The sequence below is a fragment of the Methanomassiliicoccales archaeon genome (assembly GCA_014361295.1).
GTDB lineage: Archaea > Thermoplasmatota > Thermoplasmata > Methanomassiliicoccales > JACIVX01 > JACIVX01.
In genome coordinates this window covers 173,014-230,684 of sequence record JACIVX010000001.1, presented here as the reverse complement: position 1 = coordinate 230,684, position 57,671 = coordinate 173,014, and the positions used below count along the sequence as shown (strand labels likewise).

Sequence of the window (57,671 nt, the reverse complement as noted above, 5' to 3'; positions counted from 1 at the left end):
TCTTTCTTCGGTCAACTATGAGGTCAACGATTCTTACTTGACAATCAATCTCCCGTATCACATCTACGCGGCTGATATGCTCGTGGGGAAGCAGATGACGGTCCGATGTGTCATTAGCAACGCGACGGCGGAGATTGGGAGTGCACAGAAAATTATCACGCTGGCGCAACCTTTCAATGACGTACTTGCCCTTACGATCGACGGTAGTGCCGCCAATTGGCTCAGAGATCATTCAGAATCACTGACGATCTTATTCGTTCTCGAATTCAAGGGCGCAAGCGCTGCTGAAACTTACGAATATGTCTGGATGCCACCAGGTTCACAGGGGTGAGGAAATGGGTGATTTCTCGTTCAAGATAGGGAAAACTTGGAAGGGTGCCCTCGCTTCAATTGCAGCAGCGCTGAAATACGTGATCGTCCCGATCATCATCATTACGATTATTGCATCGCTCGCTGGTGAATTAATCGGCGATTATCTTGAGGCGGTAAGAAACGCGATCTTGATTTTTGGCATCCCGCTCATCGTCATCAGCTTTTTCAAGGGCTTTTACCCGAAAGGTTCTCAATCAAGACTGGTATTTGCCCTCATCACGACAGCACTCGTCTGCCTGTGGATCTGGTTCGTCCTGCAGGGAGGAATCTTTGAACTCAATGTGGAACAGGTCACAATGACTGTTGATTACTCGTTGCTTGTCCTGCTATTCATCCTCGTTGCCGAGCTTGGTGGCGTGTATTATGCCGGTGAGTACCTCTCATATCGAAATGAGTATCTATCTGGAGGATTGAAGGAGAAAGAGAAAGGGCAGAACGACAAAAGAAAAGGTGAAGAGAAAAGAACAACGGAGAAATCGCAAGACGAGTCTGAACAGTTGACTTCTGAAGCTAGCCTTGAGAAAAAAGCCGTTGAGGAAACGAAAAAGGAGTGAGATTGCAAGAAAATCATGTACACCGCGCATTCCTGCGACGCATCATTCCAGAATTCTGATACCTTTTTTCCAATTTCAAATGTCACATAATCGATCGGAACAGGTATACGTTTCATTTTGATGATTTCAAGCGCTCTTTCTCTCTGATCTGTATAGGGATTATCTCTACGGAAAAGACGGATCACACCGTCGACAGAATACGATACCACCTCCCTAAACCTCGCCAATGTCGTTTCATCAGAGATGAGAAGGGATATGCAGTGACGTTTATTCAGCGAATAAATAAGGTAACTAATCTGTTGCCTGAACTGAGAGATCCCCCATGTCAAGCGCCAGTATACCGAGGTTATCGATCACGAGATTCTACGTGCCAGGTTCTAAAAGATCGATGAGACCTGCGAAACCACGATCGCTGATATACTCGAATTGATATTTCTCCCCCACCATTCTCTCTTTGAGAATCGCACAGAATTTGAGATAACCACTTGATTCATAAGAAGCGAAATTCCACCCGAACTGCGACGCCTGCTCAAAAAACATCCTCCTTGCATTCATCGATTCCGATGTATGCCGTCTTTTCACCATTGGCGCAGCATCGATTAACGAAATGCAAGACAAGAACTGTTCTTCCATCCCCTCTGCTTTTCCCGTAATGAGAACGCTCCTCCCCTTTGGATATCCGCCAATCAATCTGTCAAGACCTTTGATGCCTGTTGAAACCCGTTTCATATCCATGATTTATCGCAACCTTCAAATTTCATGAACTTGACAAATTCAGATAATCACAAAAAAAGAATCATTCGGTTTTTATAATCTTTTTTCAATAATAGCTCCAAATTGCGGACAACTGCAAAGAGATTTCATTTTTTGGCGGCTCTATAAATGCGTTAATCTATGCACTGCGGTAAGTGGAGAATTGATAAATACGTAAACGGCGCTACGCGCCGAAGAGCGAGGCAATTCGATGAGTATCAGCATTGCGATTTATGAGCTTGATAGCGATGAAGCGCTGTGCAAGAGAGCGAAAAATTCGATTATCAAGGTCTATCTCAATTCGGTCAAGGGCCTGGAGGAATATGCTGAATATGACGATGTGGTAACATTCGAAGACGCGAAGAGGATTTTCGAAAAGGACTGGGAGAATTTTCTTAGGAGAAACAGAATCACTGAGGATGCAAACGAGATCTACATCTCGAAAGTGAAGAATGAAGCGGATGTTAAAAGACTTGTCGCCGCTGCTTTCAAAAAATACACTGGATGGATAAATGTCGGAAGAGTTCCTGAGGATCTCAAGAAGAACATTCTATCCGAAGCGGCCCCTGAAAACAGATTGACTGAGTGGGATATGCTCGGATTTGATGAGCTCAACGAAACATGCGGCCGGTGTCCACTTTCGTGGGACAGCGGACGCGGGTGCATCGGAACCTTTGGACCTGATAATAGCATGCTTCCTGACATCGCCCGTAAGTATGGCTGCCAAATTATTGCAAATATTCCAAAGCTTGTCAAAGAAGGTAAGAAATTAGAAAAAGAGGAGATCGAACAGCTTATCAAAGAAATTTCAGTTTTGAGGGAGAAGCTCCCAAATGAAGGAAAGATAGCTGTCCGCCGATACGGAGGGGTACTCGAAAGACTTGAGGCTGCTTCAAAAACGAGCCTCAAGTACAACACACGCCTCTACTTCGTCTGACGGGAATTCATCTTGAGAAAGTCCACTGATGCGGTCATCACAGATGACTGCAGACGGCGCACGAACTCGCACGGCAGACTTCGATCGTTTCCCAGAATTGATACAATAGATCACCAATCAGGAGTTTTGATTTAAGTGGATTTCCCAATCCCGTTAACATCTTAATCACCTCAGCAGCTTCGAGAATTCCAAACGCCCCTGCGGTCACGCCAATGATCGGAAAGGTCGGTTTCTTAGGCGGTGGCGTCGGAAAGAGGCATCGAAGGCAGGGCGTTTCTCCTGGCACGATCGTCGTCATCTGACCGTGAAATCCCTCAACGGCTGCATGAACAAAAGGAATTCTGTTCTTCACACAGAAATCATTGAGCATGTAGCGCGGCGTGAAGTCGTCAAGACAATCGACGATGATGTCAACTCCCGCGAAGACTTCACCGATATTTTCCTCCGTAACTTTGACCTTTTTCGGGATGATTTCTATATCTGAGTTGATTTTTCTCATTTTCCAAGCTGCAGATTCGACTTTTGAAATCCCTTTTTCCACGTCTTCTTCCCAGTGAAGGATCTGTCGGTTGAGATTTGAAATCTCTGGCGATTGGTAATCAACGATGACGAGCCTGCCAACGCCTGCAACTGCGAGATATATCGAAACGGGAGAGCCAAGACCTCCCTGACCCATGACTCCAACCGTCGCATTCTCGAGTTTTCTCTGGCCACCCTCGCCGAAGCCCTCGATCATCATCTGTCTTGAATACCTCTCAATTTCACGATTCGAAAATTTACCATCTCTCAATCCGATAACCTCCTCTGCGGGTATGCTTTGTAATCAATGAATACAGCGTGACCAATGCTACCAAGGTATTTCATTTGGACACTAATACGAACATACACAATTGTTACCTCTTCAAGAGAGAATACATCCGATCAGAATTAAAGATTTTCAACTCAGGATGATTTTCTTTCTTAATAGACTACAACTCTAAGTCTTATGGCAATACTGCGACAAAATGTGCCTTTGTTTCACTGAGTGTTTCCTTCAGGAAGGAAAAACTAGTGTCGATCGTCAGGAATAATGAAATTATTGCATTCAACCGATTCCAATTGCGAGTTTCTTTGGAATCATCGAGATGGAGTCATATCCTTAAGCTTGCCTACTGAAGTACCAGCGATACAGAAGAGCCATATCTCTTGGGAATATTGCGACGATGTCGCCGTCATTAACGCGTCTTTCTAGCGCCGAGTAATCGTTATTCAAGAACAAATGGCTCGTTTCCTCGGGTTTCAAATCAAGTACCTCTAGAATATCGGCAATACTTTTCACTCTTGAACCGTCTAACTCCGCAATTCCTACCTGTCCCGTCGGATCTGTGGCAGGCGCCTTTGTCTTCAGTCTACCATAGAGCCTTACTTTAATACTCATGTTTCAAACACCCTTTCCAATTATCATCCACCAGCGAGAACGGGGAATACAGCAACTCTGTCCCCATCGACCAGGCGTGTCTCAAATCCCTTGAGATGATCAATATTATAACCGTTGACCATGACTTTAACTCTTGGCCTAACCTTTCTTCTTTCGTAATCTTCGAAAATTTCGTCTTTCAGCTTTCCGAATTTTGAAACGAGTTGTTCAAGCACATCCATGACATCGTCTGCCTCAATATAGATTTCATTGATGCCCGCAATCTCCTGAAGTGTCGCGAAAAGTTTCACCCTGATACTCATTTCAAATAAAGAAAGAGAAGAGAAAAGAGAAAAGGGTTTCGGATTAACTATTGACTCACTCAGGATAGACTCGATCAAGTTCTGCTTCTGGAACATCGTAAACGACGTTTTTCGGCGGCAGCGGTTCGATTCTCATGAATTCCGGCAGTCTGTCGTGCGCTCTCGTCAGACCTGCGGCCTTGTTGAACTTTCTTTCGGTTTCAAGAATCTTCGCACCGAGCTTCACCGCATCGTCGACTGTCCAGTTTGTTCCTAGCACGCCGTTACACGACTCGACCATGCCCTCGAATCCCTCAGGTATGTCCATGATGGCGAACGCAGTAAAGAGACAATAGCCGCTCGAGTCGATGAACGCGGTGCTCTGTTGCAGTGCCCTCGAGAGATCAGCCTTCTTCGTGTCCATCGGATCCGCCTTTCCGCCGACGCCGAGGATCTCTGGCGCGATTGCGTATCCCGCCGTGTGGTCTGCACCCATCGGCGTTGTCGCGTAGGTGACGCCGATTCCTTTAATGGGGCGCGGGTCATATGCCGGTATGCTCTGTCCCTTGACCGTCGGAATCCTCGTAACGCCGAACGCCTTGCCGGTGAACTCTGTTCCGTTCGCGATGATACGGCCCAGCGGCGATTTCTTCCTTACCTCTTCAAGCAGGCACAGAGCGCCCTTGCCGTCGCCGAACTTCACGATACCTCCTTCCATCGCGACTCCGATCGTCCCACCCATTTCAATCGTATCGAGACCGAGATCGTTACACGCGCGGTTCAACTCGCCGACATCGTCGAGATTGTAAATGCCGCAGTTCGGACCGAGTGCCCAAACGGATTCGTATTCGAGAACGCCGACCGGGTCCTTGCCGCCTTCTTTGACCCAGACTTCTGAGCATTGGATAATACAACCGGGGCTGCACACATGCGGTCTCTCACCGCCCCTTTTCTTAATGATTTCAGCTTTCTTTTCTCCCGAAACAAGCGGCGCAAGCTCATCGTAGCCCGCGGAGAAATTCCTGTGCGGGAGAGCACCAGCCTCGTTGATCACATTGATCAATGCATCGGTCCCATAGCTGTTCAGCGTTCCTCCAGGCTTTGTGATGTCGTGCTTCTGGAGCGCAGCAGTCAGCTTCTTTGTTCCTTCCTTAAACAGATCTTTGTTCTTTATTTCGACACCAGGTGCACCCTCATCGTCCACAACGATGAATTTCAGCCCTCGCGTTGCCATTACCGCGCCGAGGCCACCTCGACCTGCATATCTGCTTGGCAATCCATCGATGTCATTAAATGCGACGCCAGCTCCAGCGCCTCCGAGCTCTCCTGCGATCCCAGTCGCGCAAATCGCGACGTCCTTCCCGAAGTTCTCCCTCAATTGCGGATAAACTTCGTAAAGACCCTTGCCAACCCATGGCTTGGCATCGAAGAATTCGACTTTGTCCTTTGTGATCTTCAAGAGATAATACTTGTCTTTACTCTGACCTTGAACGATCAATGCCTTGATTCCAAGTTTTGCCAATTTTTGCGCGAAATTGGTACCTGCGTTTGCTTCTTTGATACCCCCAGTCAGCGGCGATTTACCACCAACGGAAATTCGCCCGGATGTCGGAGCACTCGTGCCTGTCACAATTCCCGGAGCGAAGACCACTTTGTTGTTAGGTCCCAGCGGATGGCAGGTCGGAGGCACCTCTTCAGCCACAATTGTCGAAGTGAGTCCACGGCCGCCAAGGTTCTTCCATTTCTCTGGAACGTCCTCGTATTTGGCCTTCAGTTCGGTCATGTCCACTCTCAATATTTTGGACGTAAATCATCACCCCCTAGAATACAACTAGTCTTTTCGTATTAAAAAAGCTTACGAATGTCATAGTAAATTATTCGACAAGGCGTAATCGTCTGGATATGTTCAATGAAGCATTTCGATCTATCCTCTTTCTTTGTGAAGAGATATATGATCTGCGAAAATCGTAGCGCACCAATAAGTTTCTTATACTGGATATCGTTGCAGTTCTCCAACAGACGGGTGATCGAATAACAGAAATAGTTATCGAGGTCAATGATCTGACAAAGAAATACGGCAACCTGACCGCTGTTGACAATATTTCCTTTTACGTCGAGAAAGGAGAGATTTTTTCTTTACTCGGTCCAAACGGTGCAGGGAAAACAACAATTGTCGAAATACTCGAATGCCTCAGATCAATGACGTCTGGAGAAGCGAGGGTGCTTGGTCTGGATGTCACGAAGAAGGCAAGAGAGATTAAGTACAAGATCGGAGTACTTCCGCAGGATTTCAACGCTTTTGACCTTCTCACGGTTAGGGAGAATATCGAATTTTTCGGAAGCATGTACGAACGCATGCTTGATCCTATGGATTTGATCAAAGCGATGGATCTTGAAGAAAAAGCAAATGAATACTTCAAGAATCTTTCCGGCGGGTTAAAGCAAAGAGTCGGCGTGGCAATTGCCATGGTCAACGATCCGGAGATTATTTTTCTGGATGAGCCGACAACGGGCCTCGATCCGAACGCGAGGAGAGAGGTCTGGAAAGTCATTGAAGGGCTCAAGAAGAAGGGGAAAACGGTGATTCTGACGACACATTACATGGAAGAAGCAGAGATTCTTTCAGATCGCGTCGGAATCATCGATCACGGACGATTTCTTGCGTTGGGTTCTCCACGGGAGATTATTGATAGATATGGATCAGGAAGCCGTTGTATTATTACAAACGCCGATGAAAGATGTCGTAATGTGCTAGAAAAGCAATGGCCAGATCACGAAATCAAGAATGGCAACTGCATTATTCCTCTCAAGGACAAAAGTAGCCTTGTAGAGATCATTTACGCGCTCGACAGAAGCGGCGGTAATTACGAGCAAATACAGCTCACGAGACCGACACTCGAGGATGTCTTTCTCAGATTAACTGGAAGAAAGCTCGCCGAAGGAGGTGACGTAGAGAATGCCAAATAGGATCATATCGACCTTAATCAGTTCGGTGAGAATGTTTTATCGCAGCAAATCATCAGTTTTCTGGACGATCGCATTCCCTGTGATCCTGATACTCATTTTCGGAGCGATTTTTAGCGGCGGCAATGATGGAAAATACAACCTTCATGTCCAAGATCTTTCGAATTCTCAGATGTCACACAACTTTATCGAAGCTCTCAACCGAAGTGGATCGATCAATGTGATCAATGTCGGAAAGAATGTCAACATTTCTGAGTACATCAGAGACAATAGCCCAACTGCGGTGCTTATCATTCCCTCGAACTTCGATTCCGCGTTCATCCCAGGCGCGACAAATAATACAACTCAGCTAAAATTGATGATCGATCCGACGAGCACCTCCGCCAATGTGATCACGACGATCGTCGTTTCTGTGAGCAACCATTTTAACCTCGCGATAGCGCAAGGCGGAGAAATCATCACACTTCAGCGCACAGAGATCGCTTCAGAGCAATTCAACTTTATTGACTTCTTTTTGCCAGGGATCATCGCATTGACAACGATGACAACGACGATTTTCTGGACAGTCGATATTCAATCAAGATACAGGGAGAATGGGATTTTCAAGAAGCTCATGACGACGCCGCTGACACGAATGGAATGGCTCGCTACGCAGATACTTTGGCAGCTGATCGTTGTCTTCATTTCCATTGTCGCGATTCTCGTTGTTGGAATAGCGCTTTACGATGTCAAGCTGACCCTTGATCCTGTCGCCGTCCTCATCATTATCTCTTCGAGTGCTCTGTTTTCATCAATGGGAATGATCCTTGCAAGGTTCATCAAGGAGCCAGAAACAGCCGGCACAGCGGCCAATGCTATCACATTTCCAATGATGTTTCTTTCGGGAACATTCTTCCCCCTCGAAATGATGCCTGGATATCTCAGAGCGGTCGCACAGGTGTTACCGCTGACATATGTCAACAATGGTCTCAGAGATGCAATGGTCTATGACAATGCAGTAGGAGCGACGAATAGTCTGATCGTCGTCGTCATTCTTGCAACGATTTTCTTTGTGATCGGTGTCGCCGTATCGAGATGGAAAGTTGAATAATCGTGAAATAGAAAGCGTTTTTGTCTCCTCTTTCTTTTTTCATGCTTCTTAACCTATTTGGCATCATTCAGGTATACCAGCATCTCATCTTTTCGCTGGCATCCCCATGTTCCATCACGAATTTTCATAGAGTCTTTTCCATCAATAAAATGAACAAATCGAGAGTACGAAAGGCTCGATACATTGAATTATTGGAAAAAGGCGATTCGTATGTGTATTTTAACGCGGCTGGTTGCATCAAAATGAACTGTTCTCGCATCCAAGAATTACAATTCCCAATCGAATTTTTAATCCATTAAATAAATTGAATGATTGAGATTATTCACTTCCATCTGACGAGAATTTCCTCGCGACGGAAGACCTTCAAACTTACATAAAAAACGACGACATCAATAGCCGCCGTTAAGAGTATGAACGCTGTCATCAAAACGAAATCGAGCGTCACGAGGCCTGCTATCGCAATAATGAAAAAGGCAACGACTGGTAAAACGACGAGCCCTCCTATCTGTTGGGAAGCCCTCACATCGCTGACTTTTGACGAAATTAGCATATTGATCAGAATGCTGAGAATGCAGAAAAGTGGCGCGAGGATGAAGACTCCAACGAGCCAAATAAGATTCGGAAGAGGATAGTAGCCGATGACAGGTTGCACGATGACATCGACGAGAATCACGAACGGCACGAGGCTCGCCCAGGTCACGAGCATCGTCGGGAGGAAAATGGAGATCGACTTACCAGCGAGGAGTTCCGTATCGGTTGTAGGGGTCGCAAGTAAAGGTTCAAGACTCTTGTTGATCTTTTCGCCGACAAAGCTGTAGGAGGCGATGACCGTCGGTATCACGGCGGGAATGAGAATGAAAAACATGAGTAATGAGTCAATGAAGACCTTCAGGAACTTCTCCGCCTCATTCACCTCTCCAATCACGACACAACGATCGAGCACAGAGTCGATCCTCGTGGTATTTTCCAGATTGCTATGAACCACGAGAGTGCTATTGATTCTCGATTCGACGATAAAAGAATCAAAGACAACTGATTTTGACACATCGCACCCTTCAATTATGCATCCTGTCGCGACCGAATTTGTCAAATTCACACCAATCAATCTCAAGTCCTTTATCGAGACTTCAGTGATATTCCCACCTACAATAGTCGCGGAGATGTTGATTGTGAGATCGAGTGGTTTTTCGTCCGTGGGCTCTGCAAACATTGTCACCGGAACCAGATAGACGACTGGCATGACGAATGCCATAACGAGGGGCATGGCGATGAGGCTGAAAATGATATACTTATTAGTTTTGAACTCAGCGAGATCCTTTCTCGCAACGATCCAAACCTTATCTAGCCTCAGCGTATCCCCCCCACGAGCCTGAGATAGATCTCTTCGAGACCCCGTCTCAATTCCTCGACAAATTCGACTTCTCCGCCAGCGTTGATCAGCGATCGGATAATCAGAGGATTATCATCCTCAGGATTTTCAACATCGATTGCGATTGTGTTCTCATTTTCATGCACTGATCGTACAAATGGAAGAGCGTTGACTGCAGCGATCATCTCTGGTGTGATTTTCCTCAATTTGACAAGTGTCGTCCTTCCCCAGAATTTGCGGGCGAGATCATCTGCGGATCCAACTGCAAGGATCCGGCGCTGTATGATGCCGACACGATCACAGATTCTCTGCGCATCGTCAAGATTGTGCGTATTGAGGAAAATTGTCCGACCTTCCTTTTTCAAATCGAGGAGGTAATTACGCACGGTGATGGCAGCCTGGGGATCAAGTCCAGAGGTCGGTTCATCAAGGAAAAGGAAATCCGGTTCATGAACGAGTGCTCTCGCAATTGCGATCTTCTGTTTCATTCCTTTTGAAAACTTCGCGACTGGATCATCTCGCCTGTCCCAGACATCAAGCTTCGTCAGAAGATCTTTGATCCTTTGCTCCCGTTCCCCCTTCGGCACGCCATATAATTGCGCAAAAAAATCCAGGTTGCGATACGCACTCAACGATTCGTAGAGTCCTGGGCTCTCAGGCAGAAGGCCGATCATGCCACGTATTTTGATCGCATCATCAGGATTTGTAATATCCAGGCCATTAATATAAGCTGTACCAGCGGTAGGAGCGATCAGGCAGCAGAGCATTCTTACTGTCGTCGTCTTGCCCGCACCATTCGGTCCAATGAACCCAAATACCTCGCCATCTTTGACAACTAAATTGAGATCCTCGACGGCTGTGATATTGCCAAAACTTCTCGTAAGGCCAACTGCTTCAATCAGATACTTCACCGCCACAACGCTGGATATTGTAAGTGCAACGAAAAGTGAATAAGAATAGCAAGATTAAAGCCTTGGCCTGTATTCCGGTGTCTCGGTACCTCGTTTTTCGGTTGATGTCATCCCGGTTTCTGGCGCTTCCTTTGCCGTTGTCTGAGTTTTCTTCACATCAACGCCCTTTTCGTGAGGCTTCTTTTCGAGAAAATCTCTCAGTTCATCAGCGTCGATCTTCAGCATGATCATATCTCCGATGGTCTTGATGTCATCTGTTTGAATCTTGATAAGTGGTGTTGTCAGCAGAGGCTTTTTGACATTGAGCAGATCGATCGCGTCCTTGTCCAATCTGACCTCAATAAATGACGCTTTCCAGTTTTTTTTCCGGCGTAAAAATAATGTTCTCAGCAAAACCAATTTGTCTCGCTTTCCTACAAATGACCCTTTTCCCGACGATGTCTGCCGCGGTCATTAGAACTGCTCCTTCTTCGACCACAACATTCTTCACTTCGGAAAGAGGAATTTTCAGCGTTATAGTATCTGAAACAGAATCAACGCTGTCTGTTTTCACAAGAATCTTTGCCGTCGAGAACAGTGGCTTCTTCACCCCAATCGTTTCCTCAAGTCCTTTTTTCACCCCGATTCGCAACGCCGGTATTACCCAGTTTTCAACATCAAGGGCAACGCCCTCAACCATGCCGACGATCCGCGCATCTGAACTTACAATCTCCAGGCCGATAATATCCTCCATTTTTAACATGATAACCCCGAGAAGATTACACATGTCAACGGTTAAACATTTTTCCCCTTTGGACCTCAGCAATTGTTTGCATGAAGTGAATTTTCCAGCCGAGTCTGGGGTTGCATCGAAAAATGGTTATTGCGGACGAATCTTGAAACCATATATTTCGAAGATGGAATTAGGATAGATATTGCTACCCTCAACTTGATGAAAGATTTGAAAAAGATTCAGGATTTCCTAGAATTGAAAGAAAAGATTAAGGAAATTATGCAGTGGACCTCCGATAGCCACTCTGAGTCGAGTTGATCAGTGTTCACTTCGGTCGTCTCCAGCGCATGACGTAAATGATTAAGGTTGCGCCAGCAACTATCAGTATCATTGGAATAACAACAATCCATAAAGGAAACTCGCCAATCGATTGAACTGTGACGCTAATCGATGCATCATTATTCGTCTCATTGAGCTCATCGATGAGATTCGAAGGATCTACTGTTACTGTGATCGTGTGAGTTCCTTTTGTCGCGATCCATGTTATCGAGGCATTGTCAGTACCGTTGATTGACAGATAGCTAATGAATTTCTGCTGTGTCATTGGAGAACCGTCGATGGCAAAAGTGACAAGAACATTGACCGCATCTTCGGTTCCAGCATTTGTGATCGTTGCAGTTATAATGACCTCGTCCCCATCCTTGATCTCATTTGGTGACAGATTGATACTCCCAGGCACGACAGCAAGATCAGGCATGAAAAAGGATGACGAAGGAACTGAAATTTCGACTGACGCGAAGTTATTCGATTCATTAAGTTCCTTGATTTTATCATCTGGATCGATCAGAATTCTAATTGTATGAATACCTTGAATCGCTTGCCACACAAAGATCACGGTGGACGAACCATTTACGGGTAAAAATTCAATCGTTTTCAGCGATCCGATCTGTGATGTACCGCGGAAAGCCTTCACCTCGACATCAGTCGCGTTGACGTTGCCGATATTTCCCACGTTGACAACGATGTTTACGAAATCTCCAGCTTCAAAAATTTCTGGGGAAAAAGTGATATTCGAAGGGGTAACGATGAGATCCGGAAATAGCTCGACCGGATTTTCGATAGAGATATTGACTGAAGTAAACTCAGAATAAGAATCACCATCGAATGCCCTCGCCTCAATCACATATTCGCCGTTAAAGAAAACCGTAGTATTGAAGTCAAAAGTCCATTCAGTGAGACCACTGGCATTCATCCAGTCTGTTTCCTCATTGAAGTCAATGCTCCTGACACGAACTTGCACACCGACTAGTGTATCATTTCCATCTGGATCAGATGCGTGTCCAGAGATCACAATAAGTCCCTGGACGATTGATCCTGAAACAGGTCGGTCAATCGTGCACATAGGTGGTATGTTGATCATTCTCGTAAACATGACACGCTGCGGCGTCGTTCTTCTATCCTCAAAAACAATGAGCGGCGCTCTTCCCTCACCGATCGCGATATCAGGATTCTGACGCTTACTACTGGTCGTCGCATCATCAACCTTAATACTCGGTGAAAATGTTATTCCACCATTTCTTGATATTACATACCTGATTTCATTCGTAGTTAGCGTCTGAAGTTTGTAAACAACCGATATATTTCCACCGTTGTCAGAGGCGACGCAAGGGTCGACGCTGACGCCGCCATCGCTCGCAACTCTCGAATACGAAAAAGTATTGCCACCGTCAGCGGAACTTGATACGCGAATCACCGAAGTACCCGTTCGATAATCCTCCCACACGACAACAGGATTACCGTCTGGGAGAAAACAGACATCAGGCGATGTTTGCTTGACGTAATTTGGACCATCACTGATTTTTACATTTGCCGAAAATGTGACCCCGCTGTCATTAGAAATGGCGCCATATATGTCATAAAGAGAATCGTTTCTTGCGTCTTGCCAGACGACGATCAATTTACGCTCAAAGGCGTCGATTCTAGGCGCATTCAACAACGATTCGCCAGTCGCAGTATCATCAATTCGCCTTGGCGTTTCAAAAGTCATTCCCCAATCAAGCGACCTCGTCAGAAAAATTTTGGTATAGTCAGCCGAGCCGATAGTCACATTCTGCGACCACACTACGAAGATCGTGTTGTTTGCGATTGCAATATCTGGTTCAGTGGCATAAGTACCAGGAGCACTGATTTGGATATTGGTCGAAAAACTCCTCCCGCCGTCATCGGATTTAGAGAAAAAAATTGACGGGACATCATCATTTCTCGCATCTTCCCACACGACGAAGATCGACCCTGTTTCATTTACGGCGATTGACGGAGAGGAACGATACCCTGAGGATTCCCCTGCGTCATCGACTCTCACTTTGGCTAAGAAATCATATCCTGAATTTTCCGACCTTGCATAGAAGATACGATCAAAATGAGTTGTGCCTTCTGCCCAAACGACCGAAATATTGCCCCCCAAATCCGTTACAATCCTTGGAAATGCCTGGTTGCCATAAGTGGTGCTGTTATCAACAGGAATATTTCTTGAGAAAGCGAGCCCCTCCGCTTGTTGCATGATCGGAACAAAAGGAAAACATGTTAAGATGAGAATGATAGCGATCATGGCCGTGATGGCCTTTCCCCGCATGTGTATCCTCCTACACATCGCAATGGACCAGGCGACTTAAAATGATTTTGAATAATTTTGAGTTCTGAAAATCTGGATCTCTCAAATTGATACGGATGAGAAATATACCACAAGAGTGGCATATCCTGAGAATGATCATTGAGGTTTATAACTCAAAACAAGCACCCATGGATTTCAACAAGATGAGAAAAAGGGGGAAATATAGCATAATAATAGGATGGCGCTAACTGTTTGTCGTTCAATTGAATAAACGAATGGTACCCTTCAGCATCATCGTCTTATAATTAATCATAGAATACGATTACCGAAAGCGTACGATGATGCACGGAAAACCACACAGAATTGATGTTGATTGTAAATCTAAAAGGAGTTGAGATGGTCGTTCAATATGATTGAGGCATTACTTTCGATCTTAATTCCAGAAAGCTGGGTAACCGATATATTGAAAAAATACTCTGCAAAAATCGAGTTCGTCGAGTGCATGCCCTTCGGGAAAAAAGGCGGGAGGGGTCTTGTCGAGATGGGTGGGGATAAGACAACGATGGAATTAATTATTAGAGAGATCAAGACGCACCCCGCCGTATGCAGAGCAGAAATCTCATTTCGCAACGATGGTAAGGCATCAGGATATATCATCACAAACAAATGCGTCGCGTGCGAGGCGTTGTCGCGATCCGAATGCTTCTTACGATCAGCCACAAGCATCGGAAACGGAAAAGTTCTATGGAGAGTTGTCACTGGGAGAAAGAAATCGCTGGCTTCACTCGTACGCGATCTGAGGTCCGTCGGATGCCAGATTGAGATCAAAAGCGTCACGAAAGTTGAGGGCACGAGTATGTTGACGAGACGCCAGGAGGAGGTTCTCAGACTAGCCTTTGAAAGAGGTTACTATGATTGCCCTAAGAAAACGACGATTAGAGATCTTGCAAAAGAACTCAACATCTCCCCTTCGGCACTTGGCGAGATTCTGCAGAGAGGAGAAAGGGCAATACTGGAGGAGTATTTCAGGAAGAGAAGGTGACACCTTTTTTCATTCTAAGGTTTGTAATCTATGACAACAAATGAATCTTCTTGCATCAAAGAACAAGTCCAGGAGATTTTGTGACGGACATATTCGGCAAAACTGTCATCATATCTTTATGGATATTCCGTGTGGAGTGTAACGGCGATGACGATGAGTTCAACAACTCAAGAGATTAAAGTCGAAACAAAGAATTCGAAGCGTAGTGCAGAAGATGTGAAACTAACTGAGAATCTGAAGAAGATTAAACACAAGATCATGGTAATGAGTGGAAAAGGAGGGGTTGGAAAGAGCACGATTGCGGTTAACCTCGCCTTCGGGCTCGCAATGAGAGGAATGGAAGTCGGCATCCTCGACGCAGACATACATGGCCCGAACGTGCCAAAGATGCTTGGGGTCGAGCGCGCACTTCTTACGCATGACGGATCTTATATCCTTCCAGTAATTGTGGCTCCGAACGTGCGAGTCATTTCAATGGCGTTCTTGCTCTCGAAAAGCGACGCTGCTGTTATCTGGAGAGGCCCCATGAAGATGGGAGCGATTCGACAGTTCCTTTCTGAAGTGAACTGGGGATCCCTTGATTATCTCATCATCGATCTGCCACCTGGAACTGGCGATGAACCTCTGAGCATTGCTCAGATGATTCCAGATGCTGACGGCGTCATCATTGTGACAACGCCGCAGGACGTCGCCCTTCTGGATGCTTCCAAATCGATCTCGTTTGCGAAGGCACTCAACCTTCCAGTCATCGGTGTCGTCGAAAATATGAGCGGATTCACCTGCCCTCACTGCGGAAAGGAAATCGCTCTATTTAAGAAGGGAGGCGGGGAACGACTCGCGACGGATATGGCCGTAGCCTTCCTAGGCCGCGTGCCGTTCGAGGTTTCCACGGTTGAATCTGGCGACGGGGGAATACCGATCATCCTCTCGAAGCCTGATTCACAGACGTCAAAAGCGATCAATTCGATCATTGACGAGGTGATCAGGAAGACTCGAGATGAAAAATCATGTTCAAAATCCTAGTAGACGGTAAACCGGTACACCCATTTGTTCATTTTCATCCGTTGATCAGCATGAAAATTATCTGTAAAAGATGAAGGAGGTGAAAGAATGAGGATATGCGTGACAGCAACAGGTAGCAATTTGGAATCCGATGTAGATCCAAGATTCGGCAGGTGTGAATATTTTATTGTAGTTGATCCAGCTACACTTGAATTTAAAGCAGAGCAAAACACTGGCATCTCGGCGAGCGGAGGTGCAGGAGTTCAGGCCGCTCAGAAGGTCTCGCAGCTCGGAGTTGATGCGGTAATCACTGGTAGCGTCGGTCCAAACGCTTTCCAGGTATTGCAAGCAGCCGGGATTAAAGTCTACACAGGCGCAAGCGGCAAGGTCAGGGATGCCGTGAAAAAATTCATTGAAAATAAGCTCCAAACGGCTTCAGGACCAACATCGGCAGCACACGCTGGAATGCGCGCGGGGAGAAGATAGTACAGAATTCATTGAATTTGTTGAGAATCTTTAGAAAAATCTGGGAGGAAGGTGTAATCATGAAGATATGTATTCCCACAATGGGATATAGAGGGATGCGTGAAATGGTCGGAGAGCATTTTGGTAAGGTACCAACCTACACGATCATTGATACAGAAACTAATGAGATCAAGGTCATCGAGAACACAAGCGAACACAGAGGCGGTGTAGGTTTGCCACCGGAGCTGATCAAGAAAGCAGGTGCAGATGCAATCCTTGTGTCAGGTCTGGGTATGAGAGCGCTGGAGATGTTCAAGAAACTTGGAATCAGGGTCTATACAGGTGCTCACGGAACGGTTGAAGAGACTTTGGCAATGTTTAAACAAGGAAAGCTGACGATCGCAAGCGAGGACGACATATGTAGGGAGCACCAACACCATGATGTACATTCCGAATATCATTCATGCTGAGATCAAGTACAAGACCAATAGATGTTGAAAAACATGAACGACAAGCAACAGAGTCTGAGTCCATGGTGCGTTTGAAGGTTCAGTGATATTGTGACACAGAAACCAATTTGGCAAGGAGTGTGGTTCGAAATAAAACGCTATTGTTCATGCAGAACAAATGATCGCATAACAAGAGGGAAGTTTTGAAAAATGAGAGTTGTCGTCGCAAGCGGAAAAGGCGGAACTGGCAAAACCACGGTCGCTGTCAACCTCGCTCTGAGCTTACCAGAATGTACTCTCGTTGACTGCGATGTGGAAGAGCCGAATTGCGCGTTGTTTCTTCCAACAAATTTGGAAAAGATCGAGAATGTCGTCGCAAGAATCCCAAAGTTCGATCTCTCAAAGTGCACTTATTGCGGCCAGTGCGCTGACTTCTGCCAGTTTAATGCAATCGCAGTGATTAAATCGAAAAACCTTCTCTTTTATGAGAACCTTTGCCACGGTTGTGGAGGGTGCGAACTCATTTGCCCAACCGGCGCAATTTCCGAGGGTGTCAGAAAGATTGGCGAGATTCATCATGGTATAACTGATCATATCGATTTATTCGTCGGTAAGATCGATGTTGGAGAGCCGATGGCAACTCCTGTGATTAAGAGAATCAAATCAATCGCTCTAAAAGAATCAAACAAGCCGATGATTTTTGATTCTCCACCAGGTGTTGCCTGTCCAGCTATTGAAACGATGCGAGGCGCGGATTTTTGCATTCTTGTAAGCGAACCAACGCCATTTGGCTTGCACGACCTCAAGCTCGCGGTCGGTGTTACAAGAAGGCTGAGGATTCCATGCGGCGTCGTTGTGAATAGGGAGGGGATCGGCGATGATCGAATCGATAGATACTGCGCAATTGAAAGGATTCCCATTCTTATGAAAATCAAAGAGAGTCGGGAGATCGCAGAATTGTATTCAAATGGCATCCCCTTCACAAATAAATTTCTAGGATATAGACAGATGTTTCTCAACCTATACAAATCAATCGAGAAAATGATTTCAGATTCAAGAAGGGCGGACAGATCGTAGAATATGGAAAAGGATGTGCTATGAAAGAGATTACGATCATCAGCGGAAAAGGGGGGACCGGCAAGACGACGATCACTGCAGCCTTCGCATCGCTCGCGAAAAATACCGTTATGGCTGATTGCGACGTCGATGCTCCAGATCTTCACATTATACTCGATCCAAGAGTCAGGCAACGCTTTCCCTTCTACGGTATGAAGGTTGCGATGAAAGATGAAGCAAAATGCACACAATGCGGTGAGTGTCGGAAACACTGCAGATTCGATGCGATCGATGAACACTTCAATATCATCGACGATGTGTGCGAGGGTTGCGGTGTCTGCCAGCTCGTTTGTCGCGAAAAAGCGATCAGGCTGCTCGACAGAATATCAGGTTCGATCATCGTCTCGGAAACGAGATTCGGACCGTTCGTTCATGGCGAGCTCAGAATCGCAGAGGAAGCTTCCGGCAAACTCGTTACACTCGTTAGAAAGAAGGCTAGGGAAGTGGCGCTAGAAAAAGGAAGAGATTTGATTATCATTGATGGGCCGCCTGGCATTGGCTGTCCTGCAATCGCTGCGATTTCCGGATCGAATCTTGTGCTCGCTGTTACAGAACCTACAGTCTCAGGTGCTCATGACCTCGAGCGCGTCCTTAACCTGACAAATCATTTCGGAGTCGAGACAGTCGTCTGCATTAATAAGTCATCGATCAATCCTGATAATACAAATAAGATTAGAGAATTCTGTGAGAGTAAGGGCCTCGAAGTTGTCGGAGAAATACCCTACGATAATTGTGCAACGAAAGCGATGGTTGCGGGTATGACGTTGATTGAATTCACCGATTGCCCTATAGCAAAGGAAATCAAGAATATGTGGTCAAAGATTCAAAACAGACTTAAAATTGAAGACTGAGAATAGAATTTTGTTTCTGTCTAATGCGCGTTGAAGAACTTCTTTAGCGGAGTTCAAAGACTTAAACGAATAAAAGAGCACAGAAAAATTCTAGTTCCTCGATCACTCAACGATTCAATCTCAATTATATCCTCATGACAAGATTCTATTCGTGAAATCCAAGAAAATCTAAGTAGCGTTTTTTATCAATTTTTTGATCCTTCACAATATGCTGCAGTCGTGGTCAACAGCCCTGATAACGTGATGAAATCACCCAAACGAATTATAAAAAAATAATTTGAAATATCATACAGCATATCCGATTTTCATGGCATTCAAGTGCATCGATCACAGAGGTGTGAAACAAGAGGAGGTAAAGGAAGAGGGCGCGAAGGGTGCGAAGATCCGATGGCTCATCACAAAAGAGGACGGTGCTAAGAAATTTGCGATGAGGCATTTTGAAGTCGCAGTTTCCGGAAATTCGCCCTTACACCAGCATCCGTATGAACATGAAGTTTTTGTGCTCAAAGGAAAGTGTGCGGTTTTTTGCGATGGAAAAACGGAGGTAGTCGGAGAAGGTGGAGTCATATTTATTCCACCGAACGCACTCCACCAATTCAGGAATGCTGGTCAAACCACTCTCGAATTCCTCTGCGTGATTCCCTATTTAGATTGAAAATCATCGGGTGCGTTGAAATCATAGTTGCGTAAATCAAGTTCAAAAGTCAGTAGAAGATGAGCATAAACGAGCCACGAGTTCAATCTTTTTCCCACGAGATTGCGATTTCCTACAGAGCTTTACAAACTCAAAATCATAAAAAAACCGAGACTATTCATAATCAAAAAAGATTGGTATGGGAGTCCCCATCAGATAAAATTTATGAACAATGGTAGTTTGCTGATGCGCTCGTCCAAATTGTTTTTGAGAACTGGATCATTCTCTTCGGCTATTTCTCAAAAGACACTCAGTTATTGCAATAATAAAAAAGAAAAGAAGCGCCGGGAAATGGCGCCTCATAGGCTCGGTTCACCACAACGGTGGGTAATACGGCATCCATCGACATGCCCATCGCCGACCGAATCCACCGCGGAACATGCGTCCGAATCGCCAGTACCCTAGCGGGACTGCCCCGCGGTAGAACCAGGCAGGAGGCACATAGGGATTTGCATACCCGGGTACGGGAAATCCAGCGCAATATCCCGCCCTTCGGCCGGTCATTGGTCCAAGTCCCAGGGGACCTGTTCCATCACCGCCAGGCATCTTTAATCACCTCCTTTCTTTCTCCTTTCAATTTCCTTTTTCAATTCCTCAATCTCCTGTTCGAGATCGTCTTTCTGCGATTCGAGATAGCTGAGTTCCTCTTCCAGCATTCTGAGCTCTTCTTCTGGCGTGAGTCTATAGGGTCCACTGTATGGCCTTGGAGCCCACATCGGTGGCGCGTATGGGTAAAGCACGTCGGCTGCATAGGGAAGGCCATAAGCACCTCTCGCCCAACCAGGTAATCCAGTGAGCCAGTACATCCACCTGTAACCTCTTCCAAATCCTCGTGGCATCCTTATCACCTCCTATTTGTATCATATTCACGAGCGACGACATTCCCGACCATTTGGGGGTTGACTGGGGTTGTCACCGCTCGGAAACGCTTACATTAATGCAATTATGCGCATTATTATTTAAAATTTTCCCGCTATTGCGCAAAATATCCGAAGTAAATGTGCTTCTATCGTACTATCATAAAATCCTCTGGAGGATTCAGTTCGAGCAATCTCAGAAGGAATCCCAGAAAATTATATGAGTTGAAATCCAACAGTACGAGAGAATTGACCGCTATAAATAAATCGCTTCAATCAACACATCCCTCTCTCGATCAAGGCATCTCATCACGAAGCAATCATAATATACATTACTGGACATCATCCCAATTGACTTATGTTCCAGCCACGAAGGGGCAGAAGGCGTGGACCGCGATGGATTTCAGAAATTCCCATCGTCAGGGTGTTCGGACCAATAGATAGACCGCATGTTGGCGTCATCAAAATGAGTTTCGAAGAAGTCGAAGCGGTCAGGCTCGTTGATTATCAAGGCCTCGATCAAGAGACGGCGGCCTCTTTAATGGGAATTTCACGGAAATCGCTGTGGCTCGACCTTCATTCGGCCCGCTTCAAACTTGCTAAAGCACTCATCGAAGGCGCGGTTATTCAACTCGAGGAGGGAAATTTTCTCATCAGACCTGGGCATCCAACAGATCTTAAATCCGAGCCAAAGGAAGATGAGAAGGATGAAAGAGAATTGGACGGTAGTCAGTGATTTTAGCTCTGGTACCTTTTGGCATTGATATTTTCAATGATCTTGCGGCCACTCATTCAAATCTTCAAATTCATTTTTAATTTTTGGCGAAACAATTTCCTTTTCAACGCAACCGATCAACTGACCAGTGAACAATTGCATGAGGAATCATTGAATTTTGAGTAAGTGCGAGGGCATTTCCGGTTTCGGGACAAAAGCGACCTCCTGCTCATTGAAAATTGTGACATGCATCGCTCTCGAAGAATTCTTTACAGAGCTAGTGATAGATTTCTTCAATTCCTCCGGTGTTGAGCAAACTCTGGCATTGATAACAAGCTTCCCTTCGCCGACGAAATATCGCTCGCCCCTCAAATCATCAATTCTCAGTCTGTCCCCGACAAGGCTCAGTTTCATCGTGCTTTTAGTTGATGAAAGAATCGCCTTCACATGCGCAAGCGAGTGACTATCGAAGTGCTCCGCGATTCCTTTCATTATTTCCACGAGAAAAGTGCGCGCGTCTACGCGCTCGTCCGCTATAACCCCAGCGCTGTAGTTACACCAGCCGAGCATGGCTTTTTCCCTCGCAAAAATTTTCTGATCGACTTCGAGCGGTTTCTTCGTGCTCGTTTTCTTCGACATCATCAGTTCCGCAATTTTCTCGACATTCATTTTCGTGATGAAAGAGTAAGGGATAATCATCGCCTCTGAATTGAGTATCTTGATGTGCTCAATAACTGCGTCCAATTGCCTTCCCTCGACGAGGTCGCATTTCGACAGAACAATGATCTCTGCTTCTTTGATCTGCTGTACTGGAATGAGAGTTGCAACGGCGGGGGAATTCTCGTCGTGGCCAAGTGATTCGCAGGCTGTTTGACAGTCAACGACGACAAACAGCGGAGCGATATCGAAATCCTGCGGATAAAGTTCCTTCAACGGCGAGATAACGGCCGCGAGCAGGTTCGTCGCAGTTCCAATTGATTCAGCAATGATGAGATCTGGTCTCTTGGCGAACGCGAGATGGTGTGCATTCCTAACAAATTCCTCAAAATTCACACAAAAGCACCCACCGCGGATTTCCTCCACATCGAATCCGCCGCTACGCATAAATTCTGTGTCGACGAGCACGTTGCCCTGATCGTTTGTGATGATCGCAATCAGAGCGTTTCGATTCTCCTTCAAGTATTTTCCGACGGCCATTGCCATGCTGGACTTACCAGCGCCGAGGAAACCGCCAATGATTGCAATTCGAACTGGATTGCGTGGTTTATCACCTGCCATATTATTACCCACATACACGGCAAATCCTTCAACAACTAAATAAATTGTCGACGAGTCAAATATTCGAGATCACGATTCTTTCAGCAACCAGTCAATCCTTCGATTTTCACGAACCTGTTGATATACGCGCAATTTTCACACGGAATTGTGATCACACATTTTTCCCCCTTTGAAATACCTCGGAGTGCGCAGACGATCGCGTGATCGACAGGTCTGAATGGTTGCTTTCTCTGATTCCTACTCAAGATCTCCTTCTCGATCCTGCTGATCACCGATGCACAAGAACATTTCTTGATATATTCAAGGCACTTTTTTGCCTCTTCCTCCGTGCAGGAGTCGCATCGCGTCCCGACCTTTGCTAGCGATCCGAAAAGTCCCGCCAGCGGATCGACGAGGTAAATGGTATTTTCTTTCCCAAGGGTGATGAAGATCGAATTTCGATGCGAGGGCTCGATCAACTCCATCCTCGTTCCCCTTACCTTTTTCTCTGAGCCGACCGTCCAAAATTCTCTCAGGTGATTGTTCAACTGATATACGAGTTGATGGTAGTTGATGCCGATCAAATCGGCAAGCTCTTGCTTTGAAATAGGAGAATTCAGCGCCCTTCTGTAAAGAGTTTTGAGAATTTGCTTTCTTAAATCATGATTGGCGAGACTGACATATGCTTCCGGATCGATGTATGATATCTCAATGATACAGGCGTTTTTCATCAAGAATGATGATTGATCTTTCAAATATTAAAGATTGAAGTTAAAAATGAAAGGAAAAAGCCAAATTCTATACTCAGGGTGATGATCTCCCGCTGGTTCTCTTTGGTCGGATCTAGTCAAAGAAGACGGATTCTTGTTAAGTATTAATTGAAAAAAAAGATCAAAGAGTTTGTTTGACCATAAGATATCAACACAGTAACTCGGCAATATACATCAGAACAGAGATCATAGAGGTAGATATAATCCTATACAGATCATGGAAAACTGTCAAAAAGTGATTTCTGAGAAAGGATGAGATCTCATGCTTTTCCACAACGTGTCCTGCTTTGCTCCCTCATGAATTGCATGAGATAATAGGGACCACCAGCGCCTTTCCCCGTCGATCCACTCGCCTTCCAGCCGCCAAAAGGTTGGGTGCCAACCATTGCGCCTGTCGACCCGCCTCGCCGTCTGTTTGCATAAACTACGCCCGCTTCAATGTGATCGAAGTAATACTCAATTTCCTTTTCATCAGTTGTAAATATCCCTCCTGTAAGACCATACTCAACCTCATTTGCTCTTTTCACCGCTTCTTCAAGAGTCACGGCGCGCTCCACGCACAGAAACGGGAGGAAGAGTTCATTCCTGATGAGGAAATGATCGCTGGGAAGATCTGCCACAATCGTTGGCTCGACATAGTAGCCTCTGTCAAAAATGCCGCCAATAATTCTCGACCCGCCAGTGAGAATTTTCCCATCGGTTTTCGCAATATTTGCGAATTTGACGAAGTCATTGACCGCTTTCTCGCTAATCACAGGCCCCAGAAAGACATCGCGCTCTCTTGGATCTCCAATCTTGAGCGTTTGTGTCTTCCCAATCAATTTCTTAATGAATACATCGGCAACATCCTCGAACACGATGACACGCGAACAGGCGCTGCACTTTTGTCCGCCGTACCCAAAAGCCGAGGCCACGACACCATCAACAGCGTCATCAAGATTTGCCTTTGAAGAGACGATGATCGCATTTTTACCACCCATCTCAGCAATAACGGGTCTTGGCCAACGATTGATTGAAGACTTGATGATGCTGTATCCGATTTCTTTTGACCCTGTGAAAGCAATTCCGCTTATCTCGGGATGATGAATCAGCGCGTCCCCGATTTCCGCACCTGAACCGGCAACAAAATTGAGGGCACCAGGAGGCAATCCAGCACGTCGCATGATTTCACAGATCATGTAAACTGGGAGTGGCGCAAGTGATGATGGCTTAATGATAACAGTATTACCAGCAATCATCGCGGCTGTTGCCATTCCAGTTGTGATAACCACAGGGAAATTGAAGGGACAGATGATCGCCCATACGCCATACGGACGCATGATGCTCATCGATTTTTCGCCGTGATAGGCCGGTGGCGTCTCAACGGCGAAACCATCATAATAAATCATTTGATCGCAGTAGAATTCAATAAAATCAATCGCTTCGTCAACGTCAGCCATTGCCTCATACCTGTTCTTTCCATTGTCGAGCGTGACCGCGGCGGCAAGCGAGAACTTCTCATTTCTCATCAGATGTGCGATCCTCCTGAAGATCGAAACGCGTTGAGACCAGTCGATTAGTGACCATCCCTCAAACGCCTCTTTTGCAGCGTTGACAGCCTTGTTGACATCATCGACTGTAGAGCGGGGAAAGCGACCGAGAAGGATCGAACGATCGATGGGACTTCTGTCCTCGAACTCTGCTGGCACTTTTTTCTCAACGGCCCCGACGATATTGGGATATGAGGCACCCAGCGTTATCGAGTTAAGTGCACTTTCGTACGCCCAATGGAACTCCTCGATTTTCTTCATCTTGATTGCATTTTCGAATGTCTTCTCATTTGCAAAAACCATATCTAATCAATACTCCATGATCAGACATTAGAGCCATTCAATAATAAGCATGTCGAAGCAGTGGAACCATGAAGAACTGTGGGACAGCGCACAATATAGTCTTTGCAATTTCAAAAACCGATGCCGGCGATAGGAAAGTATCTTCCTAAAGATCTTCATCGTGTATCGATGAACACACCGGCTCCCTACCTAAGATTTCTTTGAGATTTCGGTGAAATATCTGATGACAAAAAATTGCGTGCTCATAGCGTTTCCCATTGACGAAAGGCGAATTATTGACGGAAAATTTCGATAAGTCGATGAGTTCGATGAAAACGATAAAATAAGATTCCTTCGCTACGGGTCTTAACAATTCTCAAACATTCGAAAATTATGATCTCTTCAAGAATCTGGGTGTGTGGCCATGGAGGAGAAAAAGGAGGGTAAAATCGGTGTCTACTTGTGTAGGGAAAAGGGAGAAATCAGCGATCGCATCGACCTCGATGATGTCGCAGACTTCTTGCGGCAATTTGACGATGTTATCGATGTCGATATCTTCGATGAACTCTCTTCGAAGGAAGGGATCGATTTCCTCATTGGCAAGTACATGGACAAAAAATTTGACAGAATTCTCATCGGCGGTGCAATTCCGAATATTCAAGGAGAAATCATCAGAAATGCGCTTGCTTCGGTGGGAATGAACAAATACCTTTTCGAAATGGTCAATCTCAGGGAACAATGCGCGTGGGTTCACCCCGATAAGGCAGAGGCAACGAAAAAGGCGAAGTCTCTGATGCTTGGCGGCCTCGAGCGTGTGAGGCGACTCAAACCATTAGAAGATATCACGATTCCGATTAAAGATTCTGTCCTTGTCATCGGTGGCGGTGTCGCTGGCATGGCCGCGGCACTGGAAATTGCGAAGGCAGGTCACAAAGTCTATCTCATCGAGAGAGAAAAAGAACTTGGCGGAAGGGCTTACAAACTGGCCACGACGTTCCCCACGCATAACTGCGGGATCTGCTGTATGCAGTATTGCAAGGAGTGCGTCTTCACGCCGAAGATCGAGGATGTCGAGAGGAATCCCTTTATCGAGGTCATGCTGAACACCGAGGTGAAAGAGATTACTGGAGGATTCGGAAACAGGCACGTGAAGGTCGTTCAAAATGGCAATGAAAGGGAGTTTGATGTTGGAGCAATCGTCGTCGCAACAGGATCGAAAACCTTCGATCCTCATAAGATACCATCATATTCCTATGGGAAGAGCAAGGACATCATGACCTCGATGGAATTCATTGACATCATGCGACACGCTGACATCACAGGGGTAAGAAGACCTTCCGACGGAAAGATCCCGAAGGTCATCAACTTTGTCTTGTGTGTCGGTTCGAGAGACAAATCGAAAGGCAATCTGCATTGCTCCCTCGTTTGCTGTACATACACAATTGGAATTGCGAAAGAGGTTAAGAAGCTACATCCAGAGACAGAAGTGTACATTCATTATATCGATCTCAGAGGACCCTACAGAGGATTCGAGGAATTCTATACGGACGCGAGGGAAATCGGCATCAAATTCATTCGTGGCAAGGTTGCCGAGATCATTCCTGAAAATGGAAAACTTGTTATTAGAGCGGAGGACACTGATGCCGGCGTCATACTGAACATCGAGAGCGATCTCGTTGTTCTCGCAGTAGGGCAGGAGCCAAGCGAAGGAGCTGACAGAATCGCCAAGATGCTTCACATACAGACGGATATCGACAACTTTATGAAGGATGTCAATCCGATGCTGCCGCCGCAGATACGCCGCGGAGTTTACATCGCTGGCTGTGCACAGGGTCCAAAAGGGATCAGATATTCGATCGATGATGCAAAATCCGTTGCGCAAGAAATTGTCGCATTGCTCGACTCGGGAAAAATCAATATTGAGAGGATCACGGCGAAGGTCAACGAGGACCGGTGCCGCGGATGCGGGCGATGCGCTGAAGCGTGTGTGTTCAAGGCGATTTCTCTTGTTCCCAAGGATGGGAGGCGTGTCGCAGTTGTCGATGAATATCTTTGCGAGGGGTGCGGGGCATGCGCCGCCGCCTGCTGCAATAAAGCGATGACCGTGAGTCATTACGAGCGGGAGCAGATCGAATCGATTATTTGCGCGCTCGTCCAGGAGGTGGGAGAATGAGCGAAAATTTTGAGCCAACAATACTCGTCTTCGCCTGCAGCTGGTGTGGTTATCCTGCCGCAACTCTCACAGGCGTGCATCATCTGAGTTATCCGTCAAGCGTCAAGATCATCAGAGTCATGTGTACTGGACGTGTCGAGCCAGCTTTTATGATGAAAGCTTTCGAGTGCGGTGCTGATGGTGTTGCGGTTGTCGGATGTAGAATCGACGATTGCCACTACACTGATGGAAACAAGCATGCGCAGAAGCGCATTGAGGCCGTGAGAAAGCTCCTCAGGTATACTGGTCTGGGAGAAGAGAGGTTAAGATGCGAATGGCTCTCTGCCTCTGAGAAGTACAAGTTCCTCAATTTGATCAACGGCATGTACAATGACTTGAAAATCATGGGCCCCAACCCGATTCCCAAGGCCAAAAGAAAAGAAGTGATGGAATTCGATAAGAAAGCGATTGATGATTTGATCGCGGATACGGGCGCGCATGACTGTGTCGAATGCGGAAAGTGTACATCAGTATGTCCTGTCGCGCGCTTCGATCCAAATTTCGCTCCCCGCGTTATCGTTCTGAGGGCACTTGAAGGCGTTTCAGACAGCTTGAGCAAGGACAGAGACATCTGGTCATGCATCACGTGTGAAATGTGTAACTCGATGTGTCCCTACAAGGTCGATTATTCCGGTTTCATCCAAGGAATGCGTTCTGAGGCGATCAGGCTTGGCAACGAGCCAGAGTGCTCCCAGGGCGGCTTATTGCAGAGCATGATGCGCGTGATGGCGCACACAGAAAAACAGGACAGGCTGGAATGGATACCCGGCGATGTCAAAATCGCCGAGAAGGGCGACATTCTATATTTCGTCGGGTGCGCACCGCATCTTGATGCCGTGTTCTACGATCGAAATCTCAATTTAACGGGGACGGCGATCTCGGCAATCAAAATTCTCAACTATGCAGGTATCATACCAGTTGTCAGTAACGACGAAGTGTGCTGTGGACACGACCTCAACTGGGCAGGCGATAACGAGAATTTCGAGAAGTTGATGGAGAAAAACATCGAAATGATCAAGAACGCTGGCGCGAAAAAAGTCATTTTCTCATGCCCAGAATGTTATAGGACATTCAATATCGATTACCAGGATATATTAGGAGATCAGGACTTCGAAATGATGCACCTGACGGAGTTTCTCGCAGACCTCATCGACGAAGGAAAGCTTGAACTGAAACCAGCGACTGAGGAAGAAGACTCAGTCACATATCACGACCCCTGTCGCCTTGGTAGACATCTGGGAGTGTACGACGAGCCACGGGACATTCTTAGGGAAGTGGGCGTTGAGGTGAGGGAAATGGCGAATACAAGGGAGAAAGCACAATGCTGCGGTGTTTCCGCCTGGATTACCTGTGGGAGACCAGCAAAGCAAATGCAACTCGACAGGATTGCGGAAGCCAAGAGAACGGGGGCTCATCGCCTTCTCACAATGTGCCCCAAATGCAGGATTCATCTCGATTGCGCCGTTTCGAAGGAAGTCGATGTCGATCGATCCCTTATCGACATCCCAATGGAGGACTACGTGTCGTATTTGGCAAAGCGCCTCGGTCTTTAGAATACGATATATAAAAGGGGCGTCAGACTAGACGATAACTTTCGCCGGGGCGAAGGATGATGCACTTCGTTCGCGTTTTCGATTCGACTTTCTTACGGAATTCTTCAGGGTCGGCTCTGATCGGATCGAAGGTGTTGTAATGCATTGGGATGACGAATTTCGAGTTCAACATCGCCGTTGCCCTGACCGCGTCATCGATGCCCATCGTGTAATGTCCTCCGATCGGCAGCAGCGCCATATCAATTTCAAATTCCTCGCCGATGAGTTTCATATCTCCGAAAAGCGCCGTATCCCCCGCGTGATAGATCGCTTTGCCATCTGTTGAGATGACGAATGAGCAAGCGATTCCAACGGAGCTGATGCCGTCGACCGATGAGCCGTGGAATGCGGGAAAGATCTTCACACTACAGAAAGGCATCACCAGTGTGCCGCCGACGTGGCCGTCGATCGACTTTGCGCCTTTGGAACTCACGTAATTCGCAATCTCGAACGTCGAATGCACTGGCGCTCTTGTCTTCTTCGAAATCTCAATCGCGTCGCCGAGATGATCCCCGTGTGCATGCGTGACGAGAATGAGATCAGGTTTGAGGTCTTTGGGCACGGATACCAGAGGATTGCCTGTGATGAATGGATCGACAAGTATCTTTCCCTTTGAGGATTCAACGAGAAAAGCCGAATGTCCCAAATATACGATATCGACCATGCAAACCCTCCATATTAATCAGCGAAAACCGTCTATTTCAATCCTCCGTACCCTTTTTACTGGCTTGATTGTCTTTGCACCCTTAATTTTTGATAGTCAGAATGAATTGATTGCTTTCCCTAATTCTTAATCCGTTCTGAGACGAAATGAAAAAAGAGATAACGGAGAAGTGTCAGTATCATTACACGGAGGAAAGATCGATGGAACGATTCGACGTCTGCATTGTTGGCGGCGGATTGGCAGGCCTATGCGCCGCTTTCGAGGCTGCGAAGGCTAACGCGAATGTCTGCATGATCACGAAAGGATGCGTCGGAAAGGCATCAGCGACATCAATGTCAGCTGGAATTTTTTCACATCCGACTGACCAAATGAAAGAAGACGATCTTTTCAGGGCGACGATGGAAATCGGACGCTGGATCAACGATGAAAAACTCGTAAGAAGGCTTGTTAGCGGTGGCAAGGAAGTCCCCTGTTTCCTCCAGAGTCTCGGGATGAAATTTGAATCAAAACCATCGGGGATGCACCTGACGCGCGAGAAACTCATTTTCCCGATGATTGAACTTACCACAGTGATGAAGGAGTCACTAAGAGAAATGGGAGTCACGTTCTTCGAGCACTGTGCCGTAGAAAACCTTGTAATGGACGGGAAGAAATGCCTGGGAATTGTGGGTTTGGATCGCAATTATTCATCGTTTTCAATCGCGGCCAATTCAACCGTTCTTGCATCTGGCGGATTCTGCGCGATGTTCGATAACAATGATAATCCCAACACGACAACTGGTGACGGGATGGTCATGGCCCTTGAAGCGGGAGCATCGCTTCGAGATCTTGAATTTATCCAGTTCTTCCCAATCGCGATGATACATAAAGGGTTGCCGCCGTTTATTCTTTTTCCACCATATCCTCCTGGCGCCAGGATCATCAACGACAGAAACGAGGATATTTTGAAAAAGAGAGTGCCAGAGGAAACGGATTTGACAAAAGCGGTGATTGTCTACCGCGATAAAGTCTGCCAGGCAATTGCCTTTGAGGAGGAAAAGGGAAGAAAGTGTTTCCTCGATCTATCATCTGTGAAACGGTGGGAGGACGCAGACATGAAAACCATGAATTCAATGTTTCAGCTGCGCACCTATCAATTCCCATCAACCAAAGAGTGCATGATTAGGATTACCTGCACGGCGCATCATTCAATGGGTGGCGTCATCATCGATGAAAATTGTTTGACAGGTATTCAAGGTCTTTACGCCGCAGGAGAAGTCGTCGGCGGAATCCATGGTGCAAACAGGAAGGGGGGAAATGCGCTCGCAGACGCACTGATTTTCGGTAGAATTGCAGGCGCTAACGCCGCAAAACAAAGAGGTGTGACGATCGAAAAGGATCGATTCGAAACGCTTGTTTCGATAATCGATGAACAGTCCAGACAAACTGAAGAGATCCCTCGTGAGAGATTGATGGAGATGAGAGAGATGATCGCGAGCACCTGCTCGAAATGTCTCGGCATCGTGCGTTCGAGAGATTTGCTGGCCGAGAGTGCTACGATAGCTGAGAAAATGTTCGCCGAGTTGAAGAACGCAAAGACTGACAAAAAATCACGAATTCTCCTGGATGAAATTCGATCGATGGCGCTTTTGGCCGAAATGGCTACTCATACCGCACTCCTTCGCCAGGAGAGTAGAGGATCCCATTTCAGAAAGGACTTTCCCGTCGAGGATGAGCGCTGGCTGGGGTACATCGAGGTCACCATGGTCGACAAGAAGCCGGCCTATTCATTCGTGCCGAAAGGGGGGAAAGCAGCATAGGAACAAGAAATACGATTTTTCTCTTGATGTAAAAGGTTGGTGTCTCGCTTGAGAATTTCGATCGTTGGCGCTGGTTATGTCGGTCTTGTCACGGGGGTTTGCTTCGCAGAATTGGGTCATGAGGTCGTTTGCATCGATGTCGTTGAGGAGAAAATTAAGGCGCTCAAAGAAGGAAAGAGTTTGATTTATGAAAAGGGGCTCGATACGCTTCTGCGGAAACACCTGGAAGATCGTTTGTTCTTCGCCACAACGGATTTCCATTTTATAAAGAATACGGATCTCACTCTTGTTTGCGTCGGAACGCCGCGAATGGAAAACGGGTTTCTTGATACGACTCATCTTGAAAGCGCTACACTGAGCATTGGTCAGATGCTTGCTGAGAAAGATGAATATCATGTAGTCGTTGTGAGAAGCACCGTTTTGCCTACGACGACAGAAAATATTGTTATCCCAGCACTCGAACGATCTTCTGGGAAAAAGGCTGGAAAGGATTTTGGGGTTGCCGTAAACCCTGAATTCCTCAAGGAGGGCAACGCGATTGAAGATTTCATGCATCCAGATAGAATCGTCATCGGTGTGACTGATGATCGTTCTCTCTCTATCTTAAAATCTCTTTACTCGGGATTCAAGTGTCCTATTGTGGAAACATCATTGAGAACAGCGGAGATGATCAAGCTCGCCTCAAACGCGTTCCTGGCGACAAAGATTTCATTCATCAACGAGATCGGCAATATCTGTAAGGCGTTGAAGATTGATGTCAGAGAAGTTGTGAGGGGCATGGGATACGATAGGCGCATAGGATCAGAGTTCCTCAGGGCGGGCTGCGGCTTCGGTGGTTCTTGCTTTCCAAAAGACACCACGGCACTCGCTTCATTTGCAAGGTCTCACCAAATCGAGCCTATCATTCTTGACGCTGTCATCGAGGTCAACGAAAAGCAACCGCTCAAGATGATCGAGTTGCTCGAACACCATATGGACATCAGGGGAAAAACGATAGCGGTTCTCGGACTTGCTTTCAAACCTGGTACCGACGACATCAGGGAAGCGAGTTCGATCAAAATCGTCAAAGCATTGATTGAGAAGGGCGCGAATATCAAGTGCCATGACCCGAAGGCGATCGAGAACTTTCGTAGGGAGTTCCCGTCGCTCATTTATTGTAGGACTATCAAAGAATGCGTTGAGGGGAGTGACGCGGTCCTCATCGTGACTGAGTGGGAGGAGTACGCAGATCCAAATTTATACGGTGACAAACTCGTGATCGATGGCAGAGGGGTTGTGAGGACGGAAAATTATGACGGGATCTGCTGGTGATGAGAGATGAAAGCGGTGATTCCTGCCGCGGGTTTAGGCATCAGATTTTTGCCATTAACGAAAGCGCAGCCAAAGGAAATGCTGCCAGTCGTTGACAAACCGACAATCCAGTATGTTGTCGAGGAGGCGATCGCAGCGGGCATCAGCGATATTATCATCGTGACTGGCGCGGGAAAGAGGGCGATCGAAGATCATTTTGATCGATCGCCAGAACTTGAATCAGTACTCGAGAGAAACGGCAAGGAAGAAGAATTGCAAGAGATCAAAAGAGTATCGAATCTCGCGGAGATTCATTACATTAGACAGAAGGCACCAAAGGGTCTTGGCGACGCCGTTTATTGCGCAAGGAGACATGTTGGCAATGAGCCATTTGCTGTCATGCTCGGCGACACGATTAACATCGCGTCGGTTCCGGTCGTCAAGCAACTGATGGAGATTCACGAATTACTTGGCACGTCCGTTATCGCCGTCGAAAGAGTGCCAAAGGAGAAGATCCAGGATTACGGAATCATTAAAGCGAAAAAGGTGAAAGAAAGACTTCACTTAATAGAAGATTTGGTCGAGAAGCCAAAACCTGATCAAGCGCCATCGGATTATGGCATCACTGGCACATATATCCTGACGCCTGGTATTTTTCGTTGCATTGAACAAACTCCCGCAGGAAGAAACGGCGAGATCCAGCTGACCGATGCCTTGAGACTTCTTCTCAGAGAAGAAAAGATCTACGCATACGAATTTGAGGGTAGGCGATACGACATCGGCGATAAGCTCGGCTGGATGAAGACGAACTTCGAACTTGTTCTTAACCATCCAGAATTCTCCGACGAAACCACAAAATTTCTCCTCGATTTGCTGAGGAGAAAAAGGATAATCAGGGGCACGAAAGAGGGGATTCCGAGGAGGAAAAAGCGATGAGACATCGCCTCTCGCGGATAAGAAGTGAAATATGATGATTATATGTGTGATTTCTTTCCTTTTCACAAAATAGGAAGGATTACAAATTAAGTTGGAAAGTGTACAACAAAAACCGCCAGAGGATTGAACGAGCCTAGATACAACGGGCGTCTTAATCGAGAGTTGTTAAGGAATTCGGGATTTAATCGACTTTCTGAAAAGTTCTTGACTTAAAAAATAGATTTAAAATCATTCAGGCCGTAGGTGAGAACGTCATAGTCTTAGGTTGGTCAAAGGAGGCGAAGACCTCGTTGATCTTGATAAGTGTTGCCGAGGCGATTTTCTTCGTTGCGCAGCTTCCGTATGCGAGCGCCTTGTCCGTGAGTTCGTAATAGTCTCTTTTCCTTTTAATAAGTCCTAACAACTTCATCATCAGAAGATATCTCTTGATCCCTTGATCCTGTTCATTGATCATTTCAATCTCATCGACCGTGATTTTTCCATGATAGAGCTTGCGCGCGAATCGTGCGAGGGGATAATCCCTGACAGCGGAAAATGCGAAAATCGGAAATTTTCCTCCTGCGATCGCGTCTGCGTACGGAAGTACGGAAGGCATATTGAGCGTGAATCTGTTGCCAAGCATTCCCCAAGCCCTCGGACCCATGCCGATAAAGTTGCTGTGTTCATACGGTCCCTCATATTTTTCTGGCGCTTTGGAAAAGCTCCAAATCGTTCTTATTTGATAGCCATGCTGACGAAGGAAACTGAGAATCAGAAGATACTGATCCATTTCCGTGGCAGGATTTTGTGAGAAACCATGAAGGGATGAAATGTGAGCTTTCTGCGCCCGATTCTGATTCAATAATATTTTGGATGCAAGCGGCGTATAAGGCAAGAGCATCAACGGATAGGTTGATATTCCATCGACACCAGTCGATACTGCGATCTCTAAATCATGGAGAAGCGATTCTTTTGTTTGAAAAGGTAAGGAAAACATGAGGTCGATGTTGATGTAATCGAATTTCGATTCCCTTACTCTCTTGAGAGTTTCGATGAGATCCGCCTGGGTCACCTTTCGATTGAGATAGCGAGAGAGGATTTCTTCATTGAAAGTCTGAATGCCAATGCTTAATTGATTAACCCCGCCGCTGCGCAGTCCGTCGAGAACATGATCATCGAGATCGACAGGGGACGCTTCCATTGAAACTGGGCCTTTAAACTCGAAGTGTTTCTTGACTTCGTCCACAATTCCGCCAATTGACTCGTAGAGGAGTGACGGCGTGCCGCCACTGAGATATATTCTTTCGATCTTCGCCCTCTCGTATCTCGCCGCGTAAAGCTCGATTTCTTTGTTTAAGGCAGAGACGAAATGATCCGCGCTCTTTGCGCTGAATCGTTCTCCCGGAAGCGCGCAGTAAGTGCAGCGGAAGGCGCAGAAGGGCACACGGATGTTCAAGCCAGCGTGATCGATGTGATCGGGAAGAACTTCCTCGGGCTGCCCAGGAAATGAAAAAGAAACGCTTGATGCGACCCTTTCGGCCATGCGATCGATCATCCGAAAAGTGAGGTCGACCATTTGCCGTCACCGCATTTCTCAAAGAAATCATCTGAGTGCTATTTTAATATGAGTGTTATAGATGAGTGACAGAAGAGAAGATTTTGAATACGAATAAGAACGATTTTCTACATGAGAATACGAAATCAATTTCTTTGAAAATCAAGCTGGTTCGCGCGCCCTGCCTTGATCAAATCTTGAAAACGGCGATTTACGCTGAATTTTACAAATACAAGACCAGGTATCTTTCAAGACATTCAATGACTTCTAATTTCGTTTCGTGGCGGACTGGTGTCATGAGGGATTACCGATAAAATGGAGAGGGAGCAAGGAATTGTTTATTGATATCAATTGCAGATCCATTTCTTCATTCCTTTTGCTTGGCATTCAGTGAAGGAAAAATGAATTTTGATAGAAAATTGCACCATGATTAGTTATTCTTCCGTAAACAGGAAAATACCCATAAGATCGACTGATAGGATCGACTAAATTGATAATTAAAATGGCATTTACGATTTTGATAATAACATGCGAATTCTTTAATTGCCTGAAAGACTGTACAATTTCGAGAATAAAAAACAAGACCAACTGCGGCTACCGACAATTAAAGCTACCGACAATTAAAAGATGATGATAGTCATTCGTCTTGTTTCATCATCACCAGGATGCTAATGTGAGAGGTGGTTGCTTTGATGACACGGAAAGTCGCGATGAAGGGCAGGGAGCGTGAAAAAATCAGAGTTCTTTGCATCGACGATGAACCAGAACTCTTGGACATCATGAAACTCTATCTCGAAAAAGACGGTGATTTCGCTGTCAATTGCGTCACCTCGCCGATTCAGGCACTTCAGATTATTAACAAAGGGGGGGGGGGGGAGAAGTACGATGCAATTGTTTCAGACTACGAGATGCCAGAGATGAACGGCATCGAGCTTTTGAAGGAAATTCGCTCATCAGGGTTGATGACACCTTTCATCATTTTCACGGGAAAAGGGAGGGAGGAGGTAGTCATTGATGCACTCAATTTCGGTGCAGACGGCTACGTGCGGAAGGGCGGTGATCCACGTGCCCAGTTTGCTGAGCTACTTAATATGATCAAGACGGTTGTAGAAAAACGCAGGGCGCTCGAGATGCTCGAAGTCAGCGAAAGAGCGCTCGCTGAGGCCCAGACGGTCGGAAGGATCGGCAACTTCATTTACGATATCGCTGAGAATGAGCTGAGCGTCTCAGTCGAATTGTTACGCATTCTTGGCCTTGACAAGATGCCATTCACTGGCGAATATGAACATCTCTTTACAGCTGTGCATCCAGATGATCGTGAGCGCGTCAGGCAGACGCTGGTCGAGGCGATAAAGAAGGGTAGCGAGTGCGAAATCGAATACAGGGTTATTCTACCTGACGGGACGGAAAAGATTGTTCGCCATCGAACTTTGACGATTCTCGGCAGAGATGGTTCACCAGCTAAAGTGATCGGCGTCATCAGGGACATGACAGACGAAGCGCATCTGTTCATGCGCCTCGAGAGGCTCAACTCGATGCTCTTTGCGCTCAGGAGGGTCAACCAGCTGATCGCAAGAGAGAAAGATCAGGGGAATCTCCTCAGAAGCCTCTGCAATGACATCCTGAGGACGCGCATGTTCGAGGGAATCGTGATCGCTGCGAAGGGGAGCGATGGTTCGATGGATCTCTATTATGCGGTTAGGAACGAGACACATGAGGAGATCCTCAGAAGGATGTCGTCGGTTGAGAACCTCACATGCATCCGGGAGGCGATGTCGACAAGAAGCGTTATCATCTTCCAACAAGGGGACAACCGGTGCTCGGGCTGTCCCCTTGTGCATCACGATCAATGGATCGATATCGCGAAAAGAATCGAGTGGGGCGGCGAGGTCTACGGCACGGTCCTACTACACCTGCACGCGAATGCGGTCGTCGATGAGGAGGTCGACTTCATCAGTGACCTCACGGAGGACATCGGATACGCGCTCTATAACCTTAAGATGGAGAGGATGAAGAGGAATGCTGAGGAGCTCCTCACGCGGAGCGAACGTCGCTACCGTCACTTTTTCGAAAGGGCGAACGACGGGTTCGCGATCCTGCAGAACGGAATAGTGAGGTATGCAAACAGGCGTCTCATGAAAATGGGGAATTACGAGGAAAACGAGGTCATTGGAAAACACTTTGCAGAGTTTATCGCCGATGAGGATAGGGAGAGGGTTCTTGATTATTATAGAAGGAGGCTCGCTGGTAAAGAGGCCCCAACCATTTATGAGATACGACTCAAGAAGAAGGACGGTAGCATTCTCATCGCCGAGCTCAACGCCACACTAGCGGAAAACGAAGGCGGCCTCGCCACTTACGTGATTGTGAGGGATGTTACAGAGCGGGTGAAGATGCGCGAACTCCTCGAAGAATCAGAGAGAAAATATCGTTCGCTCTTCGAAACGACAGGGACAGCAATGGTCATGATCGAGGAGGACATGACGATCTCGCTCGTCAACGATGAATTTACAAAGCTAACTGGCTACACGCGCGAGGAAATAGAAGGGAAGATGAAGTCGATCGACTTCGTCTCGGAAAAGGAAGTTCAAAGGATCACAGAGTACCATTACGCGAGGAGAAGCGATGCCTCGAAGGCACCGCGAACGTATGAACTCGAATTGAAGTGCAAGGACGGCGGGATCAGATTTGTGAGGATAACAATCGACGTGATCCCAGGAACGAAGCGCAGCGTTGCATCGCTTATAGATATCACTGAGGAGAAGAAACTGAAGGAGGAATTGATCAGACAGAGAGAGGAATTCGAACTTCTGCTCGACAGTATCGATACGATGGTCTGGTACGCGATAGATCCTGAGACTTACGGTAGAGCGAACAAGGCACGCGCTGAGTTCCTTGGCAAGAAAAAAGAGGAAATTGAAGGCAAGAAAATCTGGGAATTTCTCCCGAAGCCCGAGGCTGAGGTCGGCGTGAAGGGAAATAGAATCGTCTTCGAGGAGAAGAAGAAGTACAGGGATTTTGAGTGGGTGACGAACGCGAAGGGTGAAAAGCGATTAATGCTCGTCACCAAGATCCCGAAGTTCGACAAGGATGGGAACGTCGAGTTCGCCGCTTGCACCGCTGAGGATGTCACCGAACTGAGAAAGACACAGGACGCCCTCACGCTTGCGAACAAAAAACTGTATTTGCTCGGGAGCGTGACAAGGCATGACATTATGAACCAGCTGGCGGTCATCTCCGGCAGTCTGCAACTACTCGCTGATCTCGTCAATGACGAGAAGTCAAAACGGTTCGTCTCAATGGCATTAAAGGCGGCGATGAACATCGAGAAGCATCTCGAATTCAGCAAGGACTATGAAAGAATGGGAACATATCCGCCCGAATGGATCAATCTAAAGGAGGCAATCGAGAAAGCGATGGCGACGATCGATCGTACAAAGGCGGACATCGAGGTGCAGATTGACGACGATCTCGAGGTTTACGCGGATCGCCTGCTCGAGAAGGTCTTCAGCAACATATTCGACAACGCGTTGAAGCACGGCGGTGAAAAACTCAGCACCATCAGGATTCATCAGGAAAGAAGGAATGATGACCTCGTCATCATCTGCGAGGATGATGGCAAAGGTCTGGAAGAAAGTCTAAAGAAATCGATCTTCGAAGGTCGCCACGGCAGGGGACTCTACCTCGCAAAGGAGATTTTATCGATGACTGGCATGACAATTGAGGAGAGAGGCGAAGCGGGCAGAGGCGCGAGGTTCGAGATCACCGTGCCGAAGGGCGGATACCGGTTCGGTAAGGAATAATCGAAAATCTTCACGGGCACCGCACGATATCCTGTGCCCAAAGGCAATCAGCGCACGATGGTGAGTTCGCCCAGCGGTCCTCATTATTTTGTCGAAGGTCGCAGTTCGCGCCACAATCAACGCAGGATGGAAATCTAAAATTCTGAACCTTCGATCGAAACAATATGTACTCTTTGCTCGTCCAAATATCTGAAAGAGATTTTTCATTCACGTTTCCGAGAAGATATCGCTTGACTCGTTTTCTTTTTCCGAAAACGAAATACGGATATGAGTGCATCAGCGCATAACACGGGCTGATGCCACCGTCCCATGCGATGACGATGCCTTTATCATTGACAAAGCGGCAGTGTCTATATGCTCCCCACTTGTTCCTAGGAGTCGAAAGTGTTCCCCACATCACATAATCGCCTGCCATGACAGCCCAACCCTCTGGCCTCGGAATTTCAATATTGTCGTCGCCATAGGCGATCTGCCTTGTCGCCTGTTCATTGTGCGGCAGCAGATGTGTGAGGAGAATGATTGATGCGCCGATTTCCCTCGCGAGGGAAGGGAGGTTCCTGATGTCATTGACATTCTTGTCAGTCACAACGAACTCGAGACCGATCGTCGGCATCCTGGAGCCCTTCCTCTCGCGGATGTCCCTGATCCGCTTGACATTTTCGACCACGAGATCAAAATCGGCACCGCCCCTCAGCTCGCTGAACAGCTGAGCCTGCGCGCTATCCATCGAAACGAAGAGTCGGTCAATTTTTGCATCGACAAGCGCTTTCGCTTTCTCCTCAGTGAGGAGTGTTCCGTTCGTGCTCATCGAGACACGAATGCCAAGCGACTTGACTTCCTTCACCATTTCCTCGATCTCAGGGTGCAACAGAGGTTCACCGAAGCCTCCGAAGTAGACCTCACGCAACTCCGGCAGAGCACGGAGACTATCCATCACGCGATTGAAGGTCTGCGCCGACATGTCGGCAAGTTCCTCATCCCAGGTGTTGCGGACGCAGTTTGCGCAGCGGAGGTTGCAGCGCGTCGTGACTTCGAGATAAACCTTTCTTACGTCCTTCGCGATCCGATGAAGGGCGTAGCCGTCGGATGTGTGCTCAACTATCCACTGATCCCATTGACAGACGGGGATTCTATCTGATGAGAGTGATTCTACACAATCATCCTCTATCTTCTTTGTTTCTTCAATCAGGAGCGTTTCCCTTATGTCGGGCGGAGAGCCATATCTTGGAGCAAGTACCATTTTCACAACCTCGTCTGTTTGTCAGGCTTAACTTCGGTATTAATCGATGAAACAGACTATTTAAAAGGATATTCCCTACTGGTCGCGGGAGCATGTTTCACATGAATACCGGGGCATCAGAAGAGCTTATTTAATTTGCGGAAGAGAATTGATTGCTCGGAGAGTATTATTCATCGACGACATCTTTTGCTTTCTGATCCTTTTCTGATTCTTGCTCCACATCCGTCCCCTTACATCAGAATGTCATGTGTTCGAAACGGGAATCATTCAAATATCAAGTTACGGGGAATCAAATAACTTTAGCGTTTCCCACAACTTCTCTGCAAGCTTCTCGATATAGTCTTTCCTCTCGAGTCTATTCTTCCATCGTTCTGGGATTGCTTCCGCGCCATGATATGCGCCGCTGATCGCGCCTGTCATCGCCCCGATCGTGTCAGCATCCCCGCCCAAATTGATCGCATAAAGCACTGCGTCCTGAAAGCTCTGCGAATGACGGAGGAATGAGTATATAGCCGTTGGCACCGAATTAAACGCCTCGATGCCGTGACCGAGTTCCCTGACAACTCTCCTCCTGTCTTCACAGTTCAGCAGTTCTTCAACCTTCCTGAGCTTGAACTGGTAGATCTCATGACGTACGAAGTTTCGGAGGTTTGTCAAAAAGAGGTGAGGGTCGAGATCAAAAGAGCGATCGGCTTGGAGGGCGAGGGCCACGGCGTATGCCTGCAAAGCTGCACCTTCCAAGCCAAGCTCGTGTGCATGCGTAATTTTTCCCTGGGCCTCGGCGACTTCACGCAATTTCTCCATATCATGATAAAAGAGTAAGCCGACTGGCGCGACCCTCATCGCCGCGCCGTTACCGTATGAGCCGGCACCGCTAAACAGCCTCTTCGCAGCCTCGTCCCACGGCACTCCCGACTTGATCATCCTGAATACGCTGGGTGGTCCACTCGCGTAGCCGCGCCAGGGTTCCATTTCGTAATTTCGCATGAAAACGCGAGCCATGTGCTCGCCATTGAACCCCTTCATCTCGATGAGCGATTCCGTGACGCCGATCATCATGTGCGTGTCGTCCGTCCACCTGCCCGTAAATTCCTGATCAAATGTATCAGATAACCAATGACCCTCGAATCCACGCCCTAGCGCGTCACCGATCGCGCTCCCGACAAGGCAACCAATGAACTTTGATTTTAACGACTCCATTCAAGATCTGTTAAAAAAAATGTTGTTATGAGATTTACCTTTTCCTTTTTTCCATATTTCTTACCTTGAACTGTTGCGACGTTGCTCACACCCTTAAAAAGAATTCTCTTTCCGGCATTATCAATTTGCCTGATTTCGAATTCTGAGAATTTGAGAATCAATCTTTTTACACAATGAATATCATATCCCGTCGTAAATCGATTAAAAAGGCCAGAATCATGGATAGCCTGCCGCCCGATCAGGAAATGAATACGAATAACGGTCAATATGCGCCGCGTCCTCCTAAAAAGAGGAGACGGGGGGCCCTTGCAGCCGTCCTCATTGTTATCATCCTATTCCTTGCTGTCATCGCAGTTCCGAAGGGGCTGCCAATTCTTTTCGATTTTCTCGAGAATAAAACGATCAGCCCCATTTACCCCACCGAGTCCTCCGTTATCACGAACTCGACGCCGAGATTCGAGTGGACTGCGCTGAAAAATATTGAATCATACCGGTTCCAGCTGAGCATGAGTTTTGATTTCAAGGCATTGCTTGTAGATGCAGTTGTTAACGATACCTTCTTTGTCGTGACCGAGCCTCTGCCAGAGAACCGCACGTATTTCTGGCGCGTCATGCCAATCAGCAACGGAGAAGGGGAGTGGAGCCAGACCTGGGATTTCTTTCTAGGGCATGATGTGTTCACGAGGACCTTTGAATGGAGGTACAGCGTCAATTCCTACACGATCACCATCAATATTCCTGGCCAGGAATATTATGAATACAGCCTGCGCGACCGGACACCGAATTACGCTTCATATGTTAAATCGGATGATTCTTCGATCAAGGATCTCGCATACAAACTCAATGAAATCGCGGAGAAAAAGAGGTTTACGCAATATGAGAAGGCGGAGTTCGTCCTCTCTTTCGTGCAAAATCTCGAGTATCTTTCAGATCAAGAGACGGAGGGCGTCATCGAGTATCCCAGGTATCCAGTCGAAACGCTCGTTGACGGTGGCGGGGACTGCGAGGACACCGCGATTCTCTTTGTCTCGCTGATCCAGACATCCATTCTCAACTTCGACGGTGTTCTCCTCCTTTTTGAAGGGGATCCGAGCCACATGGCCGCAGGAATCTGGGGCGATCCTTCGCTGCCTGGCACATCGTATCTCTTCAACGGAAAATATTACTACTACTGCGAGACGACGAGTCCTGGCTGGAAAATAGGTGAAGTGCCAGAAGACCTGCAAAATACTGGGCCGAAGATTATCAATTGCTGATTAACGTATCATTATAGATCGACACGAAACAGCAATCGGTGCCACATGGAAGTTATTGTCTTTTCATGAAGTCCCAATTTTATGTCTTTTCGAACTTGAAAAATATCAAAAAGGATTCTTTGTCGAAATTGATTACTCATAAATCAATATGAGACTAGATGACAGAAAGTTGGAAATTTATAGCATACATGATATTTTATCGCCCAATATTGTATGGCCCAATTTTAGGACGATGGTGAAAGTCGTGATGAGTCAATTTCCACCCTTAAAAGGCGAAGACATTAAAAACCAATCTTGAAGGTCTGGGAAACAAGAAAAATTGTTGAGCCAAGAGAAAGTTTTGATGGCTCAAGTTCCATTCTGTATCGACTCTACATTTAAAGTTATTAGTGTGAAATGAATTTTTGAAATCGAATTTAGTATACCTTGATTACTACAGCACCATCAGTTGCTCTTAAAACAAATCCGAGAAAGCGATAATTTTCCAATTCTTTTTTACACAATCTTAATAAATGAAAAACCAGTACGAGGTTAAGAGAATGCGCGTCATGATTTGCCCGGACTCTAAATCGATCTACATCAGATCCCTTGTGCATCACTTAATAAAAAATGGAGCTGAAGTGCGTCTTATACCTTGGTTCGGCAAACAATTTCCTCTCTCGTTTCTGAAACTGATAAAGGCAAAAAGAGACGGATTCGATATCCTCCATCTACATTGGATTCCCTTCAACTGGTATTTTATGATAACCTCCGTAAGAAGGTTATGCGACAATTATGGGATAAAGATGGTCTGGACGATACACAATCTTAAACCTCACAATCCTCAATTCTGCAATAATAGGGATGTCATCGCAATGAGATGTATCGCCGATTGGGCTGACGCTGGGATCGTGCACTGTGAAAGAACGAAGCACGAATTCCAGGAACTCTATGGAGAATCCCTCCCACTTTACGTAATTCCACATGGGAATTTTAACGAATATGTCGAATTACGCGTGAGAAATGTGGCACGTCGTCGACTGGACATTCCGGAAGAGAAAATTGTACTTCTTATGTTTCCTCCTAATCGCTGGAATAAAGGAATAAGAACATTCATCGAGGTTCTCGAGCGGTTGCCTTCAAATTACATCGGAATAATGGCTGGCCAATGCAGGGATCGCGCGATTAGAAAGTACATTCTAGAACAAAAGAAAGTACTAAAGAATAGACTGATTGTCAATTTAAACTATGTGACGGCAGACGAAACGCACGATTACTTTGCCGCCGCTGATATTTTCTTCATGCCCTATGACGATATCACGACATCTGGAAGCGTCATCCACGCGATGAGCTATGCGAAGGCGATAATCTCGACCAACAAAGGAAATCTATATGAGTTGGTCAACAATGGTGTCAACGGATATCTCTGCGAATCGCCTGATGAAATGATTTATGTCATAAAATCAATTGACGTTGAGATGGCGAAAAAGATGGGGGAGATGAGTCGAAAAATCGCGGAGCGCTTCGATTGGGACGATATTGCAGTCAAAACAATACAGATCTACAAATCCCTTAACAGCGATTAGAATCATCTATTGCGCGCTTATTATTGTCTCTTGTTATCTGTCGGGATGATGAATTTTCCCTTTTTCGATGCTTCAACAACCTGCATGATTTTTTCGTGCGGCCATTTTTCCTCCATTTTCTTTGAATCATTAGAATTGTCGAAATCTCTCCTGAACTCCACCGATCTTGCCTTATAGCCAAGATGTATGATCGTTACATGTGGACAGGTCGTTAAGAACCATTTTTCAGATAAGAGAATTCTGAAGCAGAGATCAACATCGGAACACCGCTTGAACGATTCATCTAATCCGCCAATATCTTCCCAACACGACTTGCGAATTGCATAGAAACAAGTCGCTTGTCCGAGCATCCCAGGGACAAATTTATTTGTATTCCACAAATGCCAATAGAAGAGCCCTCTTTTCATCATTTGTTTCAAATAAAAAATCGGTGCCTTTGTTCGCCATGCTTGTCTCACGAGGTCCAACGGATTGTTTGAATAAATCCATCCTAGACTTTCTCCGTATCCGTTTCCGTATCCGACATGTCTGATTCGCACACCGAAATATCCAACATGAGGATAATTTTCAGCAAATTTCAGCAGTTTTTCAATTGCGTCTGGTTCAGGGAAAGCGTCGGAATCCATTCCGATAACAAGATCAGAATCTGCCTGACTAATCCCTCGATTAACCGACTTGCCAAATGAAAATGAAGATCCACGATCTTCAATCAAAATGAGATTGTAGGGGAATTTTTGCGTCCTTTCCAGATGATCAAGACACTTCCTTGTTATTTGATCATTTTTATCAGCTACAGGAATGACTACATCAACTGATTTCATTGAAAACCACCATACCTCTCCACACCATTTTCTATTTTGTAAATATTTTATGATGGTCTATCATAATCATAATAATTTTCCTTCTCATCTGGATTTATTTTCGGAATCTATCATGGTACATCTTGTGCAAATGATGTCCTCTGCGAAAACATCACCAGTGAGTGCATATGCCCTCGCCCTGCATCCACCACAAATCTCACGATCTTCGCATTTTCCGCAAGCACCCTTCAGACGGTGGGGGTCCCGCAGCTTCACAAGAATTCTTGATTCCCTGATTTCTTTCCATATCGTTGTCAGTTTCTTTCTCCTGATGTTTCCGAAGCTCGTCGGCATGTAAACGCAAGACCTCACAGACCCGTCCTCCATTACATGCATCGCATTGCCGAGGCTGCAGAGCCTGGGGAACTCCTCCTTCCTTCTGTCCTTAATGATTCTCGCGTAAATAGGCTCGTAAACCGAAACATTCGTTTCGCCCGCTCGATCGATTGCGTTCATGGGGATCGCAGAATAGCGGTTCAGTATATCCCCGAGCATCTCTTCGTATTCGCTCGCAGGAGGTAAAAGGGAGGATGATGCCCTCCCGACGGGAATTGTTGCCAGGACATCGCAATTGATTCTCTTTTCACGCGAAAAATCGATCACGCGGCCTATTTCCTTCAAATTGAGGTTTGTCACGGCGATGCCGACGCTCGTCGGCACCCTCTCTTCCAAGCAATACATCAATCCCCTCATCCGTGCGTTATGAGAATTGAAAACACCGGTGAAAATTCCGCTGGAACGTTCGTCTAAAGTCGGCAGATTAATCGCGACCGCAACCCCCGATTTCTTAAAGAATTTCGCGATATCCCTGTCGATCAGGGTGCCGTTGGTGGCGATGATCGCGAAAAGATGATGATCTCTTGCAAATTCGACTAGCTCGAAGAGGTCCTTCCTCATTAGAGGTTCTCCTCCCGTGAAGACGATGCTTCTGGCGCTGAGATCCGCCACAGATTCGATGAGCTTCATCGCTTCCTTTGTATCGAATTCGTTCAATGACCGATGACCGGCGCTGGCATAGCAGTGAACGCATTGAAGGTTGCATTCGTTCGTGCATTGCCATCCGACATGGATAGGTGCCTCGAGGGGAATCATTGCAGAAGAATCGTATGATGATAGGTTTTCATCAATCATACGCCTCTATTCCCTTCATATTCAATTTCGAGATCAATTTTTGAAAACTACCTGTGACCTTTTCCTGTAAAATGAAACAGCCAGCACCTTTGGAAAAGAAATAAACATGATAATCACAAAATAAATCAATAGGCAGAATGTGTTGATGTTTGACAATAAGATGAAATTAGAAGACGAGCACAGAAAAATCAAGGAATTCTGGGACAGAAAGATGTCTCAGAGATCGAAATCTCCGCCACAATTCCGCTACCAGGAGTATTTCTATTCGAAATATAAAGATCGGATAAGAGAGCCGATCCTCGACCTGGGATGCGGTGATGGTGAGTTTCTAGATATGGTCTGCAAAGACGGGAGGCTGGATATTTACGGCCTGGATATCTCAGAAGTCGCTGTGCAGCTTGCCCGAAAACGATTGTATCCATATCTCGGCGAAAGTGTTGACGAAAGGATCAAGCTGGGGGACATGATACTCATCTCGAATTTTTTCAGAAAGGAATTTTTCGGCACCGTTGTTTGCGAGGGGACAATCCACCAGTCTACCTGCACTGGTGCGAGAATGACAGCCAAGGAGTTACACAAGGTTCTCGCTCATGGGGGGCTTGCATATATATCAACTCGATCCAGCTCAACGATTCCGGCCTACGCCACTCCGATTGAGGAGGAGCGAGAAACGTACAGAATGGTCGGGGAAGGGGGAGTCGTCAGATGCTATTTCTCGAGAGAAGGCGTTGTTCGCCTAGTGGAAGACTTATTCGAAATTGTTGAACTACAGGAAAAAGAAGTGATTCTCAGAGTCGAGGGCACACCATATAAAATGTGGATACTCGTTTTGAAAAAGCCATAGATCGACTCCATATTCAGGATTCCCATGACAAGAAACTCCCCTTGCGAGAATACGGTTAATACATTGGCAAAAGAATTGAGACCTCGGTAGTAGGAATCTCATCGATTTCAAGACAATCCTCAAGTGTTTTCGCTGTATGATCAGATTTCGCATATGATTCAACTATTAGAAAATTGTTGAAAATCAAAAGCAACAGGACCTCATTGTTTTTCTGACGAGCAGGTAAATAAGCAACGGTCCTCCGACAAGCGCTGTTATCGCCCCGACGGGCAACATGACGGGTGCGGCCGCCCTCCTTGCGATGATGTCGGCGACGAGCAGAAGATTCGCGCCGAAGAGGCCTGAGATCGGGATGAGATATCGTTCATCCCCGCCGACAACAATCCTGCAAATATGGGGGGAAAGGAGGCAAATGAAACCGATCGCTCCGGTGAAACTCACGACCGTCGCGGTTGATAAACACGCGGTCGCGAGTACGATCTTTCTCACTTTCTCTACCTCGACACCTAGACCCTTTGCAGGGTCATCACCCATCTTCATGATGTTGAGATCCCACGCCAGTCGGATGTTGATGATTAAGACGAGAATGAGAACGCCTAACGCATATGGGAGCTGCCACCAGGCCGCTCTAGACAGATCACCGACGAGCCAGAAGACCGTTGTCTTGACCGCCTCCGCCTCGGCGAAAAATTGGAGAAGGGTATTGCACGCGCTGAAAATATAGGTCATCGCCACACCAGACAGTATCATCGTCTCCGGCGTCATTCCTGGTCTTCTCGATAAAATGAGAACAACGAGGGCTGGAATAAGTGAAAAAACGAAGGCGTTGCCGACGATCAAGAAATTTCCAATAAGTAATCCTTTCCCGAGAATGATCGCAATCGCCGCTCCGAAGCCCGCGCCTGCCGAGACTCCCAAAGTGTACGGTGTAGCGAGAGGATTTCTCAAAATCGCCATTGTCGTGCATCCAGCCATAGCGAGTATCGCGCCGGCGAGGGCAGCCATGAGGATTCGCGGCATCCTCAAATGCCACACAACTGTGTCGGCGAGACTGCTCACTTCAAACAATCCTGGAAATAGTTTATTGAAGACCGCCGCGTAGGCCTCAACAAAAGAAATCTGAGCGGAACCGAGGGACAAGGAGACGCCCATCATGATGATTAAGAGAATAATGCAGAAAATTGAGAAGAAAATCCTGCGGATAACGATCTTTTTATATTGCGCCTTCTCGCGATCCACTTTTGTAACAGAAATATCGTGATGATCCTTCACTCAGATTTCCTCCACCGTATCATTGCAACTTTCTTCTTGCGATGGAATAATAGCTTCCCTCCTTCCTCGACGAGCGTCTTTTTTAAATAATCCCTGAGCGCCTCAATTTTCATTTCTGGAACGTTATAAATTTTCGTAAAATCCGAGAGAGCGTCATCGAGTGTTTCGAATTGTCTTCTTGCCATGTGATCCATTATTTCGACGTCGGCTTTAATGCCAAGAGCGCTGAGAAGATTGTAAGCGATGATATGGTCAGTAAGGCCGATCGAGACCTTCTCCCCGTAAATCAATCTCTGTATTTCATCTGGCATCCAGTCGTCTGCTGATACGAAGAGATAAACGGCTCTTATCGCCGCATCGTTCATCTTTACCAGCGCTTCCTGAAGATCGGCCATGAGAAGGGAAAAAGAGGCGAGTACAACATCGTGCTCTTCCACATCCCTTCCTAATTCAATTTCTTTCCATCCCTTATTGATATAATTGATGTTGTTAACACCTTCTTTCTCAGCGTTCTTTTTGAGGAGGAGAAGCATGTTCTTCGACGGCTCCACGACCGTGATTCTTTCGACAATTTTCGCCAGCGGAATCGTCAGCCTTCCACTCCCTGGTCCTATTTCGAGGAGTGTGTCCTCGCGTCTCACCTTGATTCTTTCCAGTTGTCTTTCAGTCAAAGCAGCCATCAGCATCTTGCTTTCATTCTCGCGGCTTGCCCAGTCGTCCCAGAACGCCGTGCTTCCGATCTCGATGCGATGAGAAGTCAACATCGAATATTTCCACAGATCATTCCAGTTCACGATTGTCATCCTATCTAATCCTCCATGGTGTGCTGCCAGAGTTCGCTAAATCCGATTTTTTTAAAGAATAAAAAGAGGTTTACGGCGCCTCATCACTCATTCGTCAGGGGCGCCGATCACCTCGTCATCGATGACGATGGGCGGGTAGAGGAATGTCCCGTATTCATCGAGATTATAGTTAAGCCCCATCCAATTCGTGATGTACTCCTGATGTATCGCTTCGGGGTCGAGGTCCTCAAAGAGCTCAGGGTGCAGGATCTTCGCCAGATAGACGGCACCGAGGACACTTCCCATCGCATTGTTTCTGAAGTCTCCAGCGATGATGTAGACTTTCTCGTTCTGCACAGCACTGAGACCCGAGAGCAGCGGGCGGGACATGATGTCCTGCCATGTCGCATTCAGACTGCTTGTGTCGTTCATATCGTAACCGTAAGCTGGGGTCATAGCTACACCACCATAAGTGTACCTGACTGCGTGGACAAAGATGTACTCCGGGTTCTCCTCCAAAACCCACTCTGGATCGACTGTCGAGTAATAACTTGATCCCAGCCAGTCCGGAAGATCCTCTGCGATCGGTTTACCGCCAGCGAGAATGCACATCTGTGAGAGGGGGTCGATTAGATTGTATGTGCGCATCGTCGTTTGCGATGCATCCCGTATATATCCAACCATGCCCGTCATGAATACACGCGGTTTCTCACTTTCTGAAAGCGTCACAGTCTTGCTTTTGATGGAATCCAGCAGACTGAGGAGCCAGTTAACGTACTCTTGCGCCCTGTCAACCTTCCCGAGGATATACCCGGCTTTCATGACACCCTGGATAAAGCGCGATTCGCTCGGCTTGATGACATCGGGCCAGTAAAGTCCAAGGAAAACGACATCGACGCCCGGCAGTTTCTCCTTCTTCTCAGCGATATCGTAAGAGAACGTGAAAAGCACATCAAGATTCAAACCCAAAATGAACTCGTAATCGGGGGCATTCATATTTCCGAGATTCACGAGTTCATCGGCCTTCTCAGGAAGGTAAAACCACCGCAGTTTGTAAGGGGCTAGGTCAACGGCAACCACCTTGTCTTCGACGCCGAGAATGCGCATGAGTTCGACGTTGCTCAGATATTCAGCGCCAATTCTTTCAATCGGAAGTCTGACCCTGACAGGATCTCCGTTCCCGTCGAGAATCCAGATGTACGTTGCCGTGCCTTCCAAAATCGCATTGATCTGATCGATGTCCTCCTGATTGATCACCCCGTCCCGGTTCGCGTCAGCGAATTGCGTCTCGTTCTCGTTCCCGTTGATGATCTCCGTGACGAATTCTGCGTCCTTTTCATCAATGACCTCATCCATATTCGCATTGCCGTAGATCTCGAGAGCGAATCTCGGCTCCTCTTCCTTTTCTGGGCTCTTGCTTATAAGATAGATGCCATAACCCGCGAGGATACCAGCGATGACGATGCAGACGAGGGCAACGGCGATAATTGTTTTCTTGTTCATAGTAATCACGTATTACTTTTTTTAAAATCGTAATATTTATCAGATAATTAACATTTTCTATAAGGGGAGGGCGCAAGCGTGCAGCTCGTCATCGACGATGTGAGATTCAGCTATCGGAGTTTCGAAGTGCTAAAGGGCATTTCCTTCGATTTGCGGGAATCGGAGATCCTCGGCGTCATCGGTCCTAACGGTTCCGGGAAAACGACGCTACTCAAATGCATCAACAAGATTTTGGAGCCTAAACAGGGGGAGATCCTGCTTGATGGTCGAAAAATCAGAAAGATGAAGAGGATCGAAGTCGCGAGGAATTTGGGTTATGTGCCGCAGAACGCATATGCAGGTTTCGACTCTCCAACCGTTTTCGACGTCGTGCTCATGGGGCGCCGCCCCCACATTGCCTGGCAGTGCTGCGAGAGGGATACCGAGAAGGTGTGGGAGATCCTGACAATGCTCGGTATCGAGCGGCTGGCGATGCGCAAATTCGATGAGTTGAGCGGCGGGCAACAACAGAAGGTGCTCATCGCGAGGGCTTTAGCCCAGGAAGCGAAAGTTCTCCTGCTCGACGAGCCGACGAGCAACCTTGACATCAGGCACCAGCTTGAAGTCATGAACTTGATCGAAAGGCTTGTCACGGACAACGGCCTCGCAGGTATCGCAGCGATCCACGACCTCAACCTCGCTTCGAAGTACTGCGATAAAGTCGTCATGATGAAAGAGGGGAAAATATTCGCCGCCGGCAGCGCCGATCGTGTATTGACGCCGGAAAACATCGAGAAGGTCTACGGCGTCAGGGTTGCGATCGACGGATGTCACGGGAGACCCCACATTGTTGTTTTGGAGATCTCGAGCTGAAGGCTTTTTGATTTAAAAAAGTCGGAAAGGAAGAAGAATCGAATTTGCCAGGCATCAACTGTTAATACACGTTGATTTTGAAAAAGAATCATTACGAGTAAGGACTCAGAGGTATCGGATAAGTAAATGTGTGCTAAAGTGTAATTGAACGCCTCATAACGCGATAGCTTGTGTCGTAAGACAATGCACATGCAACAAACGCGCGATATAGATAAGTCAAAAGATGGTCAGCAGTATAGACTGGAAAAGAATGGGATAAACCAAAAAAAACAAAAGCACAAAAATGAATTAATATTCAAATTCCTTAAGATATCCTGAAACGTGTCCGACTTAGGGTTAGGCTTATTCTCCATGCGTATCGGGATGCACGAGAGAGCACTTTGAAAAGAAAGGCGAATACGAGTATAGATATGCTCTTTTTATCTGATAATTGAGAATAAATTTGCGATTTATGTAGGAGATTGAAGACTATTTGTATTTGCTAAAGCTTGTAACTGAAAGATCAGAAGATGAAAAAGAAGATAGAAAGACCCTAAAAAACGTTGGATAAGCTTCTGGTAAACATAATATGAAGGGCCGACTTGATAATTGAAACGACAGGGTATGCTGAAATACTCATAATTGGAATTTGATAGACCCTGTTGAGACCAGTGTTTATCCCAGCTTATTTCTCTTGGGCCAATCATAACGTGGAAAAGAAATTATCTGGGTTTTCATATGTTTGTAAATATAAAAAATCACCGAGAAGTGATCATTCAATTATGACCGGATTTCGTTGATTTTCCGATACCACTAAAGATCTTGCTCTTACGTAACTTTCGAATATTATAGATAGGTCGCCTTTTAATTCATCCCTCTGAAAGCCGAATGTATTTGCAAAATCTCGCACGTTCTTTTCGAATTCATTCTCATTTCCTAATCCCGTATCTAGCTTGATCACCTTGTTGTACCCAACAGACTGAAAGACTATTCTCGCCCCTTCAATGTCATCAGGGGTGCTCATAATTTGGACCTTATGAAGCATTTCTCTCCAGTTTGACGCCCACATCGGCGTTAGGAAAAAAGACCCTTTATTCTCTCGTAAACATTTCAAATACTCATCTGACCCACCGATAACCGCGCCGATGCAATCATCAACAATTTCACCCTTACCATCACGAATGATCTCAATTTCACATCCAGTTTTCATTTTCAGTTCATCAATTCTTTTTAGCGCGTTTCCGCAGAGACCATAGAAAAGCAACACCACATTACATTTCTTTTTCATCACAGACAATGTTTCTATCACGTCTTCTCTCAATTTTTCTGGTTTATGATGAAGGGCCATAGGTTTTAACCATACAACCGCAGATGAAGGATCCAAATCCAAAGATTCTATATCGGATGTAGAAATGGCTCTCAAATTAACTCTGGAGACCTTCTCCCTCATCTTGTTGAGGAAACCATCGAGTTCCTCATTCTTGATCACATAAATATTTGTCATACTTTTATCGTGGGAAAGAACTTCCACTAGTTCATCCTCAAACATTTTGCACGCTACGATTCCGATGCATTTTACACCGGCATTCACGTGATTCTCTTTTTCACCACTGAAAGCTTGTCGATGTGAAGCAGTCTGTTCTTGCAAGCGCGTTCACACCTCCTGCAGGCGGTCCCCAGACACTTTCCCGTGTCGATCACTATATGCACTTTCCCGTTGACCGTTTTCGATCTTATCGCATCTTCATTGCATGCTTTAACGCATCTCTCACATTCGACGCAATCAGATATTTCCCCTTCTAAAGTTACGCCCACTTCCTCAACAACCGTGAGGCCAAATTTTCCCAATTCATTAATATCTCTTTCCACAATCCTGCGAATATCTGGATTTGTATTAAGTGGCGGTCGAGGTTCGATTCCGAAATGCTTCCTCATCTTATCTTCTTGATCGAACGGCATCCCCTGTGTCCACACGCCCAATTCCACAGCAAAGGCATTCTCAAAAACTTTCGACTCAGCAAACATAACATGATGACTTCTGATCGAATCGGCGATCTCCTGCAGAGAATCGATTAGGTCGGGATTTTTTACAATATCACAAGACATCGCAAGTGAAGTATTCCCGACTTGCCTTACCTTCTCGACAGTCCCAGGAACGAGCCCAAGCTTCATCGATTTCTTCGCGTCGACATATGTGCCAGAGGCACCAGTCATGTACATTGATTTTATGTCTTTTAATGAAATGCCGCATTCCATCGCTAAAGTTATATGTCCAGCTGTAAAGGCCGCTATGGTCTTTCCGACCTCTTTGAGATCATGTTCATCAAAGACAATGCCGTTCTGGAGAAGGATTCTTTTTGCGTCGTTGCTGATTCTACCGGGTTTCATCAGACCCGCATCCAAACCCGTCGATACAAGGGCGACGACACCCGTTCCGGTTATACCTTTGGCCTGCAATTCTCCATCCCTTATTATATTTCCAGACAATGGATCTACGACGGCGCCTCTCCTTTTGAAGAGATTCTTATCAAGAACGAATGTCATGAATCCGTCATTTTCCATGTTCTCTATGTCCGATATTGCACCTGGTGCAGCAAGCATGCCTTTGCTTACATGCTGTCCCTCGATGGCTGGTCCTGCAGCTGCGGATCCTGTGACAATCTCGTCACCTACTTTCAATGCCATCTCAGCGTTGGTCCCGTAATCGGTAACCATCGCAATCTCATTAGTTGTTAGAAAATCAGTTTTGTACATCATTGCCAATGCATCAGCACCGATTTCGTGTTTAACCGCAGGAGGCACGAAAACATCTGCTTCCGCATTTACTTCTAGGCCGAGATCACCGGCCCGCAGAACACATGCATCTCTCTTTATGTTTTCCACACCTAATTTCTTCTTGGCTCTCTCACCAGCAAAAGCTAGATCTCTTATTTCGATGTCCTGGAATAACGATAGTTGTATTGGGTTGCCACAGACGGCGACCGTCGTTACTGCTCTCAAATCGACTTTCAGCTCTCGTAAAATCATATTCAGGGTTTCTAGAATGAGAGATCTTGCAGTATCCTTCCCTACGTTGATGGCGAAATCCAGATGATCCATCACATTTGCGCCTGGGACAGGATGCCTCATTGTTATCGTGGTAGCAATAATCTCTTTTTTCTTGAGATCTATGCTTTGAGCTCGGAGGCCACTTGTGCCGATATCTATGGCTATACCATACTCGTCCTTCATAACAGGCCTCTTATCTATCTTTTGCCATACTTCTTGGTTGCATTTACAAGAGCTCTCATGTTTTCTAGCGGCGTTTCGGGTGCGAACCCACAACCAGGGGCAACAACGTCAGTGCCACCCTCAATACATTTTCTGACCTCGTCCTCAACATCTGCTGGCGACTTTTTCAGCAGTGTTGAAGTGGGACTCACATTGCCGATGGTCGCGCACTTGCCCTTCAGCTGTTCTTTTACCCATGAAATATCCATCTGCTGATCGACACTGATTCCGTTTACACCTGTTTGAGCCATATATTTCAGATTTTTTGTTGTGTTTCCACAAATGTGGAGTATTGAATAAGCACCATTTTTCCTTATTGAATCTGCTACCATCTTTTGATACGGCATCGCGAACTCAGCATATTGAGAAGGCCCGAGAACTGTGCCGCTTGAAGTCGCATCGACCATTGCAATTATGTCAGCTCCGGCTTGAATTGCCGCGGCTGAGTATTCAATCCCCCACCTAGCCGAGATTTCAAGCACGCGTTTCAAAAAATCTGGATTCTTGATAATATCCATTATCGCTTCCTGCTCGCCTCTGAGTTGGCCTGCTAACATGAAAGGCGAGATGATAGCGCAAATCACTGGTGTCTCTTTCATTCTCTCTGACAATTTTCGTACGGCCTCAATCACGATTGGAGCCCTTCCGTTTCGGTATGGATCGGGGATCTCAATTTTATCGATATCCTCAGGAGTCTTGATCGGCCGTTGAATTATAGACGGCTGCCTATCAATAGTCTCCTTTCCTGTGACCGCCCCGAAGGCGGACGCATCAACCGTTACATCAAACGGCACCCTGACACTTTCGATACCTGCGATATCGTGAGCACCAATCGCCAATTTGGTCATAAGATCGGCATCTTTATGTGCATCTGGCCAGTAGGCACCAGTTATTTTCATTAAATCGATTGTTCCAGTTTGCAAGGGGCATGCACAGGGAACTCTGTCGACTCCTTCTAGCCTTAGTGCTGAAATCAATCTTTCTTTTTCGTTCATAATTTCGGGCCTCCGATTCTTTTTTTTAAAAAAAAGGAAAAAAGTTTTCTAATAAGCGCCGTATTTTCTTCCAGCCTTGATTAACGCCAGGATATTTGCTTCTGGCAATGCGTGGTGAACTTCACATCCAGCGCTCAACAGAAATCCACTTCCAGGCTTCCCGATTTCAAGCGTTCTTCTCGTTGCTTCTTCCACCTGTTCTGGTGTTCCAGAGTACATCACCGCATCAGATTCTGACACTCCGACGTTACCAGCCAATGCCACTTTTTTCCCGTACTTCTCTTTTGCCCATTTCAGATCAACTTTTTCATGGAAAGCAACGCAAGCCGTACCAGTCGCAAGAATATCGTCCATAAATGGAGTTGCATCCTGGCATTGATGATATATGTAGGGAACTCCAGTTTTCTTTATAATTTCCGCATGGTATTTTGCAACAAATTCGCGGTATTGATCCGTTCCGACTGTGAGATTGTTAAATCCTCCACTGACAGTTGCAAGTGCATGTGCACCCGAATCGACCATAGCTTTGCCAAATTCTATGAGGTACTTTGTGATCTTTTCAAGTAGCTTGTGTAACGCTTCTTTGTCGGTCGCCATCATTGGAAGTACTGTTGAGTAGTTACCAGCAATTATATCTGTAGCTACATCAGGCGGGCTATTCAGAAAACCTACGATTGGAACCTTATCGCCATACTTACGACTCAGTTTCTCGATTGTTTTAAGTATTACTGGACACCGCCCTGATGTTTTCGGATCTGGAATTTCTAGGTCGTCGATTTCTTCCTTCGAATTTATCGCATATTGAGTGATTACTGGCATTCTATATCCTGCACCACATTTCAGCAGATACTCTGATTTACTTCCGAATGCTTCACCATCGACACGGAAATCCAAGGGTAGGAAGAAATTGTCCGCTCCGTAATATTCGTATTGCATAGAGACATTCCTGAATAGTTTGGTTGGGTTCTCGAGCACTTCCTTCCATGTATAGTCATCTCTTGCCAATTGGTATTGCGCGGCCGACTGGAAATAGAGGCAAATCGGGACACGATCAGGCGTCTCGTGCTTGAGTGCAGCTACAACACGCTCCAGGGGCGTCATTTCTTGCATTTTCATACCTCCTCAACTCACACTCCTCAGCCACTTAACGGCTTCCGTCTCATTCTCTCCGTAGTAATCAGCTCCGATTTCTTTTGCAAATTCTTGATCGACTGGGCCGCCTCCAATCATTATCTTCACGGAATTGCGGACATTTTCTTCGACGAGACCATCGATCACGCGCTTCATGTTCTTCATCGTCGGTGTCATAAGCGTTGACATTGCAACAAAAGATGGTTTTTGATCAGTTACCGCTTCGACGAAGTTCTCAACTGGCACGTCTCTTCCAAGATCGATGCAATGATAACCGTTCGCTTCCATCATCGTTTTCACGAGATTTTTCCCTATATCATGGATGTCTCCTTCGACGACGCCGATAACGATTTTGTGACCAACTCCCTTGGCGCCCTCCAACATCTTGGGTCTTAAGATTTCAAATGCAGCATAAAACGCATTCGCCGACGCTAAGACCTGGGGCAAAAAGATCTGTTCACGCTCGTATAGATCTGCTACCTTTTTCATTCCTTTGACGAGACCCTCGTTTATTGCTTTGAGCACATCTATTTTGGAATCGAGTACACTTTTGGCTGCTTGTGTCGCTAGTTTTTCGTCCATATCGAGGACGGCCTTTTCCAAATCGGATATAGCTTTCTCTGTCACAGCTCCCTCCTCCTGGAAGAAGAGTTCAATCGTTCTCTTCTTCATGTTAAATTTACGTCATGGAAATATTAGAAAGTTTTGGTTGTTGGATGAAATTAAATGAATATTTTCATCCAATATAATACAGACCAGCATAGTGGGATTCCTTTTTTATGGATTATATTTACATATCCAAGTCCAAAAGAATTATTTAATTGATTCTCTTTATCTATAACATCAATGCAAATTATCAGAAGAGGAAGAAGGCCATATTTCGATTCGTACCATGTCTGGAAAACTTATCAAATCCTGCGCAAGGATGGCCCTATCGGAAGAGAAGCTCTCGCAAAAAGAC

At 46.4% G+C, this 57,671-nt stretch carries 52 protein-coding genes (1 of these 52 running past the window's edge); 22 read left to right on the top strand and 30 right to left on the bottom strand.

The genetic code is table 11. From position 1 onward, the window contains the following. Positions 1-331: the final stretch of a hypothetical protein gene (locus H5T41_01115; protein MBC7107388.1), read on the top strand. Its footprint begins 503 nt before the window's first position; only the last 331 of its 834 coding nucleotides appear in the window; its start codon lies off the left edge, out of view; the stop codon is at positions 329-331. A 402-nt stretch (positions 332-733) separates the two neighbouring features. Here H5T41_01115 and H5T41_01110 read toward each other — a convergent pair whose 3' ends face one another. Next, positions 734-1,255: a hypothetical protein gene (locus H5T41_01110; GenBank protein MBC7107387.1), complete on the bottom strand. Its 522-nt coding sequence runs from the start codon at positions 1,253-1,255 to the stop codon at positions 734-736. 34 nt (positions 1,256-1,289) lie between these two features. Next, on the bottom strand, positions 1,290-1,661 hold the full coding sequence (locus tag H5T41_01105) for a hypothetical protein (protein ID MBC7107386.1): 372 nt from the start codon (positions 1,659-1,661) through the stop codon (positions 1,290-1,292). A gap of 229 nt (positions 1,662-1,890) precedes the next feature. Between H5T41_01105 and H5T41_01100 the strand changes: the two genes are divergently transcribed. Beyond that, positions 1,891-2,616, top strand: coding sequence for a hypothetical protein (locus H5T41_01100; protein ID MBC7107385.1), 726 nt, complete (start codon positions 1,891-1,893; stop codon positions 2,614-2,616). A gap of 37 nt (positions 2,617-2,653) precedes the next feature. Here H5T41_01100 and H5T41_01095 read toward each other — a convergent pair whose 3' ends face one another. From H5T41_01095 to H5T41_01080, 4 genes are all read right to left on the bottom strand, one after another. After that, positions 2,654-3,355 carry a HesA/MoeB/ThiF family protein gene (locus H5T41_01095; GenBank protein ID MBC7107384.1) on the bottom strand — a complete coding sequence of 234 codons (702 nt, stop codon included), beginning with the start codon at positions 3,353-3,355 and terminating at the stop codon, positions 2,654-2,656. A gap of 399 nt (positions 3,356-3,754) precedes the next feature. Further along, positions 3,755-4,033 carry a MoaD/ThiS family protein gene (locus H5T41_01090; protein ID MBC7107383.1) on the bottom strand — a complete coding sequence of 93 codons (279 nt, stop codon included), beginning with the start codon at positions 4,031-4,033 and terminating at the stop codon, positions 3,755-3,757. A 23-nt stretch (positions 4,034-4,056) separates the two neighbouring features. After that, positions 4,057-4,335, bottom strand: coding sequence for a MoaD family protein (locus tag H5T41_01085; protein ID MBC7107382.1), 279 nt, complete (start codon positions 4,333-4,335; stop codon positions 4,057-4,059). 55 nt (positions 4,336-4,390) lie between these two features. Beyond that, on the bottom strand, positions 4,391-6,097 hold the full coding sequence (locus H5T41_01080) for an aldehyde ferredoxin oxidoreductase (GenBank protein ID MBC7107381.1): 1,707 nt from the start codon (positions 6,095-6,097) through the stop codon (positions 4,391-4,393). Between the two features lie 248 nt (positions 6,098-6,345). On the opposite strand from H5T41_01080, the gene H5T41_01075 reads away from it, so the two are divergent. Both H5T41_01075 and H5T41_01070 read left to right on the top strand, forming a co-directional pair. Further along, on the top strand, positions 6,346-7,281 hold the full coding sequence (locus H5T41_01075) for an ABC transporter ATP-binding protein (protein ID MBC7107380.1): 936 nt from the start codon (positions 6,346-6,348) through the stop codon (positions 7,279-7,281). Continuing rightward, complete coding sequence (locus H5T41_01070; protein MBC7107379.1) at positions 7,271-8,368, top strand: ABC transporter permease; 1,098 nt, start codon at positions 7,271-7,273, stop codon at positions 8,366-8,368. Before H5T41_01075 ends, H5T41_01070 begins: the two co-directional genes overlap by 11 nt. Before the next feature lie 322 nt (positions 8,369-8,690). On the opposite strand, the gene H5T41_01065 is transcribed toward H5T41_01070, so the two are convergent. The 5 genes from H5T41_01065 to H5T41_01045 all read right to left on the bottom strand — a co-directional run bounded on the left by H5T41_01065 (position 8,691) and on the right by H5T41_01045 (position 13,992). Then, complete coding sequence (locus H5T41_01065; GenBank protein ID MBC7107378.1) at positions 8,691-9,812, bottom strand: ABC transporter permease; 1,122 nt, start codon at positions 9,810-9,812, stop codon at positions 8,691-8,693. Then, the gene (locus tag H5T41_01060) at positions 9,716-10,639 is read right to left on the bottom strand and encodes an ABC transporter ATP-binding protein (GenBank protein MBC7107377.1); all 924 of its coding nucleotides are present in this window, start codon (positions 10,637-10,639) and stop codon (positions 9,716-9,718) included. The genes H5T41_01065 and H5T41_01060 overlap by 97 nt, the downstream gene beginning before the upstream one ends. A gap of 63 nt (positions 10,640-10,702) precedes the next feature. After that, positions 10,703-10,978, bottom strand: coding sequence for a hypothetical protein (locus H5T41_01055; protein MBC7107376.1), 276 nt, complete (start codon positions 10,976-10,978; stop codon positions 10,703-10,705). 7 nt (positions 10,979-10,985) lie between these two features. After that, on the bottom strand, positions 10,986-11,390 hold the full coding sequence (locus tag H5T41_01050) for a PRC-barrel domain-containing protein (GenBank protein ID MBC7107375.1): 405 nt from the start codon (positions 11,388-11,390) through the stop codon (positions 10,986-10,988). A gap of 295 nt (positions 11,391-11,685) precedes the next feature. Then, the gene (locus H5T41_01045; GenBank protein MBC7107374.1) at positions 11,686-13,992 is read right to left on the bottom strand and encodes a hypothetical protein; all 2,307 of its coding nucleotides are present in this window, start codon (positions 13,990-13,992) and stop codon (positions 11,686-11,688) included. A gap of 388 nt (positions 13,993-14,380) precedes the next feature. On the opposite strand from H5T41_01045, the gene H5T41_01040 reads away from it, so the two are divergent. From H5T41_01040 to H5T41_01010, 7 genes are all read left to right on the top strand, one after another. Continuing rightward, complete coding sequence (locus H5T41_01040) at positions 14,381-15,013, top strand: helix-turn-helix domain-containing protein (GenBank protein ID MBC7107373.1); 633 nt, start codon at positions 14,381-14,383, stop codon at positions 15,011-15,013. Positions 15,014-15,166: 153 nt separating this feature from the next. Next, on the top strand, positions 15,167-16,036 hold the full coding sequence (locus tag H5T41_01035) for an Mrp/NBP35 family ATP-binding protein (GenBank protein ID MBC7107372.1): 870 nt from the start codon (positions 15,167-15,169) through the stop codon (positions 16,034-16,036). Positions 16,037-16,123: 87 nt separating this feature from the next. Next, positions 16,124-16,501 carry a NifB/NifX family molybdenum-iron cluster-binding protein gene (locus H5T41_01030; GenBank protein ID MBC7107371.1) on the top strand — a complete coding sequence of 126 codons (378 nt, stop codon included), beginning with the start codon at positions 16,124-16,126 and terminating at the stop codon, positions 16,499-16,501. A 59-nt stretch (positions 16,502-16,560) separates the two neighbouring features. Next, positions 16,561-16,950 carry a NifB/NifX family molybdenum-iron cluster-binding protein gene (locus H5T41_01025; protein MBC7107370.1) on the top strand — a complete coding sequence of 130 codons (390 nt, stop codon included), beginning with the start codon at positions 16,561-16,563 and terminating at the stop codon, positions 16,948-16,950. A 189-nt stretch (positions 16,951-17,139) separates the two neighbouring features. Beyond that, entirely contained in the window at positions 17,140-18,006 is an 867-nt protein-coding gene (locus H5T41_01020) for an ATP-binding protein (GenBank protein MBC7107369.1), read from the top strand. Between the two features lie 20 nt (positions 18,007-18,026). Further along, positions 18,027-18,896, top strand: coding sequence for a 4Fe-4S binding protein (locus H5T41_01015; GenBank protein MBC7107368.1), 870 nt, complete (start codon positions 18,027-18,029; stop codon positions 18,894-18,896). A gap of 307 nt (positions 18,897-19,203) precedes the next feature. Next, a complete protein-coding gene (locus H5T41_01010; protein MBC7107367.1) occupies positions 19,204-19,551 on the top strand; it encodes a cupin domain-containing protein in 348 nt (115 codons plus the stop codon). 351 nt (positions 19,552-19,902) lie between these two features. On the opposite strand, the gene H5T41_01005 is transcribed toward H5T41_01010, so the two are convergent. Beyond that, complete coding sequence (locus H5T41_01005; protein ID MBC7107366.1) at positions 19,903-20,136, bottom strand: DUF5320 domain-containing protein; 234 nt, start codon at positions 20,134-20,136, stop codon at positions 19,903-19,905. 2 nt (positions 20,137-20,138) lie between these two features. Further along, on the bottom strand, positions 20,139-20,429 hold the full coding sequence (locus H5T41_01000; GenBank protein MBC7107365.1) for a hypothetical protein: 291 nt from the start codon (positions 20,427-20,429) through the stop codon (positions 20,139-20,141). Between the two features lie 376 nt (positions 20,430-20,805). Here H5T41_01000 and H5T41_00995 point away from each other — a divergent pair, with 376 nt between their 5' ends. Then, positions 20,806-21,183 (top strand): DUF134 domain-containing protein, encoded by a 378-nt coding sequence (locus H5T41_00995; GenBank protein ID MBC7107364.1) that lies wholly within the window; start codon positions 20,806-20,808, stop codon positions 21,181-21,183. Positions 21,184-21,330: 147 nt separating this feature from the next. Here H5T41_00995 and H5T41_00990 read toward each other — a convergent pair whose 3' ends face one another. From H5T41_00990 to H5T41_00980, 3 genes are all read right to left on the bottom strand, one after another. Then, the gene (locus tag H5T41_00990; protein ID MBC7107363.1) at positions 21,331-22,440 is read right to left on the bottom strand and encodes a hypothetical protein; all 1,110 of its coding nucleotides are present in this window, start codon (positions 22,438-22,440) and stop codon (positions 21,331-21,333) included. 80 nt (positions 22,441-22,520) lie between these two features. Then, positions 22,521-23,150 (bottom strand): hypothetical protein, encoded by a 630-nt coding sequence (locus H5T41_00985; GenBank protein ID MBC7107362.1) that lies wholly within the window; start codon positions 23,148-23,150, stop codon positions 22,521-22,523. A 299-nt stretch (positions 23,151-23,449) separates the two neighbouring features. After that, the gene (locus tag H5T41_00980; GenBank protein MBC7107361.1) at positions 23,450-25,021 is read right to left on the bottom strand and encodes an aldehyde dehydrogenase family protein; all 1,572 of its coding nucleotides are present in this window, start codon (positions 25,019-25,021) and stop codon (positions 23,450-23,452) included. A gap of 403 nt (positions 25,022-25,424) precedes the next feature. Between H5T41_00980 and H5T41_00975 the strand changes: the two genes are divergently transcribed. Both H5T41_00975 and H5T41_00970 read left to right on the top strand, forming a co-directional pair. After that, the gene (locus H5T41_00975; GenBank protein MBC7107360.1) at positions 25,425-27,173 is read left to right on the top strand and encodes a CoB--CoM heterodisulfide reductase iron-sulfur subunit A family protein; all 1,749 of its coding nucleotides are present in this window, start codon (positions 25,425-25,427) and stop codon (positions 27,171-27,173) included. Beyond that, positions 27,170-28,765, top strand: a complete 1,596-nt coding sequence (locus tag H5T41_00970; protein ID MBC7107359.1) for a hydrogenase iron-sulfur subunit — start codon at positions 27,170-27,172, stop codon at positions 28,763-28,765. Before H5T41_00975 ends, H5T41_00970 begins: the two co-directional genes overlap by 4 nt. 22 nt (positions 28,766-28,787) lie before the next feature. On the opposite strand, the gene H5T41_00965 is transcribed toward H5T41_00970, so the two are convergent. Then, on the bottom strand, positions 28,788-29,468 hold the full coding sequence (locus H5T41_00965; protein MBC7107358.1) for a metal-dependent hydrolase: 681 nt from the start codon (positions 29,466-29,468) through the stop codon (positions 28,788-28,790). Positions 29,469-29,614: 146 nt separating this feature from the next. Between H5T41_00965 and H5T41_00960 the strand changes: the two genes are divergently transcribed. Genes H5T41_00960 through galU form a run of 3 tightly spaced genes read left to right on the top strand, consistent with a single transcriptional unit; the run spans position 29,615 to position 33,493 of the window. After that, on the top strand, positions 29,615-31,267 hold the full coding sequence (locus H5T41_00960; GenBank protein MBC7107357.1) for an FAD-binding protein: 1,653 nt from the start codon (positions 29,615-29,617) through the stop codon (positions 31,265-31,267). 48 nt (positions 31,268-31,315) lie between these two features. Further along, positions 31,316-32,578, top strand: a complete 1,263-nt coding sequence (locus H5T41_00955; GenBank protein MBC7107356.1) for a UDP-glucose/GDP-mannose dehydrogenase family protein — start codon at positions 31,316-31,318, stop codon at positions 32,576-32,578. 6 nt (positions 32,579-32,584) lie between these two features. Further along, entirely contained in the window at positions 32,585-33,493 is a 909-nt protein-coding gene (gene galU, locus H5T41_00950) for a UTP--glucose-1-phosphate uridylyltransferase GalU (protein ID MBC7107355.1), read from the top strand. 232 nt (positions 33,494-33,725) lie between these two features. On the opposite strand, the gene H5T41_00945 is transcribed toward galU, so the two are convergent. Next, positions 33,726-35,048, bottom strand: a complete 1,323-nt coding sequence (locus tag H5T41_00945; protein ID MBC7107354.1) for a radical SAM protein — start codon at positions 35,046-35,048, stop codon at positions 33,726-33,728. A gap of 671 nt (positions 35,049-35,719) precedes the next feature. Here H5T41_00945 and H5T41_00940 point away from each other — a divergent pair. Next, positions 35,720-38,830 carry a PAS domain S-box protein gene (locus tag H5T41_00940; GenBank protein MBC7107353.1) on the top strand — a complete coding sequence of 1,037 codons (3,111 nt, stop codon included), beginning with the start codon at positions 35,720-35,722 and terminating at the stop codon, positions 38,828-38,830. 10 nt (positions 38,831-38,840) lie between these two features. On the opposite strand, the gene H5T41_00935 is transcribed toward H5T41_00940, so the two are convergent. Together H5T41_00935 and H5T41_00930 are read right to left on the bottom strand one after the other, a co-directional pair. Then, positions 38,841-40,070, bottom strand: coding sequence for a tungsten cofactor oxidoreductase radical SAM maturase (locus tag H5T41_00935; GenBank protein ID MBC7107352.1), 1,230 nt, complete (start codon positions 40,068-40,070; stop codon positions 38,841-38,843). A 279-nt stretch (positions 40,071-40,349) separates the two neighbouring features. Next, a complete protein-coding gene (locus H5T41_00930; protein ID MBC7107351.1) occupies positions 40,350-41,270 on the bottom strand; it encodes an ADP-ribosylglycohydrolase family protein in 921 nt (306 codons plus the stop codon). Between the two features lie 218 nt (positions 41,271-41,488). Here H5T41_00930 and H5T41_00925 point away from each other — a divergent pair, with 218 nt between their 5' ends. After that, entirely contained in the window at positions 41,489-42,526 is a 1,038-nt protein-coding gene (locus tag H5T41_00925; GenBank protein ID MBC7107350.1) for a hypothetical protein, read from the top strand. Between the two features lie 512 nt (positions 42,527-43,038). Further along, entirely contained in the window at positions 43,039-44,091 is a 1,053-nt protein-coding gene (locus H5T41_00920) for a glycosyltransferase family 4 protein (protein ID MBC7107349.1), read from the top strand. A 20-nt stretch (positions 44,092-44,111) separates the two neighbouring features. Here H5T41_00920 and H5T41_00915 read toward each other — a convergent pair whose 3' ends face one another. Together H5T41_00915 and H5T41_00910 are read right to left on the bottom strand one after the other, a co-directional pair. After that, the gene (locus H5T41_00915) at positions 44,112-44,912 is read right to left on the bottom strand and encodes a glycosyltransferase (protein ID MBC7107348.1); all 801 of its coding nucleotides are present in this window, start codon (positions 44,910-44,912) and stop codon (positions 44,112-44,114) included. An 84-nt stretch (positions 44,913-44,996) separates the two neighbouring features. Beyond that, positions 44,997-46,082, bottom strand: coding sequence for a radical SAM protein (locus tag H5T41_00910; GenBank protein ID MBC7107347.1), 1,086 nt, complete (start codon positions 46,080-46,082; stop codon positions 44,997-44,999). A 160-nt stretch (positions 46,083-46,242) separates the two neighbouring features. Between H5T41_00910 and H5T41_00905 the strand changes: the two genes are divergently transcribed. After that, entirely contained in the window at positions 46,243-46,926 is a 684-nt protein-coding gene (locus H5T41_00905; protein ID MBC7107346.1) for a class I SAM-dependent methyltransferase, read from the top strand. 183 nt (positions 46,927-47,109) lie between these two features. On the opposite strand, the gene H5T41_00900 is transcribed toward H5T41_00905, so the two are convergent. The 3 genes from H5T41_00900 to H5T41_00890 form a co-directional block, all read right to left on the bottom strand. Next, positions 47,110-48,180, bottom strand: a complete 1,071-nt coding sequence (locus H5T41_00900) for an iron ABC transporter permease (GenBank protein MBC7107345.1) — start codon at positions 48,178-48,180, stop codon at positions 47,110-47,112. Positions 48,181-48,194: 14 nt separating this feature from the next. Continuing rightward, complete coding sequence (locus tag H5T41_00895; protein ID MBC7107344.1) at positions 48,195-49,001, bottom strand: class I SAM-dependent methyltransferase; 807 nt, start codon at positions 48,999-49,001, stop codon at positions 48,195-48,197. An 87-nt stretch (positions 49,002-49,088) separates the two neighbouring features. Then, positions 49,089-50,483 carry an ABC transporter substrate-binding protein gene (locus H5T41_00890; protein MBC7107343.1) on the bottom strand — a complete coding sequence of 465 codons (1,395 nt, stop codon included), beginning with the start codon at positions 50,481-50,483 and terminating at the stop codon, positions 49,089-49,091. Between the two features lie 78 nt (positions 50,484-50,561). Here H5T41_00890 and H5T41_00885 point away from each other — a divergent pair, with 78 nt between their 5' ends. Then, a complete protein-coding gene (locus H5T41_00885) occupies positions 50,562-51,335 on the top strand; it encodes an ABC transporter ATP-binding protein (GenBank protein ID MBC7107342.1) in 774 nt (257 codons plus the stop codon). A gap of 751 nt (positions 51,336-52,086) precedes the next feature. On the opposite strand, the gene H5T41_00880 is transcribed toward H5T41_00885, so the two are convergent. The 5 genes from H5T41_00880 to H5T41_00860 are packed head-to-tail and all read right to left on the bottom strand — an operon-like array spanning position 52,087 to position 57,382. After that, on the bottom strand, positions 52,087-52,905 hold the full coding sequence (locus H5T41_00880) for a DUF1638 domain-containing protein (GenBank protein ID MBC7107341.1): 819 nt from the start codon (positions 52,903-52,905) through the stop codon (positions 52,087-52,089). Next, positions 52,902-54,545, bottom strand: a complete 1,644-nt coding sequence (locus H5T41_00875) for a methylamine methyltransferase corrinoid protein reductive activase (GenBank protein MBC7107340.1) — start codon at positions 54,543-54,545, stop codon at positions 52,902-52,904. Before H5T41_00875 ends, H5T41_00880 begins: the two co-directional genes overlap by 4 nt. Before the next feature lie 14 nt (positions 54,546-54,559). Beyond that, positions 54,560-55,579, bottom strand: coding sequence for an MtaA/CmuA family methyltransferase (locus H5T41_00870; protein MBC7107339.1), 1,020 nt, complete (start codon positions 55,577-55,579; stop codon positions 54,560-54,562). Positions 55,580-55,627: 48 nt separating this feature from the next. Further along, on the bottom strand, positions 55,628-56,689 hold the full coding sequence (locus tag H5T41_00865; GenBank protein MBC7107338.1) for a uroporphyrinogen decarboxylase family protein: 1,062 nt from the start codon (positions 56,687-56,689) through the stop codon (positions 55,628-55,630). Between the two features lie 12 nt (positions 56,690-56,701). Next, positions 56,702-57,382: a corrinoid protein gene (locus tag H5T41_00860; protein ID MBC7107337.1), complete on the bottom strand. Its 681-nt coding sequence runs from the start codon at positions 57,380-57,382 to the stop codon at positions 56,702-56,704. Positions 57,383-57,671 lie beyond the last annotated feature (289 nt).

Bases quoted from the DNA above. Each gene is read 5' to 3' on its own strand.
- H5T41_01095 (MBC7107384.1), bottom strand. From the start codon at position 3,355: ATGATGATCGAGGGCTTCGGCGAGGGTGGCCAGAGAAAACTCGAGAAT.
- H5T41_00975 (MBC7107360.1), top strand. From the start codon at position 25,425: ATGGAGGAGAAAAAGGAGGGTAAAATCGGTGTCTACTTGTGTAGGGAA.
- H5T41_00895 (MBC7107344.1), bottom strand. From the start codon at position 49,001: ATGACAATCGTGAACTGGAATGATCTGTGGAAATATTCGATGTTGACT.
- H5T41_00865 (MBC7107338.1), bottom strand. From the start codon at position 56,689: ATGCAAGAAATGACGCCCCTGGAGCGTGTTGTAGCTGCACTCAAGCAC.
- H5T41_00990 (MBC7107363.1), bottom strand. From the start codon at position 22,440: ATGGCAGGTGATAAACCACGCAATCCAGTTCGAATTGCAATCATTGGC.
- H5T41_00910 (MBC7107347.1), bottom strand. From the start codon at position 46,082: ATGATTGATGAAAACCTATCATCATACGATTCTTCTGCAATGATTCCC.
- H5T41_01085 (MBC7107382.1), bottom strand. From the start codon at position 4,335: ATGAGTATCAGGGTGAAACTTTTCGCGACACTTCAGGAGATTGCGGGC.
- H5T41_00915 (MBC7107348.1), bottom strand. From the start codon at position 44,912: ATGAAATCAGTTGATGTAGTCATTCCTGTAGCTGATAAAAATGATCAA.
- H5T41_00985 (MBC7107362.1), bottom strand. From the start codon at position 23,150: ATGAAAAACGCCTGTATCATTGAGATATCATACATCGATCCGGAAGCA.
- galU (MBC7107355.1), top strand. From the start codon at position 32,585: ATGAAAGCGGTGATTCCTGCCGCGGGTTTAGGCATCAGATTTTTGCCA.
- H5T41_00970 (MBC7107359.1), top strand. From the start codon at position 27,170: ATGAGCGAAAATTTTGAGCCAACAATACTCGTCTTCGCCTGCAGCTGG.
- H5T41_01020 (MBC7107369.1), top strand. From the start codon at position 17,140: ATGAGAGTTGTCGTCGCAAGCGGAAAAGGCGGAACTGGCAAAACCACG.
- H5T41_01045 (MBC7107374.1), bottom strand. From the start codon at position 13,992: ATGCGGGGAAAGGCCATCACGGCCATGATCGCTATCATTCTCATCTTA.
- H5T41_01010 (MBC7107367.1), top strand. From the start codon at position 19,204: ATGGCATTCAAGTGCATCGATCACAGAGGTGTGAAACAAGAGGAGGTA.
- H5T41_01070 (MBC7107379.1), top strand. From the start codon at position 7,271: ATGCCAAATAGGATCATATCGACCTTAATCAGTTCGGTGAGAATGTTT.
- H5T41_01100 (MBC7107385.1), top strand. From the start codon at position 1,891: ATGAGTATCAGCATTGCGATTTATGAGCTTGATAGCGATGAAGCGCTG.
- H5T41_01040 (MBC7107373.1), top strand. From the start codon at position 14,381: ATGATTGAGGCATTACTTTCGATCTTAATTCCAGAAAGCTGGGTAACC.
- H5T41_00935 (MBC7107352.1), bottom strand. From the start codon at position 40,070: ATGGTACTTGCTCCAAGATATGGCTCTCCGCCCGACATAAGGGAAACG.
- H5T41_01080 (MBC7107381.1), bottom strand. From the start codon at position 6,097: ATGACCGAACTGAAGGCCAAATACGAGGACGTTCCAGAGAAATGGAAG.
- H5T41_00945 (MBC7107354.1), bottom strand. From the start codon at position 35,048: ATGGTCGACCTCACTTTTCGGATGATCGATCGCATGGCCGAAAGGGTC.
- H5T41_00860 (MBC7107337.1), bottom strand. From the start codon at position 57,382: ATGAAGAAGAGAACGATTGAACTCTTCTTCCAGGAGGAGGGAGCTGTG.
- H5T41_00920 (MBC7107349.1), top strand. From the start codon at position 43,039: ATGAAAAACCAGTACGAGGTTAAGAGAATGCGCGTCATGATTTGCCCG.
- H5T41_00960 (MBC7107357.1), top strand. From the start codon at position 29,615: ATGAAAAAAGAGATAACGGAGAAGTGTCAGTATCATTACACGGAGGAA.
- H5T41_01105 (MBC7107386.1), bottom strand. From the start codon at position 1,661: ATGGATATGAAACGGGTTTCAACAGGCATCAAAGGTCTTGACAGATTG.
- H5T41_00995 (MBC7107364.1), top strand. From the start codon at position 20,806: ATGTTCCAGCCACGAAGGGGCAGAAGGCGTGGACCGCGATGGATTTCA.
- H5T41_01005 (MBC7107366.1), bottom strand. From the start codon at position 20,136: ATGCCTGGCGGTGATGGAACAGGTCCCCTGGGACTTGGACCAATGACC.
- H5T41_00890 (MBC7107343.1), bottom strand. From the start codon at position 50,483: ATGAACAAGAAAACAATTATCGCCGTTGCCCTCGTCTGCATCGTCATC.
- H5T41_00930 (MBC7107351.1), bottom strand. From the start codon at position 41,270: ATGGAGTCGTTAAAATCAAAGTTCATTGGTTGCCTTGTCGGGAGCGCG.
- H5T41_01030 (MBC7107371.1), top strand. From the start codon at position 16,124: ATGAGGATATGCGTGACAGCAACAGGTAGCAATTTGGAATCCGATGTA.
- H5T41_00980 (MBC7107361.1), bottom strand. From the start codon at position 25,021: ATGGTTTTTGCAAATGAGAAGACATTCGAAAATGCAATCAAGATGAAG.
- H5T41_01090 (MBC7107383.1), bottom strand. From the start codon at position 4,033: ATGAGTATTAAAGTAAGGCTCTATGGTAGACTGAAGACAAAGGCGCCT.
- H5T41_01050 (MBC7107375.1), bottom strand. From the start codon at position 11,390: ATGTTAAAAATGGAGGATATTATCGGCCTGGAGATTGTAAGTTCAGAT.
- H5T41_01035 (MBC7107372.1), top strand. From the start codon at position 15,167: ATGAGTTCAACAACTCAAGAGATTAAAGTCGAAACAAAGAATTCGAAG.
- H5T41_00940 (MBC7107353.1), top strand. From the start codon at position 35,720: ATGACACGGAAAGTCGCGATGAAGGGCAGGGAGCGTGAAAAAATCAGA.
- H5T41_01000 (MBC7107365.1), bottom strand. From the start codon at position 20,429: ATGCCACGAGGATTTGGAAGAGGTTACAGGTGGATGTACTGGCTCACT.
- H5T41_00875 (MBC7107340.1), bottom strand. From the start codon at position 54,545: ATGAAGGACGAGTATGGTATAGCCATAGATATCGGCACAAGTGGCCTC.
- H5T41_00870 (MBC7107339.1), bottom strand. From the start codon at position 55,579: ATGAACGAAAAAGAAAGATTGATTTCAGCACTAAGGCTAGAAGGAGTC.
- H5T41_01025 (MBC7107370.1), top strand. From the start codon at position 16,561: ATGAAGATATGTATTCCCACAATGGGATATAGAGGGATGCGTGAAATG.
- H5T41_01015 (MBC7107368.1), top strand. From the start codon at position 18,027: ATGAAAGAGATTACGATCATCAGCGGAAAAGGGGGGACCGGCAAGACG.
- H5T41_00965 (MBC7107358.1), bottom strand. From the start codon at position 29,468: ATGGTCGATATCGTATATTTGGGACATTCGGCTTTTCTCGTTGAATCC.
- H5T41_00905 (MBC7107346.1), top strand. From the start codon at position 46,243: ATGAAATTAGAAGACGAGCACAGAAAAATCAAGGAATTCTGGGACAGA.
- H5T41_00925 (MBC7107350.1), top strand. From the start codon at position 41,489: ATGGATAGCCTGCCGCCCGATCAGGAAATGAATACGAATAACGGTCAA.